We start from the raw sequence: 41,060 nt of genomic DNA, 5'->3' as shown, positions 1-41,060 counted from the left end.
GTCTTCCACCCCCTCGGCACCGGACAGCTGGAGCGCATCGCCGAGATCCAGATCGCCCAGCTGCAAAAACGCCTCGCCGACCGCCGCCTCACCCTCGACGTCGACGCGGGCGCACTGCACTGGCTCGCCGCCCTCGGCCACGACGACGAGGCCGCCGCCGCCGACCTCACCTACGGCGCCCGACCGCTGCGCCGCCTGGTGCAGACCGCCATCGGCGACCGGCTCGCCCGCGCCATCCTGGCCGGCGACATCCGCGACGGCGACACCGTCCGCGTCGAGCGGCACCCCGGCGAGGAGGGCCTGTCGGTGCGGCCCGCCGGCCAGGAGGTCCGGACGGCGTAGTCATGGCCGCGGGGACGCCCCCGGCCGCGTGGTCGCGAGAGACGCATGCGCCGGGGGTTGCGGGGCAGGGGCTGGTGTGGGGGAGGATGGCCGCAACCGTACGAAGGGAAATCCACGGTGAGCATCGACCCGTCCTCGATTCCGAATTTCGGGGGCCAGCCCGAGCCGCAGCCCGAAGAGACGGGCCCGGCCGGCCCCGTCATCCCCGACCAGGACCTGGTCAAGCAGCTCCTGGAGCAGATGGAGCTGAAGTACCTCGTCGACGACGAGGGTGATCTCGCGGCTCCGTGGGAGCAGTTCCGTACGTACTTCATGTTCCGCGGCGAGGAGGAGCAGCAGGTCTTCTCGGTGCGGACGTTCTACGACCGGCCGCACGGCATCGACGAGAAGTCGAAGCTCCTGGAGGTCGTCGACGACTGGAACCGCCGCACTCTGTGGCCGAAGGTCTACACGCACACCAACGACGACGGCACCGTCCGCCTGATCGGCGAGGCACAGATGCTGATCGGCGTCGGGGTGTCGCTGGAGCACTTCGTGTCCAGCACCGTCAGCTGGGTCCGCGCCTCCGTCGAGTTCGACAAGTGGCTGGTGGAGCAGCTGGGTCTGGAGGATGAGCTGGAGCAGGGCGACGAGGGCGACGACAAGCCCGAGGCCTGATTCCCGGCTACATCGGGATGCGGGCGATCGTCACCAGATACGTCCCGTAGACGAACGAGAGCCCGGCCAGCGCGCCGACCGTCACCAGGGCGGTGCGCGGCCGGGCTCTCGCCATGCCCAGCGCCAGCGGCAGCAGCAGCGGGAACGCGGGGATCAGGAACCGCGGTTTGGACGCGAAATAGCTGGAGCCGCCGACCGCGATGACGCACAGCACCGCGACGTAGGCCAGCAACGGGGCGGGCGGGCGGTCCAGGACGAACAGGACGAGCGCCACCAGGGCGACGGCCAGGACGGCCAGCGAGCCGTAGTAGGCCATGAAGTCGCGGCCGGTGAACAAGTGGCGGATGAACCGGAACGCGTCCGCGCCGAAGTCGAAGCGCGAGCCCCAGCGCCGCTGCACGGCGAAGTAGCCGAGCGGTCCGCCGCCGGAGCGGATGCCGGCCCAGAGGACGTAGCCGGCCCAGCCCAGCGGGGCGAGCGCGGCGCCGGTCCACAGCCGCCAGTCGCCGCGCGAGCGCGGCTCGCGCCACAGGACGAGCGCGGTGGCGCAGATCAGGGCGGCGGCCACGGCGACGGCGTTGGGCCGGGAGAGCCCGGCGACCAGGGCGAGGGCGCCGGCCCACACGGGCCGGCCGGTGACGGCCGCGTACAGGCTCCAGGCGGCGAGCGCCGTCATCAGGGACTCGGTGTAGCCCATGGTCTGCACGATGGCGTGCGGCAGCAGGCCCCACAGCAGGACGAGCCAGGTCGCGGTCCGCCGGCCGTGCAGCCGCTCCCCGACGGCGTAGATCCCCCAGGCCGCGGCCACGGCCGAGCTCCAGGAGACGACCAGCTGGGCGGAGACGACGGTGAACGGGGTCAGCACCGTCACCGCGTGCACGAGGCCGGGGAACAGCGGGAAGAACGCGAGGTCGTTGAAGATCACCCCGCGGCTGGTGGGGGAGGGCAGGACGAGCCCGTAGCCGTTGCGGGCGATGCCCGCGTACCAGATGCCGTCCCAGGAGTGGCCGAGCAGCGTGCGCGGGTGCCGGCCGGTGGACCAGGCCCAGCCGGCCATCATGGCGAGGCCGAGCAGCCGGGCCGAGGCGTAGAGCCCCAGCGCGGGCAGTGCACGGCGCAGGGCCTCGCGTACCCGGTCCGTGCGGCGGACGGGACGGCCGCCGGTGTCGCGGCGCGGTTCCGGTGCGCGGACGGGCACCGCGCTGGGGTTGACGACGGGGCCGGCTGACACGGGACCTCCTCGGGGCACCTCCCCGGGCCGGCCGGGGGAGCGGCCTGGCCGGCACCGGTGGACTCCGGCCGGCATGACCGGTCGGGCGCCGGGGACGGCGCCGGTACGGAACGGGCGGGCATACCGACCATGCGTCGGCCGTCTCGCGCGCGCGATGCGTCACGCCCGAACGCGGCGCGGCTTCCACCCACTCGGCGGCGGGGTCGCTCGGGGCGCTTGGCCTGATCGGGGGGTGTGCCCGCGGAGGCGCGGTCCGCTCGGGGCGCGCGGGTCTCCTGGGGCTCCGCCCGGGGCGGCGAAGCGGCTTCGCCGCGTTCGTCCTCGAACTCCCCGGAGGGGGCAACCCCCGGACGGGCTGATCGCTCGGCACGAGGGGGGGCTGTGGGGGCGTGCGCGCGCCTATCGTGGAGGCGATCAAGGACCGCGGGTCGAGGACCGATCGGGGAGGGCTTGATGGGCAGCGAATTCGGGGCCGGCAGGCGAGACGCGGACTGGCGGCCGGCGGCGCGGGTCGCCGGGGTGGGCACGTCCGTCTTCACGGAGATGACCGAGCTGGCGCGGAGCACGGGCGCGGTGAACCTCGGGCAGGGCGTGCCCGAGCTGCCCAGCCCGCCGCAGCTGCTGGCGGACGTGGCGGACGCGGTGCGGTCGGGCGCCAACCAGTACCCGCCGGCGCACGGCGCGCCCGCGCTGCGGGAGGCCGTCGCGGCGCACCAGCTGCGGCGCTACGGACTGGCGTACGACCCCCGGGACGAGGTGCTGGTGACCACCGGGGCCACCGAGGCGCTCGCGGCCGCGCTGCTGGGACTGTGCGACCCGGGCGACGAGGTGCTCGCGTTCGACCCCTGCTACGACGCCTACCCGGCGGGGGCCCGCTTCGCGGGTGCGAAGCTCGTGGCCGTGCCGCTGGTGGAGGAGGCATGGGGGTCCCCCCGGGCGGCCGGCACTGGGGGAGGGTTCGTCCTGGACGAGGACGCGTTGCGGGCGGCCGTCACGCCGCGCACCCGCGTGCTGCTGCTGAACACCCCGCACAACCCGACGGGCAAGGTGTTCACGCCGGACGAGCTGGCGGCCGTCGCCGAGGTCTGCCGGGAGCACGGCCTGGTGGTGGTGACGGACGAGGTGTACGAGCACCTGGTCTTCGATGACGCCCCCACCGGCGCGCACCGCACGATCGCCGCGCTGCCGGGCATGCGGGAGCGGACGCTCACCATCTCCTCGGCGGGCAAGACCTTCAACGTCACCGGCTGGAAGATCGGCTGGGTGTGCGGCCCGGCGCGGCTGGTCGCGGCGGTGGCCGGGGTGAAGCAGTTCCTCACCTACGCCTCCGGCACGCCCTACCAGGAGGCACTGGCCCGGGCGCTGGGGGGCGTGGAGGAGTGGGCCGCGGAGGTGCGGCGGGCCCTGGGGCGCAACCGTGACCTGCTGAGCGAGGGACTGGAGCGCGCCGGGTTGCGCCCGTACCGGGCGGACGCCGGGTATTTCCTCCAGGCGGACATCCGCGCGTGGGGGCACGGGGACGGCGTGCGATTCTGCCATGAACTCCCTTCGCGCGCCGGGGTGGTGGCCATTCCCACCTCCGCCTTCTGGGTGCGCCCGGGCGCCCCGTCCCATCTGGTGCGATTCTCGTTCTGCCGGAGCGAGGACTCGGTCCGCGCGGCGGTGGAACGGCTGGGGGGCAGCGGCTGATGCCCCTTTGATCAGGGGATTTGCAAGTGGCCCAGGTCCAGCCGCATATGCGCCGGCGGGGGCCCAACTCCCGCCGGGTGCTTTTTTGTTGAACACTTGAACCGTCGGGCCCACGCGTGGATGGAAAATCGACGATGATGGGTAAAAATGCTGTGGGCGCCGATGGCTTCATGATTTCCTCTCGACCAGGGCAGCGCCCGGAGACGTTTGGGGAAAACGCCCGGGAATCCCGGAAACGCCTCCGCCGGATCAGGGAGCCTCCAGAGTGGGCATGACCCGGCGTACTCGAAGACCTGGTCCTCCTCGGGGCGGGCCGGCCATCCCCCACTGTTCGCTCGCGGAGCCGACCCATGCTCACCACCCTCAAGACCGGTTACACCGACACCCGCGCGGCCGACCTCGCCTGGGCCCTGGGCCGGGAGCCGCTGCCGGCGCTGGCCGTCCTCGATCTCCAACTCGGCCGGGCGGCCGTCCAGTTGCGGCTGCTCGGCGCTTCCCACCAGGTGCTGTTGGAGGAGGGGAGCGGGGCCTGCTCGGAGACGGTCGCGTGCATACCCGGCAGCAGTACCCCGCTGCCCCTGGGCGTGGCCAAACGCGTCGGCGCCTGGGAGTACGAATTCGCGGCCCGCGTCGAGACCTTGTCGCGATGTTCGTTCGCGGGGCGCGCGCAGGAGCTCCTGGCCCTGGTCGCCGAGCACCCCCAGGGCCTGGCCGGAACGTTTCCCGGGGACCCGCACGCCTTCACCGCGCTGCTCGCCCAGCGGCGCGACGGCCAGGTCAGCTGGCGCACCTGGCACGCGTACCCGCAGGAGGGGCGCCTCGTCGTCACCCGCACCCGGGTGGGAGTGCGCGTCGGCTGCGCACCCCCCGGCGCACCGGGCGCCGCGAAGCGCCCTGGCGCGAGCCCCCTGGCGAACGGTAGCGCGCCCGGTGGCGCGGTCAACTCGCGTGAGGATCATGAGCATTGAACTCGTGTGGGTGACAGGGCGATGCTGGATCGTGACGTAGCGTTCCCGCATGATCTACCGTCCGGTACCCGCGCGATTGCCCGTACCGGCCGGGATCGGCCGCCTCCTCGTGCTGACCACCGTCTTCATCTGCGCCGCCTGCGGGTTGGTGTACGAGCTGGAACTGGTCGCCCTGGCCTCGTACCTCATCGGTGACTCCGTCACCCAGGCGTCCGTCGTGCTCTCGGTGATGGTCTTCGCGATGGGGGTCGGTTCCCTGCTCGCCAAGCGGCTGCGCGGCCGTGCGGCCCTCGGTTTCGCGGCCGTCGAGGCGGTGCTCGCCCTGGCGGGCGGCCTGTCGGCGATGGCGCTGTACGCCTGCTTCGCCTGGTACGGCCGGGCCTGGCCCGCGCTCGTGGGGTTCTCGCTGCTCATCGGGGTGCTCACCGGGGCCGAGGTACCGCTGCTGATGACCCTGATCCAGCGGATCCGGCGGCAGGACGCGGGCGGCGCGGTCGCCGACCTCTTCGCCGCCGACTACGTGGGCGCGCTGGTGGGCGGCCTCGCCTTCCCCTTCCTCCTGCTGCCCGTTCTGGGCCAGTTGACGGGCGCGCTGGTCACCGGAGCGGTCAACGCCGTGGCCGGCGGGGCGCTGGTGCTGTGGCTGTTCCGGGGCGATTTGAGCGCGCGCGCCCGCTGGGCGGTGCTGGCGGCCAACGGGCTGGTGCTGGCGCTGCTCGCGCTCTGCTCGGTGCTCAGCGATCCGTTCGAGAGGGCCGCCCGGCAGGCGGTCTACGGGACGGACGTGCGGGTGGCCGTGCGGACCGGCATGAAGGAGGTGGTGCTCACCGGCGGCGCGGGCGGCGGTGAGCCGGCGCTCTTCCTGGACGGCCGGCTGCGTGCCAGCGGCGAGCCCTCGCGCTACCACGAGGCGCTGGTGGGCCCGGCGATGGCGGGGTCGCACCGGCGGGTCCTGGTGCTCGGCGGGGGCGACGGCATCGCGGTGCGCGAGGTGCTGCGGCACGGCGGTGTGGCGGCGGTGACCGTCGTCGACCCCGACGCGACCGTCGTCCGGCTCGCCCGCACGGACGCCCGGTTCGTCCGGTTCAACGGCGGTGCCTATGAGGACGCGAGGGTCGCCGTGGTGCACGCCGATCCCTTCGAGTGGCTGCGCGGCCGGCCCCCGGCGGTGCCGGGACGGGCGTACGACGTGGTGGTCTGCGACCTGCCGGGGCCCGGGGGGACGGGGGGCGCGAAGCTGTACTCGCAGGAGTTCTATGGGCTGGTGGCACGGCAGTTGGGCGACGGGGGACGGCTCGTGGTGCACGCGGGGCGGATGGGGGAGCGGGCGCACGACCTCCGGACCGTGGACGCCACGGTGCGGTCGGTGGGCCTGTGCACCCGGCCGTACCGGAGCCCGGGGGCGGGCGAGGGCTGGGCGTTCGTCCTGGCGGGCCGGTCGCCGGCCCCCGGCTGCCGCCGGGGGTGCCCCCAGGTGCCGGCCGGGATGCGGGCCCTGGAGGGCGGGGGCGCGGTGGCGTCGACGCTGATGCACCCGCGGTACGGGGAGTGAGCGCCGTCGGCTACGTGGTCCGGCCCGTCTACGCGCTCCGGCGCGAGGCCGTGCGGAAGGCGCCGGGGGCGAGCCCCGCGCGCTGCTGGAAGAACTTCGAGAAGTTCGCGGCGTCCTCGAACCCGAGCCGCTCACCGACCCTGACGACCGGCAGGTCGCTGTGCGACAGCAACCGTTTGGCCTCCAGCACCACGCGCCGGTCGATGAATTCCTTCGCCCCCATGCCCGCCGCCGCCAGCGTCGCCCGCGACAGCGTGCGCGGCGCGTACCCCAGCGCGCGGGCGTAGTCCGCGACCCGGTGACTGGTCGCGAAGTCCCGCTCCACGGCGGCCCGGAAGCGGACGAAGGCGTCCCCGGGGGCCGCGACCCGGCTGCCCACCGGCGCGGTGAAGTGCGCCAGCCGCAGCACCAGCACGGACAGCAGGTGGCGCAGCACGTCGGCGTGGACGTCGGGGGGCAGCCCGGCGCCGGTGCGGAAGTCGGCCGCCAGGTGCCGGACGGCCAGGGACACGGCTTCGGCGTCGTCGCCCACCGGCTGCCAGAGCACCGGGTGGAAGGGGTCGTCGGCCATGGCGGCGACCGCGCTGCCGGGCGGCAGGAAGCCGGGCTGCACCAGGATCACCGTGCCCTCGACGCGGGTGGCGTCCCCGAAGCTCTGCACCTGACCGGGGCGCACCCACAGCACCGAGCCCTCCGTCAGCCAGTAGCCGGTGAAGTCCACGGTGTGGGCGGCGGCGCCGGAGTCGACGACGGCCAGCTGGTGGAAGTCCAGCCGCTGGGGCCGTTGCAGCAGGCCCTCGGCGGCGCGGTCGCGCAGTTCGGCGAGGGTCATCACCTCGACGCCGGCCGGGGTGCCGGGCGGGGGCGTATAGGTGAGGTGGAGGATCTCTTCGTGTCCGTTTTTCACCATGAGGAGACCCGAGCGTACCTGGTCGTAGGGATTCCCGCTGCCTAACGTTGTGGTCAATCACAAGCGTGGTTGAGCAGAAAACAAGTTCGGAAGACGAGTTCGGAAACGAGTTCTGGTGAACGAGGTGAACGACATGGCACAGCAGCCCCGGCACAAGGTCACATACGCGTTCGACGCCTATTGCGGGTGGTGCTACGGCTTCGGCCCCACGGTGCGGGAGTTCGCCGCGGTGAACGCCGACCGCCTGGACCTGCGGGTGCTCAGCGGTGGCCTCTTCACCGGCGCCCGCGCCCGGCCGGTGGGCGCCTACGCCTCCTACATCCCGCAGTCCGACGCGCGGATCGCCGAGCTGACCGGCGCGGTCTTCGGCCCGGACTACCGGCGGGCGGTGGCCGACGGCACGACCGTGCTCGACTCGGCCGACGCGGCGACCGCGCTGGCCGCCCTCTCCCGGCAGGCGCCGGAGCGGACGCTCGAGTTCGCCGGCGCCCTCCAACTGGCCTGGTACCGCGACGGGCTGAGCCTGTCCGACCCGGCCACGCTCAAGGCCGTCGCCGACGAGGCCGGCGGCGTGGACGCGGACGCGGCCGTCGCGGCGTACGCCCTGCCCGCGACCCGGCAGGAGGCCCGGGCCGGCTTCCGCGAGGTCCGCCGGCTCGGCGTGGACAGCTTCCCCACCCTGCTGCTGCACGCCGCCGACGGCACGGTGCGCCGCCTCGGCGGGCCCACCACGTCCGCCCGCGCGCTCACCCGGGCTCTCGACGAGCATGGAACCGGCGCGTAATACCCACCCCTTTCGTCCAACTTTTTCAGGAGATTCCCATGGCGAAGATCGCCCTCTTCGGCGCCAACGGCACGATCGGCAGCCGCGTCCTGCGCGAGGCCCTGGACCGCGGCCACCAGGTGACGGCCGTCGTCCGCGACCCCTCCAAGGTCACCGTCGAGCACCCCGCCCTCACCGTCGTGACCGGTGACGTCCTCGACCCGAAGTCCGTCGCGGCCGCGGCCCAGGGCCAGGACGTCGTCGTCAGCGCGGTCGGCGGCGGTGACGGCCCCGGCCACCTCGCCACCATCGAGCCGGCCGCCGAGTCCCTGGTGGAGGGGCTGCGCATGCTGGGCGACGCCGCCCCGCGGCTGATCGCGGTCGGCGGCGCCGGCTCGCTGCGCACCCCCGACGGCAAGCAGGTCTGGGACACGGAGGGGCTGCCGGAGTTCCTGCTCCAGATCATGCGCGCCCACGGTGACGCGCTGGACTTCTACCGCACGGTGACCGACGTCCGCTGGACCAACGTCAGCCCCGCCGGCACCATCGAGCCCGGCGAGCGCACCGGTACCTACCGCACCGGTCTCGACGACCTCGTCGTGGACGAGAACGGCAAGAGCCGCATATCCACCGAGGACTACGCCGTCGCCCTCATCGACGAGATCGAGAAGCCGCAGCACGTCGGCGAGCGCTTCACGGTCGCGGACTGACGTGGACCCTTGGCCGTCCGCCGGCCCGTGTGATCGCCGATCGTCCCGGATCGGCGGCCGCGGTCGGCGGACGGTCGTCTTCCGCCGGAAACTTCGACCGGATCCGACCGGGGAGTCCCTGCCGGCGAAACCGGTGGGTAGGCTCGCATGCCATGGAGCATGAGGTTTTCGTTCCGTTTCCCGTCGGCGACGTCCGGCGGGCGCTGTCCGATCCCGAGCGGGTCGCCCGGTGCGTGCCGGGCCTCCAGCGGGACGCGGGAGAGGCGGGGGACGCGCAGGGGGCCGCCGTCGCCGGGCGGCTGCGCCTGCGCATCGGCGGATCGACGATCACCTACCGGGGGTCGCTCCGGCTGGCCGAGCGGGACGGCGCGTACGAGCTGACGGCCGAGGGCACGGAGGCGCGCGGCTCGGCCACGGTGACCCTCACGCTGCTCGCCGTTCCCGCCGAGGTCCCCGGCGGCACCCGGCTGACCTGCACGGGGACGGTGGCCCGCGCCGGGCGGCTGGCCGAGGCCGACGAGCGGACGGCCCAGGCGGCGGGCCGCCGGCTGCTGGACCGCTTCGCGACCGCGCTGGCCGAGACGCTGGCCCATGACGCGGACGAAGCCCCGGCTGCCGACGGGGAGTTCGTGACCGCCGAGGACGTGGTGTCGGACGTCGTGGCCGAGGTCGTCGAGGACGTCGTCGCCGAGGCCGTCCCCGACGAGGAGCCGCCGGCCGAGGCGGCCCATGCCCGCCGGACGATGATCGGCCGCAGCGCGGAGGAGGTCGACCACGCGCCGCCGCGCGGGCGGTACGCGCCCGTTCCGGCGCCCGAGACGACCACGGGCCGCGCGGCCCTGCGCTGGGCGGCGCCGGCGGCGGCGGTGGCGCTGGCGTCGGCGGTGGTGGTGGGGCGGGTGCTGCGGCGTCGGAGGTAGGGGTTTGTCCCCGCCCCGCCCTTTCACCGTTTCTTCCGGGGCTCCGCCCCTCGGCCCGGCACCGCGCTCCGCGCGGTGGGGGTGCGGGGGCTTCGCCCCCTGCGCCCCCACCGGGGCTCCGCCCCTGGACCCCGTGTCGCGGCTTCGCCGCTCGTCCTCAAGCGCCGGACGGGCTGAAATGTGCGCCCGGGCTGGATATCCGGTGCGGGCAGTATCCGGTGCGGGCGCGAAATTCAGCCCGTCCGGCGCTTGAGGACGACCGCGCGCAGCGCGGTTCCAGGGGTCCAGGGGGCGAAGCCCCCGGTCAATGCGGCGAAGCCGCGTTGCGGGCCCCGGGGCTTGCCCCGGCAGAAGCGGTGAAAGGGCGGGTCCGGGGCAACTTCCCGCCCCCGCCCACCTATCGTCGGCATCGTGACGAACCCCCAGACAACCACCACCACCCTCACCGCCGGCCCCGCCCGGGCCACCGTGGACACGGCGAACGGCTGCCGCCTCTCCAGCCTCCGCGTCGGTGGCACGGAACTCCTCCGGCAGGGGCCCAAGTACGGCGCCTTCCCCATGGTTCCCTGGTGCGGCCGCATCGACCACGGCCGCTTCCGCAACGGCGCCGAGACGCACCAGATGCCGGTCAACCACCCGCCCCACGCCATCCACGGCACGGGCCGCGACGTGCCCTGGCGCACGGTCCGCGCGGAGGACGCCTTCGCCGCGTTCGCCTACGAACTCGCCGACACGGCCTGGCCGTACCCCGGCCGCGTCACCCAGATGGCAGAACTGGCCGAGGATTCCCTGACGCTCACCCTCGGCGTCGAGGCGGCCGAGGACTCCTTCCCGGCCCAGGCCGGCTGGCATCCCTGGTTCCGGCGCAACCTCGGCACCGGCGGTGACGTCGAGATCGACTTCGCCCCCGCCTGGCAGGAGGAGCGCGGCGAGGACCACCTGCCCACCGGCCGCCGCGTCGACCCGCGGCCCGGCCCCTGGGACGACTGCTTCGGGATGCCCGACGGCGTCCGGGTCACCCTCACCTGGCCGGGCGCCCTGGAGCTGACCGTCACCAGCCGCGCCGAATGGGTCGTCGTCTACGACGAGCAGGCCGAAGCCGTCTGCGTGGAGCCGCAGTCGGGCCCGCCGAACGGGCTCAACACCCTCCCCCGCCTCGTCACCCCCATCGATCCGCTGGAGATCTCCACGACGTGGGCCTGGCGCACGCTGGCCTAAGCTCGTCCCCATGAACGCGCGTGACGCCCTGCTTCAGCAGATCAAGGACAAGGCCGTCGTCCACGGCAAGGTGACCCTCTCCTCCGGCAAGGAGGCCGACTACTACATCGACCTGCGCCGGATCACCCTGGACGCCGAGGCCGCCCCGCTGGTCGGCCAGGTGATGCTGGACGCCACCGCCGACCTGGAGTACGACGCCGTGGGCGGGCTCACCCTCGGCGCCGACCCGGTCGCCACGTCGATGCTGCACGCCGCCGCCGCGCGCGGCCGCCGGCTGGACGCCTTCGTCGTCCGCAAGGCGCAGAAGACGCACGGCATGCAGCGCCGCATCGAGGGCCCGGACATCAAGGGCCGCCGCGTCCTGGTCGTCGAGGACACCTCGACCACCGGCGGCTCCCCGCTGACCGCCGTCGAGGCGGCCCGCGAGGCGGGCGCCGAGGTCGTCGCGGTCGCGACGATCGTCGACCGCGGTGCCGACCGGGCCATTTCCGACGCCGGTCTGCGTTATGTCACCGGCTACCAGCTCGGGGATCTGGACCTGGCCTGACCTGCGGATTCGCAAGGCGTCCCGGACGGTGGGCGCGAGGTTTCACGTGAAACCCCGCGCCCACCGTCGTATCTGGCGCATGCACCATGTGGAGCAATTCGGGGAGTCTGGGAAGATGGGGACGACGATGAACGTCGCCCCCTAGGTCAGGGCACCCCCAAGCCCACCCGCACATCACAAGGAGCGGACAGATGCCCATCGCAACCCCCGAGGTCTACAACGAGATGCTCGACCGGGCGAAGGCAGGCAAGTTCGCCTACCCGGCCATCAATGTGACCTCGACCCAGACTCTGCACGCCGCGCTGCGCGGTTTCGCCGAGGCGGAGAGCGACGGCATCATCCAGATCTCCACCGGTGGCGCGGAGTTCCTGGGCGGCCAGTACAGCAAGGACATGGTCTCCGGCGCCGTCGCGCTGGCCGAGTTCGCGCACGTCGTGGCCAAGAAGTACCCGGTCAACATCGCGCTGCACACCGACCACTGCCCCAAGGACAAGCTGGACGGCTATGTCCGCCCGCTGCTGAAGATCTCCCAGGAGCGCGTGGCCGCCGGCCAGAACCCGCTGTTCCAGTCCCACATGTGGGACGGCTCCGCCGAGAAGCTCGACGAGAACCTCGCCATCGCGAAGGAACTGCTCGCCGAGGCCGTCAAGGCGAAGATCATCCTCGAGGTCGAGATCACCCCGACCGGTGGCGAGGAGGACGGCGTCACCCACGAGATCAACGACGAGCTGTACACCACCGTCGCCGACGTGGAGAAGACCGCCGAGGCCCTGGGCCTGGGCGAGAAGGGCCGCTACCTGCTGGCCGCCTCCTTCGGCAACGTCCACGGCGTCTACAAGCCGGGCAATGTCGTGCTCCGCCCCGAGCTGCTCCGTGAGCTCCAGGACGGCATGGCCGCCAAGCACGGCAAGCAGGACCCGTTCGACTTCGTCTTCCACGGCGGCTCCGGCTCCACCGAGGAGGAGATCCGCACCGCGCTGGAGAACGGCGTCGTGAAGATGAACCTCGACACCGACACCCAGTACGCCTTCACCCGCCCGGTGGCGGCCCACATGTTCCAGAACTACGACGGCGTCCTCAAGGTCGACGGCGAGGTCGGCAACAAGAAGACCTACGACCCGCGGACCTGGGGCAAGCTGGCCGAGGCGGGCATGGCCGAGCGCGTCACCAAGGCCTGCGCCGACCTGCGCTCGACGGGCACCAAGCTCGGCAAGTAACTCGGCAAGTAAGCGGTACGGAAACAAGTAAGCGGTACGGAAAGGGGCCCGGCGGATCGCGCCGGGCCCCTTTCGCATGGCCTCGTCCGCCCCGCCGGGGGACGATCGGACCATGAGCGACTCCGAGGACGCGGGCCCGGCGATCCGCCTGGGCACGCCCACGGGGCGGTACGTCCTGCTCACGGCCGTCCTCGGCTCCGGCATGGCCCTGCTCGACAGCACCGTCGTCAACGTGGCCCTGCCGCACATCGGCACCGACCTCCACGCGGACCTGGCCGTCCTCCAGTGGACCGTGAACGCCTACATGCTCACCCTCGCCGGGCTGATCCTGCTCGGCGGGGCGCTGGGCGACCGGTTCGGGCGGCGGCGGGTGTTCGTCGTCGGCATCGTCTGGTTCGCGCTCGCCTCGCTGCTCTGCGGGATCGCCCCCAGCGCCGGGGTGCTGATCGCGGCCCGCGCGCTCCAGGGCATCGGCGGGGCGCTGCTCACCCCCGGCTCGCTCGCGCTGCTCCAGGCCGTCTTCCACCCCGACGACCGCGCGGGCGCGGTGGGCGCCTGGTCCGGGCTGGGCGGCGTGGCCTCGGCGGTCGGGCCGTTCGTGGGCGGCTGGCTGGTGGACGGGCCCGGCTGGCGCTGGGTGTTCCTGATCAACCTGCCGATCGCCGCGGTCTGCGTCCCCGTCGCCCTGCGTTACGTGCCGGAGACCCGCGATCCCACGGCCCGCGGCCGGTTCGACGTGCTCGGCGCGGTGCTGGGCGCGCTGGCCCTCGGGCTGACCACCTACGCCCTGATCGCCGCGCCCGACCACGGAGCCTCGCCCGCGGTGATCGTCCCCGGGGTCGCCGGGGTGCTGCTGGGCGTGCTCTTCGTCCGGCTGGAGGGGCGGCTGGCCGAGCCGATGCTGCCGCCGGGGATCTTCGCGAGCCGGACGTTCTCGGCGGTGAACGCGGTCACGGTCTGCGTCTACGCGGCGTTCAGCGGCTTCTTCTTCCTCTCGGTGCTCCAGCTCCAGATCGTCGCCGGCTGGTCCGCGCTCGCCGCCGGCACGGCGCTGCTCCCGACCACCGTCCTGATGCTGCTGCTCTCCTCCCGCGCCGGCCGGCTCGGCCAGGCGATCGGTCCCCGGCTGCCGCTGACCGTCGGCCCGCTGCTGTGCGCGGCGGGCATGCTGCTGATGACCCGCGCCGGGCAGGGCGCCGTGTACTGGCGGGACGTCCTGCCCGCGCTGGTCGTCCTCGGCCTGGGCATGTCGGCGCTGGTCGCCCCGCTGACGGCCACGGTGCTCGCCTCGGTGGACGTCGGGCGCGCGGGCCTGGCCAGCGGCATCAACAACGCGGCCGCCCGGGCCGCCGGCCTGGTGGCGGTGGCCGCGCTGCCGCTGGTGACGGGGATGGGCCCGGAGGCGTACCGCGACCCCACGGCCTTCGGGAGCGCGTTCCGGTGGGCGATGGTGTGGTGCGCGGTGGCCCTGGTGGCCGGGGCGCTGCTGGCCTGGACGACGATCCGCGCCCCACAGCGTGGCCGGTGCCACCCGGAGTGCGCCTACCACTGTGGGGTGGCGTCACCGCCGCTGGACCCGGGCGAGCGCTGACCGTCCCGCGCTGACCGGCCCGCGCGCGATCACGCGTGCCACGCCCTCCCCGCCCGGCGGGGCGACAGTGCAGACTGGAGGCCATGTCGATTCACGAGAACCTGCTCGGGGGACCGCCCCCGACCCACCTGCCCGACGACCCCGAGCCGCGCGAGCTGCTCGCCTCCGGCGCGGCCCCCGCCGAGGTCGCAGCCAAGTACCCCTCCTCCTCCCTCGCCTGGGCGCAGCTCGCCGACGACGCGTTCGAGGCCGGCCGGGTCGTGGAGTCCTACGCGTACGCCCGCACCGGCTACCACCGCGGCCTGGACGCGCTGCGCCGCAACGGCTGGAAGGGCCACGGGCCGGTGCCGTTCGAGCACGAGCCCAACCGCGGCTTCCTGCGCGCGCTGCACGCACTCGCCCGCGCCGCCCAGGCGATCGGCGAGCAGGAGGAGTACGAGCGCTGCTCGACGTTCCTCCGCGACAGCTCGCCGACGGCCGCCAGCACCCTGGGCTGAGCAGCGTCTCCGGCCGGAACTCCCGCTTCAGGGCGGGCCGTTCCGGCCGGACGACCTCTTGCCCGCGGCGGCCCTTGGGACGGATGATGCCCGCAGGGGACCGGGGCTCCACGCGCGAGAGGAAGGGGCGGACCGCTACCCGCAGGATTGGCTGCCGAGGAGTCCGCCGTGTCGCGACCGCCCATGTCCCCCACGCTCGAATTCGCCGCCACCACCCCGTACGAGGACTATGTCCGGGCCGAGGTCCTCGCCCGGCTCCAGGCGCCGCTGTCCGACGACCCGGGTGAGATGGCGTTCCTGGTGACCACTCAGGTCATGGAGTTGTGGTTCGCCCTCCTCGTCCACGAGTGGGAGACCGCCGGCCGCGCCCTGCGGGCGGACGACCTGCCCGCCGCGCTGGCCGCGCTGGACCGCTCCGTCGACGAGTTCGGCTCGCTCAACGCCTCGTGGAAGCCCATCTCCCGCCTGACGCCGGGCCAGTTCAACCGCTACCGCTCCGCGCTCGGCGAGGCGTCCGGCTTCCAGTCGGCCATGTACCGCCGCCTGGAGTTCCTGCTCGGCGACAAGTCCCGCTCCATGCTGGTGCCTTACCGCAACGTCCCCGAGGTGCACGCCCGGCTGGAGAAGGCGCTGCACGAACCGGCCCTCTACGACGAGGTGCTGCGCTGGCTCGCCCGCCGCGGCCACGCGGTCCCCGCCGCCGTCCTGGAACGCGACGTCTCCGCGCGCCACGAGCCGGACCCGGCCGTGGAGGACGTGTGGCAGCGCGTCTACGCCGCCGAGGAGCGGTACGGCGACGAGCGCCGCCTGGGGGAGGCCCTGACCGAGATCGCCGAACTCGTGTGGCGCTGGCGCAACGACCATCTGGTCGCCACCCGGCGGGCGATGGGCGCCAAGAAGGGCTCGGGCGGTTCGGCCGGGGTCGCCTGGCTGGAGAAGCGCGCCACGAAGACCGTCTTCCCCGAGCTGTGGACGGCGCGCAGCCATGTCTGACCTCGCCGCCGTTTCCGACCTCGCCCGCGAGGCGGCCGACCACGACGCAGCCGACGAACTCGCCCCCCTCCGCGCCGCGTTCGACCTCGACGACGGCACCGTCTACCTCAACGGCAACTCGCTGGGCGCGCTGCCCCGCGCCGTCGCGCCCCGCCTCGCCGAGGTCGTCCGGCACGAGTGGGGGCGTCGGCTGGCCCGCTCCTGGGGCGCGTGGTGGACCGCGCCCGAGCGCGTCGGCGACCGGATCGGACGGCTGGTCGGCGCGGCGCCCGGACAGGTCGTCGTGGGCGACTCGACCAGCGTCAACCTCTTCAAGGCCCTGGTCGCGGCCGTCCGCCTGGCCGGCCCGGAGCGCGACGAGATCCTCGTCGACGCGGCGACCTTCCCCACGGACGGCTACATCGCCGCGTCGGCGGCCCGGCTGACCGGCCGGCGCGTCCGGGCCGCCGAGCCCGGCACGATCGGCCGCGAGGCCGGGCCCCGCACCGCCGCGGTGCTCGTCAACCACGTCGACTACCGCACCGGGCGGCTGCACGACCTGCCCGGCATCACCGCCGCCGCGCACGCCGCCGGTGCGCGCGTGGTGTGGGACCTGTGCCACAGCGCGGGCGCGCTGCCCGTCGGGCTCGACGAGCACGGCGTGGACCTCGCGGCCGGCTGCACGTACAAGTACCTCAACGGCGGCCCCGGTTCCCCCGCCTTCCTCTACGTGCGCCGGGAGCTCCAGTCCCGCTTCGACTCCCCGCTGCCCGGCTGGAACTCGCACGCCGACCCGTTCGGCATGGAGCCCGGCTACCGGCCCGCCGACGGGGCGGCGCGCGGCCGGGTCGGCACGCCCGACATCCTCTCCCTGCTCGCCCTGGACGCCGCCCTCGACGTCTGGGACGGCGTGGACCTCGCGGCCCTGCGGTCCAAGAGCCTCGCCCTCACCGACTTCTTCCTGCGCTGCGTGGCCGCGTACGTCCCCGAGGGCCGGGTGACATCCGTCACCCCGGCCGCGCACGCCGAACGCGGCAGCCAGGTCTCGCTGCGCCGCCCCGGCGCCGGAGAGATCATGGCGGAGCTGGTCCGGCGGGACGTCGTCGGCGACTTCCGGCCCCCGGACGTGCTGCGTTTCGGCTTCGCCCCGCTGTACTGCCGCTTCGCCGACGCGGAGCGGGCGGCGCGGGAGCTGGCCGCGGTGGTGCGCGGTACTGGTGCGTAGTACTTGAGACGGACGGCCGGAGATCCTCATCGACGCGGACGACGCCCGGCGGATGTCTGTTTACGGTGGAACGCGTGAATCCGACCCCCGAGCCGACCTCCCTCCGCAGCGAGCTGCTCATGCTCAAGAGCGCCTTCGAGGGCATCCACCGTGACCTGTTCACGGATGCCTTCGCCTTCCGGCCGCTGCCGCCGCTCGCGCCCGGCAGCCGTCTGCTGCGCGTCGTGCCGCGCCGGATGCGCCGGTACGCGCGGTGGCTGCCGCACGCCGCGCTCGGGGCGCTGACTTGCCTGCTCATGTTCCAGGGCGTCGCCCACGGCGGACTGCCCATCGCGCTGCTCGTCGGAGTGCCGGTGCTGATGACCCTGGTGCGCCCCATCGGCGCCTGGTGGTGCTCGGTCGGCGCGGTCTTCCTCTCGATCGTCCTGGGGGTCCCGGAGGTCGCCCTCAGCGTCCACGTGCTGGTGATGATGCTCGTCGCGATGCGGACGCGGCCGCGGGTCGCGGGGGAGATGTGGCTGCTGACCGCCTTCCTCGCGGCCTTCCTGGTCGTCTTCCGCCCGGTCATGGGCACCAGCGGCCTCTTCGAGCTGCTCGTCGTCTCCGGCGTGCTGCTCTTCGGCGTCCTCGCCGTGCGGCTGCTGCGCGAGTCCCGGCAGCAGGTCGCGGCCCAGACGGCCGTCACCGAGGTCGAGCGGTCCCGGCGCACGGTGCTGGAGGAGCGCACCACCATCGCCCGCGAGCTGCACGACGTCGTGGCGCACCACATGTCCGTCGTCGCCATCCAGGCGGAGGCCGCGCCGTACCGGGTCCAGGACACGCCGCCCGAGCTGGCCGCCGCGTTCGTCACCATCCGCGAGAACGCCGTCGCGGCCCTCACGGAGCTGCGGCGCGTCCTCGGCGTCATCCGTTCCGACGGCTCCGGCGCCTTCGACGACCCCGAGGCCCCGCAGCCGACGCTGGCCGCGCTCGACGGGCTGCTGGCCAACGTCCGGGGCGCCGGGCTCGACGTCGAGCACGTCACCACCGGGGTCGTGCGCCCGCTGCCGCAGGGCGTGGAGCTGTCCGCGTACCGCGTCGTCCAGGAGGCGCTGAGCAACGTGCTGCGGCACGCGCCCGGGGCGGCCGCGCGCGTCGAGCTGTCCTACGTGCCCGTCGGGCTCGGGCTGCGCGTCGTCAACGGGCCGCCCGACCGGCTGGCCAAGCCCTCGCCCGGTGCCGGGCACGGGGTGCTGGGCATGCGCGAGCGCGTCGCGATGCTCGGAGGCGAGATGACGGACGGTCCCACGGCGGACGGGGGCTACGAGGTCTCCGTCTTCATGCCGGTCGCGGCCGCGGGGGCCGCCGCATGACCATCAGGGTGCTGATCGTCGACGACCAGATGATGGTCCGCGAGGGCTTCTCCGTGCTGCTCAACGCCATGCCCGACATCGAGGTCGTGGGCGAGGCCGTGGACGGCCGCCAGGCGCTCGCGAAGGTCGCGGAGCTGCGCCCCGACGTCGTCCTCATGGACATCCGCATGCCCGAGCTCAACGGCCTGGAGGCCACGAGGGAGATCGTCGCGGCCGACGCGGACGCGAAGGTGCTGGTGCTCACCACCTTCGACCTGGACGAGTACGTCTACCAGGCGCTGCGGGCCGGGGCGAGCGGCTTCCTGCTCAAGGACGCGTCGGCGCGGCAGCTGGCGGACGGGGTGCGCGTGGTCGCCTCCGGGGAGGCCCTCCTCGCGCCGACGGTCACGAAGCGCCTCATCCAGGAGTTCTCGCGGCTGGGGACGCCGCGGGCGCCTTCGCAGGAGCGGATCGGGGATCTCACGGAGCGGGAGACGGAGGTGCTGGTGCTGGTCGCCCAGGGGCGGTCGAACGCGGAGATCGCGTCGTATCTGGTGGTGGCCGAGTCGACGGTGAAGACGCACGTCAGCCGGATCCTGGTGAAGCTGGGGCTGCGGGACCGGACGCAGGCGGCGGTGTTCGCGTACGAGGCGGGGCTGATCACGCCGGGGGGCTGATCGGGGTTGTTCGCCCCCGGCCCGCCCTTTCACCGTTTCTTCCGGGGCTGCGCCCCTGGGCCCGGCACCGCGCTCCGCGCGGTGAGGCGGGGGCTGCGCCCCCTGCACCCCGCTTCGGGGCTCCGCCCCGGGCCCCGTGTCGCGGCTTCGCCGCTCGTCCTCAAACTCCCCGGAGGGGGCGACCCCCAGACGGGCTGACAGTGCGCGCCCGAGCGGAAGTCTGTGCCTGGGTGGAAGTCTGCGCCGGGCTGGACATCCTGCGTGGGGCTGGACATCCTGCGCGGGCACGAATCAGCCCGTCTGGGGTCGCCCCCTCCGGGGAGTTTGAGGACAGCGCCCGGAGGGCGCTTCGGGGGTGCAAGGGGCAGAGCCCCCGCCTCACCGCGCGGAGCGCGGTTTCGGGGTTCCAGGGGGCGAAGCCCACGTTGCGGGCCCCGGGGCCCGCCCCGGAAGAAACGGTGAAAGAGCGGGCCGGGGGCAGACAAACCCCGGAGCACTCACTCCCTCGGCAGCACCAGCCGCCACGCCTCCCCCTCCGCCGTCCACGTCCGCACCTCCACCGGCCCCCGTATCCGGTTGTCCGCCCGGTAGCGGAAGTCCGGGCCGGAGACGGTCACCGCGCGGGCCCGGCACCGCAGCGGCGCCTCCGCGCCGGCCGGGTGGACGGCGACGTCCGCCAGGCCCCCGGCCATGGTGACCGCGACGCGGTCCAGCGGCTGGTCCGCGTCGGCCAGCACCACCCCGTCCGCCTCCACCCGCAGCCGCGGCCCCGCCGCCGTCGCGCGGCCGGTCGGCCGGGTCAGCAGGGCCAGGGCCGTCCGGGCGGTCCGCGCCGCGGGCGTCCACCACGGCGCCGAGGAGGCCGGGGCGGATCCGGAGTGGGACCGGCCGGCCGGCGCCCGGACCCCGCCCAGCACCACGCCGCCACTCTCGTCCGCCAGCAGCCCCAGCCGCCGCTCCGCCCCGTCCAGCACCGCCCGTGCGGCGGCCACCGCGCCCAGCGGGACGCCCAGCGCGCGGGCCACCGGGACCGCCGGGAGCGGCCCCACGGGCACCCAGGCCAGCGGCGCGTCGGCCAGCTCCCGCTGCTGGTGCAGCAGGGCGACCACGCGCAGTAACGCCCGGTCGTCCCCGATGACGACCATCCGCCTCCGGCCGCGCCGGGCGACCGCCCGGGCGATCTCCGCGGGGCCGTCCGGGAGACAGATTTTCGCCACCGATCCGGCGCTCAGCACATCCCTCGCGATCCGCACGGATTCGCCGTCCACGCGCCTCGCGACCGGGTCGACGACGACAAGCAGCTGCTGTCCAGTCGGGTCTGCAGCCGACACGTTCGTCCTTCCTCAGGTAACCTCTCGGTGCAAGAGCCCCTGTCGCTGTTGCGCCAGGGGCTTCGTCTATCCGGGGCACCGGTTCGACGGCTCTAGCGGTGGTGAACGCCCGAAACCAGCGGGCTCTTACCCCCCACGCACGTTGGACATGCCCCGCCCGGAAGGGGTGTACGCCTGTGCCCGCACTTGTGCTGCTCGGTGCTCAGTGGGGTGACGAGGGCAAGGGAAAGGCCACCGACCTGCTCGGTGGGTCCGTTGACTATGTGGTGCGCTACCAAGGTGGCAACAACGCCGGCCACACGGTCGTCGTCGGTGACCAGAAATACGCGCTCCACCTCCTCCCCTCCGGAATCCTCTCGCCGGGGTGCACCCCGGTCATCGGCAACGGTGTCGTCGTGGACCCGGCGGTCCTGCTCTCCGAGCTGAGCGGGCTGAACGAGCGCGGCGTCGACACGTCCAAGCTCCTGGTCAGCGGCAACGCGCACCTGATCACGCCGTACCACACCACGGTCGACAAGGTGACGGAACGCTTCCTCGGCAAGCGGAAGATCGGCACCACCGGCCGCGGCATCGGCCCGACCTACGCGGACAAGATCAACCGCGTGGGCATCCGCGTCCAGGACCTGTACGACGAGTCGATCCTGGAGCAGAAGGTCGAGGCTGCCCTCGACTTCAAGAACCAGATCCTGGCGAAGCTCTACAACCGCCGCGCGATCGACTCCGCGAAGATCGTCGACGAGCTGCTGGGCTACGCCGAGCAGATCAAGCCCTTCGTCGCCGACACCACGCTGGTCCTGAACAACGCCATCGACGAGGGCAAGGTCGTCCTCTTCGAGGGCGGCCAGGGCACCCTGCTGGACGTGGACCACGGCACGTACCCCTTCGTGACCTCCTCGAACCCGACCGCGGGCGGCGCCTGCACGGGTGCGGGCGTCGGCCCCACGAAGATCAACCGGGTCATCGGCATCCTCAAGGCGTACACCACCCGCGTCGGCGCCGGTCCGTTCCCGACCGAGCTGTTCGACAAGGACGGCGAGGCGCTGCGCACCATCGGCGGCGAGCGCGGTGTCACCACCGGCCGTGACCGCCGCTGCGGCTGGTTCGACGCCGTGATCGCCCGCTACGCCACGCGCGTCAACGGCCTGACGGACTTCTTCCTCACCAAGCTCGACGTGCTCACCGGCTGGGAGCAGATCCCGGTCTGCGTCGCGTACGAGATCGACGGCAAGCGCGTCGAGGAACTGCCCTACAGCCAGAGCGACTTCCACCACGCGAAGCCGGTCTACGAGATGCTGCCGGGCTGGACCGAGGACATCAGCAAGGCGAAGACCTTCTCCGAGCTGCCGAAGAACGCCCAGGCGTACGTCAAGGCGCTGGAGGAGATGTCGGGCGCCCCGATCTCCGCGATCGGCGTCGGTCCGGGCCGCGACGAGACGATCGAGATCAACTCGTTCCTGTCGTAGTCGCAGCGGTACGTGCGAAGCGCCCCGGTGGGTTCCCACCGGGGCGCTTCGCGTTCTCGGCGGCGTTCTCAGCCCTGCTTGCTCAGCCCTGTTTGCCGTAGACCAGCGACGCGTCCTTCGTCCCCGAGTCGACGAAGTCGCGGCGCATCCGGCCGTCCGGCAGCAGCGTCAGGTCGGAGGCCGAACCGGGCTGGCAGGCCGAGGCGGGCTGGGCGCCGGTGACGGTGGACGGGCCGAGGCGCAGCACGGTGGCGGTGCTGTCGCCCCGGACGGGGGCGGTCCAGGTGCAGCGGTAGGACGTGCCGTCGTCGAGGTTGCCGTGGCCCTCGATCTCGGCGGTGCCGCCGCTGGCCCCCACCGTGAGGTCGATGGTGCGGTAGCTGCGGCCGCCGCCGGTGGCGAAGTCGGAGGACCAGCTGCCGTTGAACGCCTGCGCGCCGCCCGTCGGGGCCGCGCCGGTGGGCGGGACGGTCGTGGGCGGCGTCCGGGGCGTCCGCGGCGTTCGCGGCGGGGACGAGGCGTTGTGGCCGGGGCTCCGGTCGGCCGTCGTCGGGTGGGCCGAGGGCCGGTCGTCGTCCCCGCTCCGCTGCTGCTTGACCAGGTAGACCGTCCCGGCGCCGGCCAGCAGCCCGGCCGTCGCGATGGCGACGATCGCCAGCGGCTTGCGGGAGCGGCGCGCGGGCGGCTGCTGCGGTCCGTAGTAGGGGCCGTGCGGGTGAGCGCCGTACGGGCCGTACGGGGCGGTGTACGGGCCGGGGTGCGCGGGCCCGTAGCCGCCCGGGGGCGGCGGCGGGTGTCCGACGGAGGTGGTGACGGCCGTCATGGTGGGCGGGTCCGCCGGCGGGGGCGCGACGGGCGGCGGAACGACGGAGGCGGGCTGCTCGGACGCGGCGGCGGGGGCCGTGCCGGATATCTCCGCCGGTCCCTCGACGTCGAGCATCCGCGCCGCGTGCCGGCCCAGCTGGGCGACGAGCCCGCCGGGCAGCCACGGCTCGGCGGCGGAGGCCGGCTCCTCGTCGGCGTCCGTCCGGTCGAGCCGGTCGAGCACCTGCTCGGGTGTGGGGCGGTCCGCGGGTTCCTTCGCCAGGCAGTCGGTGATCAGCGGGAGCAGCGGCCCGGGGACGTCGGTGAGGTCGGGCTCCTCCTCCGCGACGCGGAACATCAGGGCGTGCGCCCCGCTGTCCGCCGTGCCGAACGGCATCCGCCCGGTGGCCGCGTAGGCGAGCACCGAGCCGAGGCAGAAGACGTCGCTGGCCGCGGTGGTCCCCCGGCCGCGCACCTGCTCGGGCGACATGAAGCCGGGGGAGCCGACCGCGGCCCCGGTGCGGGTGAGCCCCTCCCCGTCCGTCAGGGCGTCCAGGGCCCGGGCGATGCCGAAGTCGATGACGCGCGGCCCGTCCAGCGTGACCAGGACGTTGGAGGGCTTGAGGTCGCGGTGGACGAGGCCCGCCGCGTGGATCGCCTGGAGCGCGCGGGCGAGCCCGGCGGCCAGGATGCGGACGGACCGCTCGGGCAGCGGCCCGAAGTCCTGGCCGACGACCTGGCGCAGCGAGGGTCCGGCGATGTAGCCGGTCGCCACCCAGGGCACGTCCGCCTCGGTGTCGGCGTCCAGGACCGGCGCGGTCCACTCGCCGCCGACCTCGCGGGCGGCCCGCACCTCGCGCCGGAAGCGGCGGCGGAACTCGTCCTGCCCGGCCAGTTCCGGGTGGACGAGTTTGACCGCGACTGTGCGGCCGCGGTCCGAACGGGCCAGGTAGACCCGGCCCATGCCCCCCGCGCCGAGCCGGCCGAGCAGCCGGTAGGCGCCGAGCGTGCGCGGGTCCTCCGCCGTCAGGGCGTCCATGCGCTCGGTTCTCCTTCCCCCGTGTTCCCGAGTTCCCCCGTGTTCCCGAGTTCCCCCGTGTTCCCGAGTTCCCCCGTGTTCCCGAGCCGGAGGATAGCCGCATGACGAGAGGGCCGGTCCTCCGCAGGGGAGGACCGGCCCTCTCGGGGCCTCGGGTCAGGGCCTCAGGCGGGGTTGATGTTCTCGGCTTGCGGGCCCTTGTGGCCCTGGGTGATGTCGAACGTGACCTTCTGGCCTTCCGTGAGTTCGCGGAAGCCGGTGGTCGCGATGTTGGAGTAGTGGGCGAAGACGTCGGCCCCGCCGCCGTCCTGCTGGATGAAGCCGAAGCCCTTCTCCGAGTTGAACCATTTCACGGTGCCCGTGGCCAAGATGACTCCTCGATAGAGCGGTGTGGGGAGGTGCCCCGAAAGAGAAGAGCGCCCGAGGTCACAGACCATCAGGCGCAACTGGCGACGAACGTAGCACGCGTGACCCGGGCGAACCGTTATTTCCCGTACGGCGATTCGCGGGCCGGGACCGGCGGCCGTGGACACCGGCACAGTGCCGGTATCCGCGGCCGGTCCCGGACACTGTGCCGGTGCCGCGGGCCGCACGGCGGCCGTAGGCTGCGCGGAACAGCCCGAGCCCGCCGAGCACCCCGAGGTCACGCCCGTGAGCACGCTGCCCGACCCCGCCCTCGGTGCCGCCGTCAAGGCCGCCGACCGCGCGCACGTCTTCCACTCCTGGTCCGCCCAGGGCCTCATCGACCCGCTGGCCGTCGCGGGCGCCGAGGGCTCCTACTTCTGGGACTTCGACGGCAACCGCTACCTCGACTTCTCCTCCCAGCTCGTCAACACCAACATCGGCCACCAACACCCCAGGGTGGTCGCGGCGATCCAGGAACAGGCGGCGCGGCTGTGCACGTTCGCGCCGGGCTTCGCCGTGGAGGCGCGTTCCGAGGCGGCCCGGCTCATCGCCGGGCGGACCCCCGGCGACCTGAACAGGATCTTCTTCACCAACGGCGGCGCGGAAGCGGTCGAGAACGCCGTCCGGATGGCCCGGCTGCACACCGGGCGCCCCAAGGTGTTCAGCGCCTACCGCTCGTACCACGGCGCCACCGCCGCCGCGATCCACCTCACCGGGGACCCGCGCCGCTGGCCGTCCGACAGCGGTGCCGCCGGCGTCGTCCACTTCTGGGGGCCGTTCCTCTACCGCTCGCCGTTCCACGCGGAGACCGAGGAGCAGGAGTGCGAACGAGCGCTCCGGCACCTGGAGGACACCGTCGTCTTCGAGGGACCGGCGACGGTGGCCGCGATCGTCCTGGAGACCGTGCCCGGTACCGCCGGCATCATGGTCCCGCCGCCCGGCTACCTCGCCGGGGTGCGCGAGATCTGCGACAAGTACGGCATCGTCCTCGTCCTCGACGAAGTCATGGCGGGCTTCGGCCGGACGGGCCGCTGGTTCGCCGCCGACCACTGGGGCGTGGTCCCGGACCTGATGACCTTCGCCAAGGGCGTCAACTCCGGTTACGTCCCGCTCGGTGGCGTGGCCATTTCCGACGAGATCGCCGCGACCTTCGAGAAGCGCCCCTACCCGGGCGGACTGACCTATTCCGGCCATCCGCTGGCCTGCGCCTCGGCGGTGGCGACGATCAACGCGATGGCCGAGGAGGGCATCGTGGAGAACGCCGCCCGGATCGGCGAGGAGGTCCTCGGGCCCGGGCTGCGCGAGCTCGCCGCGCGCCACCCCTCGGTCGGCGAGGTGCGCGGCACCGGCGTCTTCTGGGCGGTGGAGCTGGTGCGCGACCGCGCCACCCGTGAGCCGCTGGTGCCCTACAACGCCACGGGCGAGGCCAACGCCCCCATGGCCGCCGTGGCCGCGGCCTGCCGTGCCTCGGGCCTGTGGCCGTTCGTGAACATGAACCGGATCCACGTCGTCCCGCCGTGCACGATCGGCGACTCCGAGGCCAAGGACGGGCTCGCTCTGCTGGACGAGGCACTGACGGTGGCTGACGCCCACACCGTCTGACCCGGTACGCTCCCCGACGGCCCTCGCCTATCTTGTTGCGAGGGCCGTTCGCGCGCGGGCGCGCGGTCACGGAAGGGGAGACGGACAACCATGCCCGGCAGCGACGCTGTCAAGCGCACGACGCTGCGCTCACAGATCGCCGACGCCCTGCGCGAGGAAGTCATCGCGGGCCGGCTCCCTGCTGGGCGGCAGTTCACCGTCAAGGAGATCGCCGAGAGCTACGGCGTCTCGGCCACCCCCGTCCGCGAGGCGCTCCTCGACCTGTGCTCGCAGGGGCTCCTCGACGTCGAGCTGCACCGGGGCTACCGGGTGCGGGAGTTCTCGTACGCCGACTTCCTGGACATGGTCGAGGCTCGCACGATGATGCTGGAGGGCATGTTCCGGCACGCCACCGAGCAGGCGATGATCGCCGCCACCCCGGCCGTCCTGGCCTCCGTGCGGCGCCGCGCCGAGGAGGCCGCGCGCGCCGCGACCGCCGGCGACCTCGACATCCTCATCGGCTACGACCTGCGCTTCTGGCGCGAGTTCGCGGCCCTGGTCGGCAACCCCTACATCTCCGACTTCCTGGACCGGGTGCGGGTGCAGTGCTGGGTCTTCATGGTGCCGCTGCTGCGCCGGGTCGCCGATCTGCGCGGACGGCTGTGGTGCGGGCACACCGAGATGGTGGACGCGCTGGCCCGCCGGGAGGCGGTGGCCGTGCAGCGCATCGTCACCGGCTACAACACCCACGCGATGACGCTCATCAAGTCCCTGACGGCGTGACGTCCCGAGGGATCGCGGCGTGACGTCCTGACGGCCCCACGGCCCGAAGAGCGCGGCGGAATCCGGTCGTCCCTGTCCGTCCGCCCTGTGTGACAACCCGCTGAGCGGCACTACTCTGGCCCGACCATCGCACTGAAGGCGAATACGAGAGTGAGCTCACGTGGCCTGTGACCTCTGGCTTGTCCCCCTGGTCGACGTGCTGTGCCACAGCCCCGACAACCCGTTCGCCGAGGAGATCGCCGTCTACGACAAGGCGCTCGGCGAGGCGGGGCTGCCGCCCGTCCCCGTCTTCGGCTACATGCCGGGCCTGTCCGGGGACGTGGCCCCCGTCGCGGGCTTCGACTACGACGCGCTCCACTTCCTGCGCCGCGCCCACCTGCTGAACCTGTGCGGACTGTCCGTCACCCCCGTGGACGAACTCGGCGGCGACTACGAGCAGTTGCTGGAGATGTTCGAGGCCACCGCCCAGCAGTCGCACCTGGTCTGGCACTACGACCACGCGGGCGCGTACGTCCCGGTGGACTTCGCCCACCCGCTCACCAACGACGAACTCCTCGACGGAGGCGGCCCCTTGGGGTCCAGCCACGGGCTGCTGCGCGAACTGCGGGCCGTGGCCCCGGTGCTGGGCATCGATCCGGACAACCCGCCCGAGACGCCGGCCGCTCCGGACCGGCCCACGACGCTGGACGAGCGGGCCGTGCCCGGACCGGCGGACGACAGCCCGTTCGCCCGGGAGCGGCACGTGTGGCTGGGCCTGCACGCGGCGGCCACCCGGAGCCTGGGGCAGGGGTCGATGATCGTCTTCAGCTGAGGGGCGTCTTCAGCTGTGGATCGTCTTCAGCTGTGCGGGACCCTCGGGCCGGGCCTGCCCGCCGGGAGCGCCGCCCTGGCAGGCCGCTTTTCCGGCGAGGGCTGATGCCGGCCGAGGACGCCTTCGCCGGCTGACCGGCTCCGTCCGCCGGCCCCGGGAGGCGGGACGGGGCCCGTCGGGGCCGCCGGTCAGCGGGGCGACTCCGGCGGGCGCTGGCGCGGCATGTTCGGGCGGGAGCCGGGCGGGATCGGGAAGCGGCCGACGGCCGTGCCGTTCTCCCCCCGGGGGCCCCAGGCGACCAGCGACTGTGTCAGCAGCGGCGCCGGGCCGGCCCGGAACTCCACCATCCAGTCGGCCGTTTCGGCCCGGACGAGCTCGGAGACGTCCTCCGAGAAGCGGCGCAGCACCGTCAGGCAGCGCTCGGCCGCCTCGCTCGCCGTGCCCTCCGTCGGGCCGAGCACCTCGCGCACGCACTCCGACGCCCAGTCGAACTGCAGGACCTCCAGGCGCCGTTGGACCGCCTGCGCGGTGGCGACGGCCCGCATCCAGCCCGTCGTCAGCCCGAAGTAGCGGTCGCAGCCGACGCAGGCCACCGTGCCCAGCAGGGCGAGGAACGCCCAGGTGGAGCCGGAGTCCAGCGCCCCGGCCAGCTGCAGCAGCGGCAGCGCGGCGCCGACGACCGTGAACACCGCGGCGGCCACCCGCAGGATGCGGGCCCAGCGCCGCTTCCACGCCCGGTCCGCCAGATACCAGTCGGCCAGGTACAGCGCGCCGCTCTCCACCCATCGGTACAGCTCGTCCAGCCGCTGGGCCGGCTCACCCCAGTCGCCCAGCGGGAACGTCCGGCCGCGCAGGTCTCCCCGGTGCTTCCCGTCCTGCTCCTTGGGGAGTCCCTCGGGCCGCATCTCAGGCTGGCTCACCCCTGCACTCCCTCTTCACCGCCGAGTACCCCTGTCACCGCCCCTTTCCTACCGCCGAACGGTTGGCCTTGTGCGCCGGATCGGGTCTTTGCCGCCCGTAAGTGCCTGGGAATCGGGTATAGGGGCGCTTTTCGCCCTCACCCGAAAGAGTGGGTGGCCTGTGTGGACGTGACGGTGCGCGTGCGGCGAAACGTTCTGACGAGGTCTGACGGGCATCGTGGGAGAGCCGGGACAGGCGGCACTGATCGTTCCGGAAGGCAATAGGGTGACCCCCGTGAAGGTCCTCGTCATCGGCGGCGGCGCCCGCGAACACGCCCTGTGCCGCTCACTGTCCCTCGACCCCGACGTCACCGCGCTGCACTGCGCCCCAGGCAACGCCGGCATCGCCGAGGTCGCCGAGGCGCACCCCGTCGACGCCCTCGACGGCGCCGCCGTCGCGGATCTGGCCGCTGCCCTGGGCGCGGACCTCGTCGTCGTCGGCCCGGAGGCCCCGCTGGTCGCCGGCGTCGCCGACGCGGTGCGCTCGCGCGGCATCCCCGCCTTCGGCCCGTCCGCGGAGGCGGCCCGGCTGGAGGGGTCCAAGGCGTTCGCCAAGTCCGTGATGGCGTCCGCGAACGTCCCCACCGCCCGCAGCTACGTCTGCGCCACCCCGGAGGAGGTCGACGCGGCGCTCGACGCGTTCGGCGCGCCCTACGTCGTCAAGGACGACGGGCTCGCGGCCGGCAAGGGCGTCGTCGTCACCGACGACCTCGCCGCGGCGCGCTCGCACGCCCTCGACTGCATGGGGGTACCTCCCATGCCGTCCAGGCAATGGGGGAAGGTCGTCATCGAGGAGTTCCTCGACGGCCCCGAGGTCTCGCTCTTCGCCGTCACCGACGGCGAGACGGTCGTCCCCCTCCAGCCCGCCCAGGACTTCAAGCGCGCCCTCGACGGTGACGAGGGTCCCAACACCGGCGGCATGGGCGCCTACTCGCCGCTGCCGTGGGCCGACCCCAAGCTGGTGGACGAGGTCCTGCGGACCGTCCTGCAGCCCACGGTCGACGAACTGCGGCGCCGTGGCACGCCGTTCTCCGGACTGCTCTACGCCGGACTGGCGATCACCTCGCGCGGTGTCCGCGTGATCGAGTTCAACGCCCGCTTCGGCGACCCCGAGACGCAGGTCGTCCTGGCCCGGCTGAAGACCCCCCTGGCCGGCCTGCTGCACGCGGCGGCCACCGGCACGCTGGCGTCCTTCCCGCCCCTGCGCTGGTCCGACGGCGCGGCCGTGACGGTCGTCGTCGCCTCGCACAACTACCCCGGCACGCCGCGCATGGGCGACGCGATCGAGGGCCTGGCGGAGGCGGACGCGGTGGAGGGCGCGTACGTCCTGCACGCGGGGACGGCCAGGGCGGAGTCGGGCGCCGTCGTCAGCGCGGGCGGCCGCGTCCTGTCGGTGACGGCGACGGGCACGGACATCGCGGAGGCGCGGGGCCGGGCGTACGAGTCGGTGTCCCACATCCACCTGGACGGGGCGCACCACCGGACGGACATCGCGGCGCGGCTGTCCTGAGGGGGCGGTTTCTTTCCCCACCCCGCCCATTCACCGTTTCTTCCGGATTTCTTCCGGCCCCCGGGCCCCGTTATCGCGGCTCCGCCGCTCGTCCTCAAACGCCGGACGGGCTGGCGCGCTTCAGCCCGTCCGGCGTTTGAGGACGAGCGGCGGAGCCGCGATAACGGGGCCCGGGGCGGAGCCCCGAATCCAGCCTGTCTGGGGGTTGCCCCCTCCGGGGAGTTTGAGGACAAAGCGGCGCAGCCGCTTTGCGGTGTCCGGGGCGGAGCCCCCGGAACAGGGGTGCAGGGGGCGCAGCCCCGCTCGCCGCGCGGAGCGCGGTGGCACCCCCGGGCGGAGCCCGGAAGAAACGGTGAAAGGGCGGGGTGGGGAAAGAAAACCCCTCCCCCACCCTCGCGCGGCCGCTCGACGGAAAGCCATTCCATCGAGTGAGCGCTAGGCCAATCGGCTGACGGACGCCCCAGCCCCAACTAGGGTGCCGCGCAGGCCGACCGCCGCGTCCGGCAACTGGCCCACCGGCATTGCGATGTCAGAGGCCGGTGCCACAGTGGGGTGGTAGGCGACGACGACGGCCCCCTCCCGGCCGCCGCGGCTCCTCGGAACAACGGACCCACAGCGCACGACAGGCAATGGGGGTGATCGGTCTCGTGACAAGTACGGCAGGCACGGCAGGTGCGGCAGGTACGGAAGCCGGCGCGCACGCCGCGCGCACCCGGGCCCTGGCCGTGCTGCGCGTCCGCAGCACCGCGCTGGCCGTCGCCCTGCTGCCGGCGGCCGTCGCCGTGGTGCTGCTCGCGGGTTCGCTCACCGGCCGGATCCCCGACGGGAGCGCCGTCGCCGCCGCCCGCCCGGCCGTGACCGCCGCCGCGCTCGTCGTCCTCGCGCTCGCCGCCGCCGTGGCCGCGGTGGTCGTCCGGGCCCGGCCGGCGCTCAGCCCCACCGTCCCGGTCCCCGAGGAGACCGCCCCCGACCTCTACCGCCTGGTCCGCGACCTGGCGGACCGGCTCGACGTCCCGCCGCCCTCGGCCATAGCCCTCACCCCGGACTGCGACAGCTGGCTGGAGGACCGGGCGCACCGCGCGCACCGGCCCGTCCGCCCGGCCGGGCACGGCCGCCGCGCCGCCGCCCCGGTGCTGGTGATCGGCTCGCCGTTCCTGTGGTGGATGCGCGTCGCCGAGCTGCGCGCCCTGCTGGCCCCGGTCGTCGCCGGCACCGGCCCGTCCGCGCAGCCGGACATAGCCGCCGCCCGCCGCTTCGTCCGCGGCCTGGACGCGGCCGTGGCGGTCGCCGCCGGCCGCCCGCTGCTGGCCTTCGTCGGGTGGACGGCCCGACTGCTGCTGCGCTCCTGCCGGGACCACGCCGCCGAGATGGAGCGCGGCGTCGCCGCGGCCGCCTCCGAGCGCGCCCAGACCGTGGACTACGGCCTGCGGATCGTCGCCCAGGAGCAGGTCGGCCTCGCCTACGCGGGCTGGGACCGGCTGCTCAACCGGGTCGCCCTGCCCGCCTGGCGGATGGGCCGCTGGCCGTCCCGGCTCGACGCGGGCGTGGTCTCCGCGCTCACCGAGCTCTCCCGCCGCGACCGGCTCGCGGAGGGCTTCGCCTCCCGCCTGGGCGAACGGCCCGCCTGCGACCTGCTGGAAGAGCCCGGCGTCATAGACGAGGCCGCGTCCCTGCTGGCCGCCCGCCTCTTCCACGGCGGCCCGGACAGGCCCGGCCCCGGCTGGACCCCGGTCAGCTGGAGCCAGTACCCGGAGGAGGTCGTGGACCGCAAGTGGCGCCTGGAGGCGGCCCGGCTGCACCGCGTCTTGGAGGACGTCCTCGACGACCTCACCGCCTGCCCCGCCGACGCGGTGCCCGTCGCGGACGGCACCCCCGCCCCGCCCACGGTCGCCCGCGTCCTCGACCGCCTCACCGGCCCGGCCGGCCCGGGCGCCGGCGAGCGGCTGGGGGCCCGGCTCAGCGCCGAGCTGGCCCGCGAGGCGGGCCACCGCGCGGCCGACGCCCGCGCGTCCGGCGGCCGGGGCGCGCTCGTCGCGCGCGGCGCCGAGGGGCCGCGGTTCGACGGGCTCGTCCCGCTGTTCCCCCTCCAGCCGCCGCGCAGTGACCGCGAGTTGCTCACCGACCACGTCACGGCCATGATCTGCTGCGCCGCCGTGGACACCGCGGGCGCCGTCCCCGGCCTCGACTGGCTGGACGGCCCGGCCCTGCTGGTCGGTGGCGCGCGCCGCGCCGACCTGGCCCGCACGGTGCTCAGCCTCGTCGAGGACGGGGACGGCGAGCCGCTGCGCGCCTGGCTCGGCGAGGTCGGCGTGCGTCCGGAGAAGCCCGTCCGGCTCGGCTGAGCGCGGCGGCCGGGGGAGGGGAGCCAGGAGTGGACGGCTGGGAGTCCGGTGCGCTCGCGCACGCCGCGACCGACCCCTTCCGCACGGCCCCGCTGCCCTGGCTGCGTACCTCCGACGCCGCGACTTCCGACGCCGCGCCCTCCGATGCCGCGCCCTGGTACGCGGTCGACGACGTCCGCCGCCCCATCCGCGGCTTCACCTCGCAGCCCTCCGTCGTCCCCGGCGAGACGGTGGACTTCCGCGTCACCGTCGAGCCCCCGCGCCCCTTCACCGTGACCGTCCACCGCATCGGCCACTACGCGGGCCACGGCGCCGCCAAGGTGGCCGGGAGCCCGCGGCTGGCCGGTACCGTCCAGCCGCCGCCGCTCGTCGCGGACCGCGCCGTCTCCTGCCACCACTGGTGGCTCTCCTGGCGCCTGCCCGTCCCCGCCCACTGGCCGCCCGGCGCCTACGTCGCCGTCCTGGCCACCGACGACGGCGACCGCTCCCACGTCCCCTTCACCGTCCGCGACGCGGCCCCCGCCGACCTGCTGCTCGTCCTGCCCGACCTCGGCTGGCAGGCGCACAACCTCTACCCCGAGGACGGCCGTACGGGCGCCGGCCTGCACCGCGCCTGGGACGAGCACGGTCGGCTGCTCGGCGAGGAGGACGCGGCGGTCACCGTCTGCGCCGACCGCCCCTACGCGGGCACGGGCCTGCCGCCCGACATCGGGCACGCCTACGACGTCATCCGCTGGGCCGAGCGCCACGGCTACGACCTCGGCTACGCCCACGCCACCGACCTGCACGCGGGCCGCGTGGACCCGGCCCGCCACCGCGGCCTGGTCTTCCCCGGCCCCGCCCCGTACTGGACCGCGCCCCTGCGCCGCGCCGCCGAGGCCGCCCGCGACGCCGGCACGTCCCTGGTCTTCCTCGGCGCCGACACCCTCCACTGGCAGGTGACGACGGCCCCCTCGCCGGCCGGCCCGGACCGGCTGCTGACCTGCCGCAAGTACCGCGGCGCCGGCCGCTCCGCGCGCTGGCGCGACACCGCCCCCGAGCAACAGCTGCTGGGCATCCAGTACGCGGGTCCCGTCCCCGCGCCCGCCCCCCTCGTCGTCCGCAACGCCGGCCACTGGCTGTGGGAGGGCACCGGCGCCGCCGAGGGGGAGGAGCTCCCCGGCCTCGTCGCGGGCGCCGCCGACCGCTACCACCCGCGCACCGCCCTCCCCGCGCACACCGAGCGCATCCTCCTCGCCCACTCGCCGTACCGGGACGCCAAGGGCGTCCGCCGCCACCAGGAGACATCGCTGTACCGGGCCCCGAGCGGCGCCCTGGTCTTCGCCGCCGGCACCTCCGCCTGGGCCCCCGCCCTGGACCGGCCGGGCCACGCGGACGCCCGCGTCCAGCGGGCCACGGCCAACCTCCTCGACCACATCTGCAAACCCGCCTGACCCTCTGCGGGGCGTGCCGCGGGCATGCGGCAGAATCGAAGCGTTTGGACAAACCACCAGGAGGACGCGTGTCCGGATTCGTCGAGAAGCCCGAACCCGTGGAGGTGCCCGGCCTCGTGCATCTGCACACGGGCAAGGTCCGCGACCTCTACCGGGACGGGGACGGCCGCCTGGTGATGGTCGCCAGCGACCGCATGTCCGCCTACGACTGGGTCCTGCCCACGGAGATCCCGGACAAGGGCCGCATCCTCACCCAGCTGTCCCTGTGGTGGTTCGAGCGGCTCACCGACCTGGTGCCGAACCACGTCCTCTCCACCGAGCTGCCGGCCGGCGCCCCCGCCGACTGGGCGGGCCGCACGCTGGTCTGCCGCCCCCTGGACATGCTCCCCGTCGAGTGCGTGGCCCGCGGCTACCTGACCGGCTCCGGCCTGGCGGAGTACGAGCAGACCCGCACCGTCTGCGGCCTCGCCCTCCCCGAGGGCCTCACCGACGGCTCCGAGCTGCCCTCCCCGATCTTCACGCCCGCGACGAAGGCGGAGGTCGGCGAGCACGACGAGAACGTGGCGTACGAGGAGGTCGCCCGGCGCGTCGGCGCCGGGACGGCGGCGGAGCTGCGGCAGACGACGCTCGCGGTCTACGACCGGGCGCGGGAGATCGCGCGGGGCCGGGGCATCGTCCTCGCGGACACGAAGTTCGAGTTCGGCCTGGCCGACGGCGCGCTGGTCCTGGCGGACGAGGTCCTCACGCCCGACTCGTCCCGCTTCTGGCCGGCCGACCAGTGGGCCCCGGGCCGCCCGCAGCAGTCCTTCGACAAGCAGTTCGTGCGCGACTGGCTGTCGTCCCCGGCGTCCGGCTGGGACCGCCACGGTGACACCCCGCCCCCGGCGCTCCCGGAGGACGTGGTCGCCCAGACGCGGTCGCGCTACGTGGAGGCGTACGAACGCCTGACGCTGACGCGCTGGCAGTAGCCGGGAAGGGCGGGCGAACCAGCCCGTCTGGGGGTTGCCTCCTCCGGGGAGTTCGAGGACAGCGCCCGGAGGGCGCTTCGGGGGCGCTGGGGGCGGGGCCCCCGCGTCCGGGCGCGCGGCAGCGCGCAGTGGGTTGCGAAGGGGCGCAGCCCCTGCGAACGGTGAAAGGGCGGGGCCGGGGCAAGATCCACCTACAGTGGGGACCCATGCCGGCCCCCATCCCCATCCCCACCCCCGTCCTCGTCGTGGACGACGACCCCGACGTCCGCGCCGCCGTCGCCGACGCCCTCACCGTCGAGGGCTACGACGTCCGCACCGCGAACGACGGCCTCCAGGCCCTGGAAGCCCACGCGGCCGAGCCTCCCGCCGCGCTCGTCCTCGACCTCGCCATGCCCGTCCTCGACGGCCTCTCCGTCTGCCGCCGCCTGCGCGACCTCGGCGACCGCACCCCCGTGCTCGTCCTCACCGCCCGGGACGCCGTCTCCGACCGCGTCGCCGGCCTGGACGCCGGAGCCGACGACTACCTCGTCAAACCCTTCGCCCTCGACGAGCTCCTCGCCCGCCTCCGCGCCCTCCTCCGCCGCGCCGCCCCCGCCGAACAGCAGGCGGGCGACCGGCAGTTGACGTACGCCGACCTCACCGTGGACCCGGTCACCCGCACCGGCACCCGTGCCGGCGTCCACCTGGACTTCACCCGCACCGAGTTCACGCTCCTGGAACTGTTCCTGCGGAACCCCGGCCAGGTCCTGCCCCGCGAAACGATTCAGCAGCACGTCTGGGGAGCCGACTTCGGACCGGAGTCCAACTCCCTCTCCGTCTACATCGGTTACCTCCGCCGCAAGCTGGAACAGGACGGCGCCCCCCGACTCCTGCACACCGTGCACGGGATCGGCTACCGCCTGGCGGAGCAAGGAAAACTCACGTGAAATCCCACGTGAAGACCCACGTGAAGACCCACGTGAAGACCCACGTGAAATCCCGGGTGAAGACCCGCCTGCGCACCCGCCTCGCCCTCGTCACGTCCGCCGCCGTGGCCGTCGTCGCCCTCGGCGCGCTCGCCGCCGCGTACGTCGTCATCCGCTACGAGATCAGGAACCAGCTCGACCTCCAGCTCAAGCAGCAGTCCGGCGCGATCGCCCAACAGGGCCGCCAGAACGGCACCGGCGTGCTGTACGCGGAATGTGCCTGGCTCGCCGCCCCCGCCTGTGCCCAGGTCGTCCCGGCCGACCCGGCGGCTCCCGGACAGGGCGGGCTGGTCCTGCCCGTCACCGGCGCCACGCGCCGCGTCGCGGCCGGCACCCTCGGCCCGCACTACAGCGACATCGTCCGCGGCGGCCGCTCGCTGCGGATGTACACCACCCCGCTCGGCGGCGGCCGGGCCCTCCAGGTCGCCGTGCGCTCCGACACCGTGGAAAAGGGCGTCGAACAGGCCGGCCTGCTCCTCGGCGCGGTCGGTGGCGTCGGCGTGCTGCTGGCGGCCGGCCTCGGCTACTTCTCCTCCCGCACGGCGCTGCGCCCCGTGACCCGGCTCACCGCCACCGCCGAGCGCATCGCCGCCACCCGCGACCCGGCCCACCGCATCGAACTGCCGCCCCACGAGGCCGCGCGCGGGGACGAGATCACCCGTCTCACGGACAGCTTCAACACCATGCTGGGCGAGCTGGAGGACGCCGTCGCCGCCCAACGGCGCCTCGTCGCGGACGCCTCCCACGAACTGCGCACCCCGCTCACCGCGCTGCGCACCAACGCCGAGCTCCTGGCCCGGGCGGAACGCCTCACCCCCGCCCAGCGGGACCGCGCCGCGAGTGCGCTGGGCCGTCAGCTGCGCGAGGTCACGGGCCTGGTCAACGACCTGATCGAGCTGGCCCGCGACGAGGAGCCGCAGCAACTCGTCGAGCCCGTGCGGCTGGACCTGCTCACCGAACGCTGCGCGGCCGACGCGCGCGGTCACTGGTCGGACAACCCGTTCACCGTGGACGCGGACGAGGTCACGGTGGACGGCGTCCCGGCCCGGCTCGCCCGGCTGCTGGCCAACCTGCTCGACAACGCGGCCAAGTTCAGCCCGCCCGGCGGCGCCGTGGAAGTGCGACTCACCGGCACCACGGGTCACATCGACCTCACCGTCCGCGACCACGGCCCGGGGATCTCCGCGGAGGACCTGCCGTACGTCTTCGACCGCTTCTACCGCTCCCGGCAGGCCCGCGCCCTGCCCGGCTCGGGGCTCGGCCTCGCCATGGCCCGGCAGATCGCCCGCGCCCACGGCGCGGAGCTCACCGCGGAACGCCCGCTGGACGGCGGCGCGCTCTTCCGCCTCCGCTTCGACGGCCCACAGCACTTCGGCAGGGCATAGGGGCAGGGGCGGAAACAGGGCGCGGAAACGCCGAAGGCCCCGGTCTGACGACCGGGGCCTTCGCTCTACAGAGCGGACGACGAGGCTCGAACTCGCGACCTCAACCTTGGCAAGGTTGCGCTCTACCAACTGAGCTACGTCCGCATTTCGCTCCGCGCTCTCGTGCGGTGCGGGTTCCACTATAGCCAACCCTGAGCGCGTGCGATGCGCGCCGCCGCATGGCGGTTCTCCGCACCCAGCTTCGCGGCGGCGGACGAGAGGTAGTTGCGGACTGTCCCAGCCGTCAGCCCGGCCCGCTCCGCGATCTCCGCGACGGGCGCCCCGTCCTCCGCCAGTTCCAGCAGCTCGGCTTCGCGGGCGGTCAGCGGAGAGTCCCCCGCGCTGATCGCGTCGGCGGCCAACTCCGGGTCCACATAACGGCTTCCGTCGTGCACGGTCCGGATGATCTCGGCGAGCCGCTGGGCCGACACGGTCTTCGGGACGAACCCCCGCACCCCCGCCTCCAGGGCGCGCTTGAGGTGTCCGGGCCGGCCGTGCCCGGTCACGATCATGGTGCGGCAGCCGGGGAGTTCGGCACGCAGCGTTGTGGCCACTGTCACACCGTCTGCGCCCGGCATCTGGAGATCCAGCACCGCGACGTCGGGCCGGTGCGCCCGCGCCATGGCGATCGCCTCCGGCCCCGAGGCGGCCTCGGCGACGACCTTGAGGTCGTCCTCCAGCCCGAGGAGCGCGGCGAGCGCCCCACGGATGAGGTGCTCGTCGTCGGCGAGCATCAGCGTGATCACGAGGTACCTCCATGGGGTGCGGCGAGGGCGACGGCCGGGGGCTCGGCGGCACGCGGCTCCGTACCGCCCGTACATTCCGGCCCCGTGCATTCCGGCACGAGCGGCAGCTTCACCGTCACCCGGAACGTGCCCTTCGCCCGCCGCTCGGCGATCAGCGTCCCGCCGAGCGCGGTGGCCCGCTCGCGCAGCCCCGCGAGGCCGGAGCCGCCGCTGCCGGGTTTCGAAGCCGCGGCGCCCACCCCGTCGTTCTCCATGATCAGCTCCACCCGGCCGTCCGCCGCGCGCAGCCGGACCGCGCACCGCCCGGCCTCCGCGTGCCGCAGCACGTTCGTCGTCCCCTCCCGGACCGCCCACGCCAGCACCGACTGCACCGCGGGCGGCAGCTCCTCGCGCACGGTGTCGTCGACGCGGCAGACGATGCCCGCGGCGCCCAGCACGGCGCGTGCCCCCGCGAGTTCCGTCGGGAGGTCGGCCTCGCGGTAGCCGCGCACCACCTCGCGCATGTCCCGCTGCGAATCCCGTGCGATGCGCTGCACCTCGGCCATCTGCTCCACCGCGTCGGGCGACCCCCGCCGGGCCAGCTGCCCGGCGAGCTCGCTCTTGAGGGCTATCACCGTGAGGTTGCGGCCGAGCACGTCGTGCACATCCCGGGCGAAGCGCAGCCGCTCCTCCGCGACGGCCAGCCGCGCCTGCATGGCCCGGGCCGACTCCGCCTCCCACATCACCGCGAGCACCCACCCGGTGGTGCGCACGGTGGACAGGCTCCACACCGCGAGGAACCAGACCATGAGGACGACGACCACCGCACCGGCCGGCCGGCCCCCGAACGGCAGGACGGCCACGCCCGCCACGGGGCCGCCCACCAGGCACCACAGCAGATAGGTCCGCACCCGCGCGGCCAGCAGACTCAGCGCCCCGAAGAACGTCAGCCCACCGGACAGGAGCGTCGTGCCCCGCCCGGTGAGGTGCATCGGCCCGGTGGTGCGCACCAGGAGGACCACCACCACGATGGCGGCCAGCTGCAGCAGCCCTGAGCAGATGACCCGCCCCCAGGGCGCCGGCCGTTCGAGCCGGTAGTGCTCCAGGGACCGCCGGAGCAGGCCCACCCCCAGTACGCACTGCGTGAGGGTGAGCCCTACCAGGAGCCAGGACAGCCCCCGGCCGCCACCGGGCTCGCTCAGCAGGGCCGGAGCGGAGGTGAGCGGAAAGATGAACGGCAGCAAATACAGCGTCCACCGCATATAGCTGTCCACCTGGGCGATCCTGCTCCGCCCCCGCCAGCCCGTCAGCCGTGTCGGTACCCCCATGTCCTCCCCCGTCTCAGCGTCGCGGCTCCCAGCGGAACCACCGTTGCACAGCAAACATGGCCACCCCTACCCAGGCCAAGGCCGTCGCCATGTGCCCCAACACCTCGTAGGAGCCCATCCCGCCGAACCAGCCGCCGCGCAGCAGAGCCACGGCCGGGCTGAGCGGCAGCAGTTCGCACACCGAGGCCACCGTGCCGGGCAGGAGCTCCGGCGGAACGACCATCCCCGAGCCCATCAGCGAGACGAGGAACAGCGGCAACGTCACCAACTGGGCGCTCTCCACGGTCCGCGCCCACGCGGACGTCGCGGCGGCCAGCGTGGCGCAGAGCACGATGCCGAGGACGAGCCCGGCCACCAGCAGGTCGGGCCGGGCCACGGACCGTATGCCCAGCCAGGCCACGCCCCCGACGACCAGCAGCGCGCACTGCGCCACGGCTATCAGCCCGGCGGGCAGCGCCGTCCCCGCGAGTATCTCCGGATCCCGCGCCTCCCCGCTGCGCAGCCGCTTGAGGACCAGCTCCTCGCGCCGCGCGACGTAGGCACTGACGAGGTTCTGGTGGACGACGAAGAGCAGGACGAAGCCGAAACCCGCCGTCATGGCCGTCTCGTTGACCGTCGTACCCGCCTCGGCGAGGTCGAGGCCGTCGATGCCGCCGAGGCTGCGGCGCATGGCCCAGGCCATCAACGCGGGCATCAGCAGCGCCATGTACAGCGCCATGCGGTTGCGCCCGAGCAAGGTCAGCTCGGCGCGGCCGAGGGCCAGCATCCGCCGGAAGCCGGTCATGCGCCCGCCTCCCCGCTCGCCGTCCCGCCTGCCATCCCGCTCGCTATCGCCAGGAACGCCTCTTCCAGCGAGGCGGTCCGCGCGTCCAGCCCCTCCAACTCCACGCCCGCGTCCCGGGCCCACAGCAGCACCCCCGTCAGCGTGCGCTGCAGCTCCCGCGTCCTGAGCTCCACCTGCCCGTCAGGGCTCGGGAGTTCGGAGTGACGCAGGACGCCCAGCTCGGCCAGCGGCGGCAGATCCCCGACGAACCAGCCCGGCGGCATGGCGAAGCGGATCCGGGACGGCTGCGCCGCGACGACCTCTTCGGGCGTGCCCTCGGCGGCGATCCGGCCCTCGCTCATGACCACCAGCCGGTCGGCGAGCACCTCGGCCTCCTCCAGATAGTGCGTGGTGAGCACCACGGTCGTGCCCCCGTCGCGCAGCTCCCGCACCAACTCCCACGTCAGACGGCGGGCTTGCGGGTCGAGGCCGGTGGTCGGCTCGTCCAGGAACAGCACCTCGGGCCGGCCCAGCAGGGCCAGCGCCAGGTCGAGCCGGCGCCGCTCGCCGCCGGAGAGCTGCTTGACGCGGACGTCCCGCCGCCCGTCCAGCCCCACCAGCTCCAGCGCCTCCCCGACGGGACGCGCCCCGGTGGTGCATCCGGCCCACATCGTTGCCGTCTCGCCCGCCGTCAGCTCGGACGGGAAGCCGCCCTCCTGGAGCATCACCCCGATCCGGGGCCGCACGACGGCCCGTTCGCCGTACGGGTCGTGGCCGAAGACCCTGACCCGGCCGCCCGTCGGAGGGGCCAGGCCCTCCAACAGCTCGACGGTGGAGGTCTTGCCCGCACCGTTCGTCCCCAGCAGGGCGAACAACTCCCCCCGCCGTACGTCGAAGCTGACGTCCCGCACCGCGTCGAAGCCGCCCGCGCCGGCCGGGCCGTACCTCCGCCGCAGCTGTGAGACCTCGATCACACGCTCCCCGATGTCCATGACTCCAGCGTCCCGGCGACCGGACGCGGAGTGCAGTGCGGCCCGTCATGACTTCCGCTGACAAACGTCATGCGTGACCCGACCCCACCAGCCCACCAGCCCGCGACTCCGCGACTCCGCGACCCCACGACCCCACGACCCCACGACCCCACGGGGAAAACGTCGAAGGCCCCGGTCTGATGACCGGGGCCTTCGATTCCCTGAGCGGACGACGAGGCTCGAACTCGCGACCTCAACCTTGGCAAGGTTGCGCTCTACCAACTGAGCTACGTCCGCATATGCTCCGCGCTTCCGTGCGGTGCGTGCACCACTCTACCTGATCCACTGACGTGGTCGGTAAGCGATGAGAGCGGGTGACAGGGATCGCACACTGCGCCTCCCCCTTGGAAAGGGGGCGCTCTACTACTGAGCTACACC

Annotated in this window: 36 protein-coding genes, 2 tRNA genes and 1 pseudogene; 27 read left to right on the top strand and 12 right to left on the bottom strand. The window is 73.9% G+C overall.

What is annotated here, in order from left to right; translation table 11 throughout:
- Together I5Q34_RS10045 and I5Q34_RS10040 are read left to right on the top strand one after the other, a co-directional pair.
- A pseudogene (locus I5Q34_RS10045) lies at positions 1–342 on the top strand (ATP-dependent chaperone ClpB); the annotation flags it as partial.
- 117 nt (positions 343–459) lie between these two features.
- Positions 460–999, top strand: coding sequence for a YbjN domain-containing protein (locus I5Q34_RS10040; RefSeq protein ID WP_199891860.1), 540 nt, complete (start codon positions 460–462; stop codon positions 997–999).
- A 7-nt stretch (positions 1,000–1,006) separates the two neighbouring features.
- Here the strand turns inward: I5Q34_RS10040 and I5Q34_RS10035 are convergent, their stop codons facing one another.
- Positions 1,007–2,230 carry a hypothetical protein gene (locus I5Q34_RS10035; RefSeq protein ID WP_199891859.1) on the bottom strand — a complete coding sequence of 408 codons (1,224 nt, stop codon included), beginning with the start codon at positions 2,228–2,230 and terminating at the stop codon, positions 1,007–1,009.
- 453 nt (positions 2,231–2,683) lie between these two features.
- Between I5Q34_RS10035 and I5Q34_RS10030 the strand changes: the two genes are divergently transcribed.
- From I5Q34_RS10030 to I5Q34_RS10020, 3 genes are all read left to right on the top strand, one after another.
- Positions 2,684–3,919, top strand: a complete 1,236-nt coding sequence (locus I5Q34_RS10030) for an aminotransferase class I/II-fold pyridoxal phosphate-dependent enzyme (RefSeq protein WP_199891858.1) — start codon at positions 2,684–2,686, stop codon at positions 3,917–3,919.
- Positions 3,920–4,269: 350 nt separating this feature from the next.
- On the top strand, positions 4,270–4,887 hold the full coding sequence (locus I5Q34_RS10025) for a DUF2617 family protein (protein WP_199891857.1): 618 nt from the start codon (positions 4,270–4,272) through the stop codon (positions 4,885–4,887).
- Positions 4,888–4,936: 49 nt separating this feature from the next.
- Complete coding sequence (locus I5Q34_RS10020; RefSeq protein WP_199891856.1) at positions 4,937–6,439, top strand: polyamine aminopropyltransferase; 1,503 nt, start codon at positions 4,937–4,939, stop codon at positions 6,437–6,439.
- A gap of 28 nt (positions 6,440–6,467) precedes the next feature.
- Here the strand turns inward: I5Q34_RS10020 and I5Q34_RS10015 are convergent, their stop codons facing one another.
- The gene (locus I5Q34_RS10015) at positions 6,468–7,349 is read right to left on the bottom strand and encodes an AraC family transcriptional regulator (RefSeq protein WP_199891855.1); all 882 of its coding nucleotides are present in this window, start codon (positions 7,347–7,349) and stop codon (positions 6,468–6,470) included.
- 133 nt (positions 7,350–7,482) lie between these two features.
- Between I5Q34_RS10015 and I5Q34_RS10010 the strand changes: the two genes are divergently transcribed.
- From I5Q34_RS10010 to I5Q34_RS09955, 12 genes are all read left to right on the top strand, one after another.
- Entirely contained in the window at positions 7,483–8,133 is a 651-nt protein-coding gene (locus I5Q34_RS10010; protein ID WP_234428702.1) for a DsbA family protein, read from the top strand.
- A 38-nt stretch (positions 8,134–8,171) separates the two neighbouring features.
- Positions 8,172–8,822 carry an NAD(P)-dependent oxidoreductase gene (locus I5Q34_RS10005; protein WP_199891854.1) on the top strand — a complete coding sequence of 217 codons (651 nt, stop codon included), beginning with the start codon at positions 8,172–8,174 and terminating at the stop codon, positions 8,820–8,822.
- Between the two features lie 152 nt (positions 8,823–8,974).
- Positions 8,975–9,742 (top strand): SRPBCC family protein, encoded by a 768-nt coding sequence (locus I5Q34_RS10000; protein ID WP_199891853.1) that lies wholly within the window; start codon positions 8,975–8,977, stop codon positions 9,740–9,742.
- A 411-nt stretch (positions 9,743–10,153) separates the two neighbouring features.
- On the top strand, positions 10,154–10,960 hold the full coding sequence (locus tag I5Q34_RS09995) for an aldose 1-epimerase (protein WP_199891852.1): 807 nt from the start codon (positions 10,154–10,156) through the stop codon (positions 10,958–10,960).
- 10 nt (positions 10,961–10,970) lie between these two features.
- A complete protein-coding gene (gene pyrE / locus I5Q34_RS09990) occupies positions 10,971–11,507 on the top strand; it encodes an orotate phosphoribosyltransferase (protein ID WP_199891851.1) in 537 nt (178 codons plus the stop codon).
- A gap of 191 nt (positions 11,508–11,698) precedes the next feature.
- A complete protein-coding gene (gene fbaA, locus I5Q34_RS09985) occupies positions 11,699–12,724 on the top strand; it encodes a class II fructose-bisphosphate aldolase (protein ID WP_199891850.1) in 1,026 nt (341 codons plus the stop codon).
- Between the two features lie 112 nt (positions 12,725–12,836).
- Complete coding sequence (locus I5Q34_RS09980) at positions 12,837–14,315, top strand: MFS transporter (RefSeq protein ID WP_199891849.1); 1,479 nt, start codon at positions 12,837–12,839, stop codon at positions 14,313–14,315.
- Positions 14,316–14,398: 83 nt separating this feature from the next.
- Complete coding sequence (locus I5Q34_RS09975) at positions 14,399–14,812, top strand: DUF3151 domain-containing protein (protein WP_199891848.1); 414 nt, start codon at positions 14,399–14,401, stop codon at positions 14,810–14,812.
- Between the two features lie 183 nt (positions 14,813–14,995).
- A complete protein-coding gene (locus I5Q34_RS09970; RefSeq protein ID WP_199892879.1) occupies positions 14,996–15,805 on the top strand; it encodes a tryptophan 2,3-dioxygenase in 810 nt (269 codons plus the stop codon).
- Positions 15,798–17,009 (top strand): kynureninase, encoded by a 1,212-nt coding sequence (gene kynU / locus I5Q34_RS09965; protein ID WP_199891847.1) that lies wholly within the window; start codon positions 15,798–15,800, stop codon positions 17,007–17,009. Before I5Q34_RS09970 ends, kynU begins: the two co-directional genes overlap by 8 nt.
- Before the next feature lie 119 nt (positions 17,010–17,128).
- A complete protein-coding gene (locus I5Q34_RS09960; protein ID WP_199892878.1) occupies positions 17,129–18,361 on the top strand; it encodes a histidine kinase in 1,233 nt (410 codons plus the stop codon).
- A complete protein-coding gene (locus I5Q34_RS09955) occupies positions 18,358–19,017 on the top strand; it encodes a response regulator transcription factor (RefSeq protein WP_199891846.1) in 660 nt (219 codons plus the stop codon). Before I5Q34_RS09960 ends, I5Q34_RS09955 begins: the two co-directional genes overlap by 4 nt.
- Before the next feature lie 497 nt (positions 19,018–19,514).
- On the opposite strand, the gene I5Q34_RS09950 is transcribed toward I5Q34_RS09955, so the two are convergent.
- Positions 19,515–20,348: a diacylglycerol kinase gene (locus I5Q34_RS09950; RefSeq protein ID WP_199891845.1), complete on the bottom strand. Its 834-nt coding sequence runs from the start codon at positions 20,346–20,348 to the stop codon at positions 19,515–19,517.
- Between the two features lie 176 nt (positions 20,349–20,524).
- On the opposite strand from I5Q34_RS09950, the gene I5Q34_RS09945 reads away from it, so the two are divergent.
- Entirely contained in the window at positions 20,525–21,811 is a 1,287-nt protein-coding gene (locus tag I5Q34_RS09945; protein ID WP_199891844.1) for an adenylosuccinate synthase, read from the top strand.
- Positions 21,812–21,893: 82 nt separating this feature from the next.
- Here the strand turns inward: I5Q34_RS09945 and I5Q34_RS09940 are convergent, their stop codons facing one another.
- Together I5Q34_RS09940 and I5Q34_RS09935 are read right to left on the bottom strand one after the other, a co-directional pair.
- A complete protein-coding gene (locus I5Q34_RS09940) occupies positions 21,894–23,654 on the bottom strand; it encodes a serine/threonine-protein kinase (RefSeq protein WP_199891843.1) in 1,761 nt (586 codons plus the stop codon).
- 164 nt (positions 23,655–23,818) lie between these two features.
- Positions 23,819–24,022, bottom strand: a complete 204-nt coding sequence (locus I5Q34_RS09935; RefSeq protein ID WP_199891842.1) for a cold-shock protein — start codon at positions 24,020–24,022, stop codon at positions 23,819–23,821.
- A 283-nt stretch (positions 24,023–24,305) separates the two neighbouring features.
- Between I5Q34_RS09935 and I5Q34_RS09930 the strand changes: the two genes are divergently transcribed.
- The 3 genes from I5Q34_RS09930 to I5Q34_RS09920 all read left to right on the top strand — a co-directional run bounded on the left by I5Q34_RS09930 (position 24,306) and on the right by I5Q34_RS09920 (position 27,234).
- Positions 24,306–25,661 carry an aspartate aminotransferase family protein gene (locus I5Q34_RS09930; protein WP_199891841.1) on the top strand — a complete coding sequence of 452 codons (1,356 nt, stop codon included), beginning with the start codon at positions 24,306–24,308 and terminating at the stop codon, positions 25,659–25,661.
- A gap of 90 nt (positions 25,662–25,751) precedes the next feature.
- A complete protein-coding gene (locus I5Q34_RS09925; protein WP_199891840.1) occupies positions 25,752–26,423 on the top strand; it encodes a GntR family transcriptional regulator in 672 nt (223 codons plus the stop codon).
- A 160-nt stretch (positions 26,424–26,583) separates the two neighbouring features.
- On the top strand, positions 26,584–27,234 hold the full coding sequence (locus I5Q34_RS09920; RefSeq protein ID WP_199891839.1) for a hypothetical protein: 651 nt from the start codon (positions 26,584–26,586) through the stop codon (positions 27,232–27,234).
- 188 nt (positions 27,235–27,422) lie between these two features.
- On the opposite strand, the gene I5Q34_RS09915 is transcribed toward I5Q34_RS09920, so the two are convergent.
- Positions 27,423–28,154 carry an SLATT domain-containing protein gene (locus I5Q34_RS09915; RefSeq protein ID WP_199891838.1) on the bottom strand — a complete coding sequence of 244 codons (732 nt, stop codon included), beginning with the start codon at positions 28,152–28,154 and terminating at the stop codon, positions 27,423–27,425.
- A gap of 274 nt (positions 28,155–28,428) precedes the next feature.
- Here I5Q34_RS09915 and purD point away from each other — a divergent pair, with 274 nt between their 5' ends.
- The 6 genes from purD to I5Q34_RS09885 all read left to right on the top strand — a co-directional run bounded on the left by purD (position 28,429) and on the right by I5Q34_RS09885 (position 36,796).
- Positions 28,429–29,703, top strand: coding sequence for a phosphoribosylamine--glycine ligase (gene purD / locus I5Q34_RS09910; protein WP_199892877.1), 1,275 nt, complete (start codon positions 28,429–28,431; stop codon positions 29,701–29,703).
- 629 nt (positions 29,704–30,332) lie between these two features.
- Entirely contained in the window at positions 30,333–32,045 is a 1,713-nt protein-coding gene (locus I5Q34_RS09905) for a hypothetical protein (RefSeq protein ID WP_199891837.1), read from the top strand.
- Positions 32,046–32,074: 29 nt separating this feature from the next.
- On the top strand, positions 32,075–33,478 hold the full coding sequence (locus I5Q34_RS09900) for a N,N-dimethylformamidase beta subunit family domain-containing protein (RefSeq protein WP_199891836.1): 1,404 nt from the start codon (positions 32,075–32,077) through the stop codon (positions 33,476–33,478).
- A gap of 68 nt (positions 33,479–33,546) precedes the next feature.
- On the top strand, positions 33,547–34,446 hold the full coding sequence (locus tag I5Q34_RS09895; protein WP_199891835.1) for a phosphoribosylaminoimidazolesuccinocarboxamide synthase: 900 nt from the start codon (positions 33,547–33,549) through the stop codon (positions 34,444–34,446).
- 206 nt (positions 34,447–34,652) lie between these two features.
- Positions 34,653–35,372 (top strand): response regulator transcription factor, encoded by a 720-nt coding sequence (locus I5Q34_RS09890; protein WP_234428701.1) that lies wholly within the window; start codon positions 34,653–34,655, stop codon positions 35,370–35,372.
- Between the two features lie 44 nt (positions 35,373–35,416).
- Positions 35,417–36,796 carry a HAMP domain-containing sensor histidine kinase gene (locus I5Q34_RS09885; protein WP_277965481.1) on the top strand — a complete coding sequence of 460 codons (1,380 nt, stop codon included), beginning with the start codon at positions 35,417–35,419 and terminating at the stop codon, positions 36,794–36,796.
- A 71-nt stretch (positions 36,797–36,867) separates the two neighbouring features.
- Here the strand turns inward: I5Q34_RS09885 and I5Q34_RS09880 are convergent.
- The 6 genes from I5Q34_RS09880 to I5Q34_RS09855 form a co-directional block, all read right to left on the bottom strand.
- Positions 36,868–36,940: transfer RNA gene (locus I5Q34_RS09880), tRNA-Gly, on the bottom strand.
- Between the two features lie 35 nt (positions 36,941–36,975).
- Entirely contained in the window at positions 36,976–37,569 is a 594-nt protein-coding gene (locus tag I5Q34_RS09875; protein WP_199892874.1) for a response regulator transcription factor, read from the bottom strand.
- 8 nt (positions 37,570–37,577) lie between these two features.
- Positions 37,578–38,888: a sensor histidine kinase gene (locus I5Q34_RS09870; protein WP_199891834.1), complete on the bottom strand. Its 1,311-nt coding sequence runs from the start codon at positions 38,886–38,888 to the stop codon at positions 37,578–37,580.
- A 13-nt stretch (positions 38,889–38,901) separates the two neighbouring features.
- Positions 38,902–39,672, bottom strand: coding sequence for an ABC transporter permease (locus tag I5Q34_RS09865; RefSeq protein WP_199891833.1), 771 nt, complete (start codon positions 39,670–39,672; stop codon positions 38,902–38,904).
- Positions 39,669–40,643 (bottom strand): ABC transporter ATP-binding protein, encoded by a 975-nt coding sequence (locus tag I5Q34_RS09860; protein WP_199891832.1) that lies wholly within the window; start codon positions 40,641–40,643, stop codon positions 39,669–39,671. Before I5Q34_RS09860 ends, I5Q34_RS09865 begins: the two co-directional genes overlap by 4 nt.
- A 203-nt stretch (positions 40,644–40,846) precedes the next feature.
- A tRNA-Gly gene (locus I5Q34_RS09855) sits at positions 40,847–40,919 on the bottom strand.
- Positions 40,920–41,060 lie beyond the last annotated feature (141 nt).

The organism is Streptomyces sp. AV19, from assembly GCF_015999245.1.
GTDB lineage: Bacteria > Actinomycetota > Actinomycetes > Streptomycetales > Streptomycetaceae > Streptomyces.
The sequence above is the reverse complement of the archived record's forward strand: the minus strand, read 5'-3'. Positions and strand labels throughout refer to the sequence as shown.

Coding starts and splice junctions, on each gene's coding strand:
- I5Q34_RS10030 (WP_199891858.1), top strand. CDS start 2,684: ATGGGCAGCGAATTCGGGGCCGGCAGGCGAGACGCGGACTGGCGGCCG.
- I5Q34_RS10025 (WP_199891857.1), top strand. CDS start 4,270: ATGCTCACCACCCTCAAGACCGGTTACACCGACACCCGCGCGGCCGAC.
- I5Q34_RS10020 (WP_199891856.1), top strand. CDS start 4,937: ATGATCTACCGTCCGGTACCCGCGCGATTGCCCGTACCGGCCGGGATC.
- I5Q34_RS10015 (WP_199891855.1), bottom strand. CDS start 7,349: ATGGTGAAAAACGGACACGAAGAGATCCTCCACCTCACCTATACGCCC.
- I5Q34_RS10010 (WP_234428702.1), top strand. CDS start 7,483: ATGGCACAGCAGCCCCGGCACAAGGTCACATACGCGTTCGACGCCTAT.
- I5Q34_RS10005 (WP_199891854.1), top strand. CDS start 8,172: ATGGCGAAGATCGCCCTCTTCGGCGCCAACGGCACGATCGGCAGCCGC.
- I5Q34_RS10000 (WP_199891853.1), top strand. CDS start 8,975: ATGGAGCATGAGGTTTTCGTTCCGTTTCCCGTCGGCGACGTCCGGCGG.
- pyrE (WP_199891851.1), top strand. CDS start 10,971: ATGAACGCGCGTGACGCCCTGCTTCAGCAGATCAAGGACAAGGCCGTC.
- fbaA (WP_199891850.1), top strand. CDS start 11,699: ATGCCCATCGCAACCCCCGAGGTCTACAACGAGATGCTCGACCGGGCG.
- I5Q34_RS09980 (WP_199891849.1), top strand. CDS start 12,837: ATGAGCGACTCCGAGGACGCGGGCCCGGCGATCCGCCTGGGCACGCCC.
- I5Q34_RS09975 (WP_199891848.1), top strand. CDS start 14,399: ATGTCGATTCACGAGAACCTGCTCGGGGGACCGCCCCCGACCCACCTG.
- I5Q34_RS09970 (WP_199892879.1), top strand. CDS start 14,996: ATGTCCCCCACGCTCGAATTCGCCGCCACCACCCCGTACGAGGACTAT.
- kynU (WP_199891847.1), top strand. CDS start 15,798: ATGTCTGACCTCGCCGCCGTTTCCGACCTCGCCCGCGAGGCGGCCGAC.
- I5Q34_RS09960 (WP_199892878.1), top strand. CDS start 17,129: ATGCTCAAGAGCGCCTTCGAGGGCATCCACCGTGACCTGTTCACGGAT.
- I5Q34_RS09955 (WP_199891846.1), top strand. CDS start 18,358: ATGACCATCAGGGTGCTGATCGTCGACGACCAGATGATGGTCCGCGAG.
- I5Q34_RS09940 (WP_199891843.1), bottom strand. CDS start 23,654: ATGGACGCCCTGACGGCGGAGGACCCGCGCACGCTCGGCGCCTACCGG.
- I5Q34_RS09925 (WP_199891840.1), top strand. CDS start 25,752: ATGCCCGGCAGCGACGCTGTCAAGCGCACGACGCTGCGCTCACAGATC.
- I5Q34_RS09905 (WP_199891837.1), top strand. CDS start 30,333: ATGGGGGTGATCGGTCTCGTGACAAGTACGGCAGGCACGGCAGGTGCG.
- I5Q34_RS09890 (WP_234428701.1), top strand. CDS start 34,653: ATGCCGGCCCCCATCCCCATCCCCACCCCCGTCCTCGTCGTGGACGAC.
- I5Q34_RS09875 (WP_199892874.1), bottom strand. CDS start 37,569: ATGCTCGCCGACGACGAGCACCTCATCCGTGGGGCGCTCGCCGCGCTC.
- I5Q34_RS09870 (WP_199891834.1), bottom strand. CDS start 38,888: ATGGGGGTACCGACACGGCTGACGGGCTGGCGGGGGCGGAGCAGGATC.
- I5Q34_RS09865 (WP_199891833.1), bottom strand. CDS start 39,672: ATGACCGGCTTCCGGCGGATGCTGGCCCTCGGCCGCGCCGAGCTGACC.
- I5Q34_RS09860 (WP_199891832.1), bottom strand. CDS start 40,643: ATGGACATCGGGGAGCGTGTGATCGAGGTCTCACAGCTGCGGCGGAGG.